Below are 46,956 nucleotides of genomic sequence, written 5' to 3' on the forward strand. Positions count from 1 at the left end.
AGACCTCTTATAAGATCTCACGAATCATAGTCAAGAGACTTTGGTTTGCAAAATCTTCACGTAAAAAATCCAGTCGTTAAGGTTCTATTTTCATAGTTAAGACTTTTCTATCTGCAAGATTACCTTTATTCCCCAATTACACAACTTTTTTTGAAATATTTTAATGATTTATGCCACAAAACATATTTTAATAGAAATTTTGGTGCGGTTGCCCTGCCTTGCAATAAGAATACTGGTAAAACACATCGAAAATAATTAATTTTGCACCCTTTTTCGGAAGAGCATTATATTTAATTATAAACAAAGACAGACGATGAAAAGATTATTTCCCACTAGCCTGTTTGTGTTGGCTGGTATGCTTTTGCAGCTGGTTGGCTGTAAAGATGATGAAGTATCCCTACCCGATGAAGGTGGTCTTGTAATTGAAGAATTGCCCGTCAGGATGACGGAAGCTGCCTATAATGAGGATAATACGTATTATTTGTTGAACGATGAAGAATCGCCGGATATTTATTTCGATTCGAGCCAGCGCAGTTTCTATGTCACTCAGCCGTTGCAGATTCAATTGGACGACGATCATAATTTCCAACTCCGCTTTTATAGCCCCAGAGCGTTGAAAAACGTAACCATCTGGGCGACTATTGATGGATATGATGAAGAGTTCATGTTTATGTCGCTCGAAAAGGTGCTGCCATTTCAGCAACTTCGGGTATGTATTCCGTTTGCCACTCAAGACTTGACGGCTTATACCCGTAGCGGAAAAAAGATCCGTATCATGGCAAACCCGTATCTGACGGGAGAAAACATTTCTTTCACGGTAGAGTCTGACGATCCTTATTGGGACAGGTTGCAATCTATTCGTTGCAAATGGCGCATAGCTTTTGGCAGATATAGTGATACTCAGGCTAGCTGGAAATATAAAATGAAGGCTTCGCATACACGTGAAGCTGTAGCTATTGCGCTGAACATGAGTTATATGTTCTCGTCGCAAAAGTTCGAGAAAGCATTGTATGAGTTTGGACCGTTGCATAGTAACAATGACAGGGTGGAGATCGACAAAAGCGCCTTGTTGACGAGAGTACTTAATCATGCTGGACTGGTTTTCGGATATACGACAGGAGTCATGGGGCTGGGGGGAGGAACTACCTCGGTATGCATGAGGTGTGTTATTTGGAACATTATGCCGACGATAAAAGTATTACGGAGACTATCTTTCACGAATTTGCACACTGTCTCGGATATGGCCATGCCGGAAATATGACATACGAACAAACCGGACCAGGCTGGCCTACTTTGTGTAATAATGTATATGTGGATTTATCGCTGGAGAAAGAACTGCCGGTTTATTCTCGCCGTTTCTTACATACCCGCCGGAGTAAAAACAGGTATTTTGACGATATCTATGTAGCTTCTAAGTATATTATTGAAGATCCGGAGCTGGATGCCCTCGATGGTGGGTTGTCACCGCTACGCGAAGAGAATATTTCTGAGGGAAACGATGGAGAACCTGTTACTTTCAAGTTGGATTATTCAGATGTGCCGGGAGCAACGGCAGCTACTTTCCGTCCGAAAGATGTGTTTGCATATGGTGATACGTTGTATGTCGTGAATGATGCCGATAATAACTATAGCCTGGAAGTATTCAGTATAGCGAACGGTGGTAAGAAGCATTTGGAAAGTATCAAGGAATGGACCTGGGAGGATGCCCAGGAAAAATTTGCAGGTCGACCGAATGGGGTTACACGTGCTAACGGAAAGATTTACGTTACTCATGAGGGTAGCCGAACGGAGATTTTTGATGCGACAGACCATCAGTTTATCACTTGTATCGGTACCGGTAGTTGGGGAACAGGGCCTTCGCAGACTGTTCATGCTTTTGATGTGCTATATTATAAGGGACTGATTATGATTCATGATAAACGTTATATCGATATTGTGGAAGAACGAATTTTGGAACCGGGGAAAAAGGCTCCGCGTATCTATATCCGTTCCGAACATTTGGGTGAAACCGCCGGTACTTATGGAATGGCAGTAGATGAACAGAGCGGACTGTTGTATTCCACTCATCCGTCCAAACGCATAGATATCTTTACTCCTGATGCTATTCGTGAAGGAGTAACATTTAAACGTGTCGATCAGCTGACGTATGCAAATATTCCTTATGCCTTGGATTTTTATGAAGGTCGGTTGTTTGTTAGTTCAAACGGCAAGGAGAAGTTTAGCGAAGTCGATCCGGTGACAGGCGAAATCTTGAAAGATTACACGGTTGTTGGAGATGTCACCTTGCAGGTCCCGGAAAAATTCTGTATTCGCCGTAATACCTTGTTTATTATAGACCGTACAAAGAGCGGAGCGTGTATCTATGCAATCCCTATGAATGAATTAAACTAAGTTGATCCCATAAAAATGAAAGTGAATATGAAAATGTATGTTTATATCTGGTTGGTATTGTTGGGTATGCTGACCATTCGGTGCAGCAGTGATGATATAGGGAACCCGGAGGAGGGTTCGCCCGAATATGATAGTTATTGGTATTATTCTTATGAGGCTGCACAGTTAGTTAATGCGGAAACTTTAGGAATGGAAGCCTTGGAAGACTTCTCTCCTTATACTGTAGCACATTTGGGAGATACTCTTTTTATTGCTAACATAGGAAAGGAAGGAAACAGTTTGTTGGTATTCAATACAAAGGAGGGGCGATTGCTAGATGTGGTGAAATCATGGCAATTCGACAATGAGGAAAAGAATTTCGGGAGTTCGATCGAAGCTATTGTTCCGGCAGGAAATCGATTATATGTTGCTGAGCGGCAGTCGCGCATTCATGTGTTCGAACTACCGGATCTGACTTATGTCACTTGCATTGGGAATGGAAAATGGAGTGGTCCGGTATTTCAGGCACAAGCGCTTGCGGTGAAAGATGGCCTTATCTTTGCACGCGACAAGAACGGAAAGGTCAGTATTTATAAAGAGTCGGATGTTACTCAAGAAAATTATCAGAAGATAAACCGTCATTGGCAAGTTTCCGGAAATAACAGTCCGGGTAACAATGGTTTTGCTCCCCACTATATGCAGTTCAATGCGGAAGGGAATATTCTGCTTACAGATTATGAGGGAAAGAAAATACGTGTGCTCGATCCGACATTGGTAAATGATGATTTGGTAAACGGAACTTCCATTGATATGGACGAACTGTCTCTTTCTCTCGATTTTAAACCTAAGACGCTTGCTTTGTGTAACGAACGTTGGTATGCAACCGGCGATAACGATGCTATCAATATATATGATAGCCAACAAGGTGAATGGGTGAAAAAAATAAAGACCATCAAAGGATACTCTTTTTTACTGCCTGTTCGTATTTATGCGCAGAACGATTCGGTGTTGTGGGTTTCGGATACACATAAATCGATGCAGACATTGGTAAAAATGATTGTGCATAAAGGAGAGATACGCGAGTAAGTATCTAAGCGTGACAAGCATGTGTTTAGTGGATATTTTCTTAAAAATATGTGCTTTCTAATTTGTTGTCTATCAGGTATGGTTGAAATATTGGTGTATTTTTTTTGCTTAAAGTATTGCAGAATTAAAAATAATATCTACCTTTGCACCGCAATCGAGAGAGATTGATTATCCAAGAAGAGGTTCGGTAGTTCAGTTGGTTAGAATACATGCCTGTCACGCATGGGGTCGCGGGTTCGAGTCCCGTCCGGACCGCCAGTAAAGTCTGTTAGTCGTTAGATTAGCAGACTTTTTTTATATATTGGTGTTTCATGTGTTATGGCTTTTTTTATTTTCCAATTACATCTTTAGAAAACAGGTTTGTTACAAATCTACACTGTTTGGCAACTTTTCATAAACCATACGGTGATATGTTATGATAATTTGTTACTTTTGCAACTCAATATAAAAAAGAAAACGGAGAAAGAAAAATGGACGTCGCCATTATTAAGTATAATGCCGGAAATATCTACTCAGTGAATTATGCACTGAAACGATTGGGCGTAAGTCCTGTGATAACAGCGGACCCGGAGCTATTAAGTAAAGCAGATAAAGTGATCTTCCCGGGTGTAGGGGAGGCACAAACGACAATGGCTCATCTGCAGGAACATAAACTGGATGCTGTTATCAGGGATCTGAAACAACCCGTATTGGGTATTTGTCTGGGTATGCAATTAATGTGTCGTCATTCTGAGGAAGGAGATGCAGAGTGCCTGGGGATTTTTGACACGGAAGTAAAGCGGTTCATTCCCCACCGTCATGAGGATAAGGTGCCCCATATGGGATGGAATACTATAACTCAGGTTAAAGACGGTTTATTTACCGCACAATTGGAGAACAAATTTGTTTACTTCGTACATAGTTATTATGTACCCGTAAATGAATATACGGCTGCTACCACTAATTATATATTACCGTTCAGTGCTTCGCTGCATAAGGATAACTTCTATGCAACGCAGTTCCATCCGGAGAAAAGTGGTTCGGTCGGTGAAGTAATTCTGAGGAACTTTCTAAAACTGTAAGAGAATATGATCGAGCTTATCCCTGCAATAGATTTGATAGATGGCAAATGTGTCCGCCTGACGCAAGGCGATTACGATACCAAGAAGGTGTACAACGAAGATCCGCTGGAAGTGGCGAAGATGTTCGAAGCGCATGGCATCCGTCGTTTGCATGTAGTGGATCTGGACGGTGCCCGTCAGGGGCGGATCATCAATTACCGTGTGCTGGAAAGACTGGCGACACGGACCGCTTTGGTGATAGACTTCGGCGGCGGACTGAAGCAGGAAGATGATCTGGAGATTGCTTTTGAAAGCGGTGCGCAGATGGTGACCGGCGGAAGTATCGCAGTGAAGAACCCGGAAGTTTTTACTTCCTGGATTACCAAGTTCGGAAGCGAAAAAATTATATTAGGCGCTGATGCGAAAGATAAAAAGATTGCTATCAGCGGGTGGGAGGAAACTACTGATAAGGAACTGATCCCTTTCATCGAGGGGTATTATGACAAAGGAATCACAAAAGTGATCTGTACGGATATCAGCCGGGATGGAATGTTGCAGGGACCGGCTGTCGGATTATATAAGGAAATACGGGAAGCATTGCCTTTTATATATATCATAGCCAGCGGCGGTGTCAGTTCGATTGAAGATATAGAAAAACTGGCTGAGGCGGGAATACCGGCGGTAATTTTCGGCAAAGCCATCTACGAAGGAAAGATCGATTTGAAAGATCTGCTTCGTTTTACGTGAAACAAAGGAGAAATCAACGTATGCTAGCCAAGAGAATAGTGCCCTGTCTGGATATCAAAGATGGAAAAACAGTAAAAGGTATTAATTTTGTAAACTTCCGCGATGCAGGGGATCCTGTGGAGCTGGGAGCACAATACAGCCGGGAGGGAGCCGACGAGCTTGTCTACCTGGATATAACCGCTTCGCATGAAGGACGCAAGACCTTTACCGAACTGGTCAAAAAAGTAGCTGCAAATATCAGCATCCCTTTTACTGTGGGCGGCGGTATTAACGAATTGAAAGACGTAGACCGTCTGTTGAGTGCCGGTGCCGATAAGGTATCCATCAACTCGGCGGCACTGCGCAACCCTTCGTTGATCGAGGAGATCGCGAAGAACTTCGGAAGCCAGGTCTGTGTCGTAGCCATCGATGCAAATTATGAGAATGGCGACTGGATCTGTTATCTGAACGGCGGACGTATCCCGACTGAGAAACATCTTTTCCAGTGGGCGGCCGAAGCCGAAAACCTGGGAGCCGGAGAGATCCTGTTTACCAGCATGACACACGATGGTGTGAAAGACGGTTATGCAAACGAGGCGTTATCGACTCTGGCGGACAACCTGCATATCCCGGTCATCGCATCGGGCGGTGCCGGAAAGATGGAACATTTCCGTGATACATTCGCGGCAGGTAAGGCCGATGCGGCATTGGCTGCCAGCGTATTTCATTTCGGTGAAATCGGCATAGCCGACCTGAAGCAGTATCTGAACAGGGAAGGAATCAATGTAAGAATATAATTACAAGAATAAGATGAAATTAGATTTTGAAAAAATGGGCGGACTTATCCCGGCAATCGTTCAGGATAACAATACCAACAAAGTATTGATGCTGGGTTTTATGAATGAAGAAGCCTATGAAGAAACAAAGGAAACCGGTAAGGTGACCTTCTTTAGCCGTACAAAGAACCGTTTATGGATGAAAGGCGAAACCAGCGGCAACACCTTGCAGGTGGTTAGCATGATGGTGGATTGCGACAATGATACGATCCTGATCAAAGCCAATCCCGCCGGTCCGGTTTGTCATACAGGTGCTGATACCTGCTTCGGCGAAAAGAATGTGGAAGATATCATGTTCCTGAAATATTTGCAGGACTTTATCGAACAGCGCCGCCAGGAAATGCCGGAAGGCTCTTATACGACCTCCCTGTTTTTGAAAGGTGTGAACCGTATGGCCCAGAAAGTGGGAGAGGAAGCGGTTGAAACTGTGATCGAAGCGACCAACGGAACGGAAGACGGCTTTATCTACGAGGCATCCGACCTGATCTATCATCTGATCGTATTACTGACCAGCAAAGGACTTCGTCTGGAAGACCTGGCACGCGAATTAAAGAAAAGACATAAAGGATAAATTACTATGGAAGATACAACACTGCTCAGACTGGATGGCGTAGAAATCTGCCGTGATGAAAATGTCATATTGCACGATGCCTCTTTTACCTTGTGTAACGGGGAGTTTGTGTACGTCATTGGAAAAGTAGGCTCCGGAAAGAGCAGTCTGTTGAAATCCTTGTATTGCGAAATCCCCATCAGCCAAGGCGATGCCTGGCTGTTGGATTACAATCTCTGTAAGATGAAACGGAAAGATATCCCGTATCTTCGCCGTAAGCTCGGGATTGTGTTTCAGGATTTTCAGCTGCTTACCGATCGTTCGGTGATCAAAAACCTGGAGTTCGTATTGCGGGCGACAGGCTGGAAGAAGAAGAGCGAGATAAAGGAGCGCATCGACGATGTGCTTCACCAGGTGGGTATGCATAACAAAGGGTACAAGATGCCGCACGAACTATCGGGCGGCGAGCAGCAACGTATCGTCATAGCAAGAGCACTCCTGAATGATCCTAAACTGATATTAGCCGATGAGCCGACCGGTAATCTGGACCCTGAAACAAGCGGCCAGATCGTACAGCTTCTGCACGACATCTGTGAGAAGGGTACGGCGGTGATAATGACTACACATAACTACACGCTGGTGCATAATTATCCGGCCCGTATAGTTAAATGTGAGAATGCACGCCTGGGTGATGTCGGTGAATAATTTTTTATGTAACTTTGCACACGCAAAAGAAGCAAGGAACAAACAATTTAATTATAGGAAAAGAAAATGAAAATTTTAAAGTTTGGCGGTACTTCTGTGGGATCTGCACAGAGAATGAAAGATGTAGCAAAATTGATTTGCTCGGGCGACCGTAACATTGTCGTATTGTCTGCCATGTCAGGTACAACCAACTCGTTGGTTGAAATATCCGACTACCTGTACAAGAAAAATCCGGATGGTGCAAATGAAATCATCAATAAGCTTGCACAGAAATATTACGGACATATCGAAGAACTGTACAGTACCGACGAATATAAGCAGAAAGCCAAAGAACTTGTAAAATCTCATTTTGATTATATCCGCACTTTTACTAAAGACCTGTTCACCCTGTTCGAAGAAAAGGTCGTGTTGGCACAAGGCGAGTTGATCTCTACCGGCATGATGAACCTGTATCTGAATGAAACAGGTGTGAAATCTGTCCTACTTCCGGCATTGGAATATATGCGGACGGACAAGAATGCAGAACCGGACCCTGTATATATCAAAGAGCGTCTGGTTAAACTGCTGAATGAACATAAGGATGCTGAGTTGTATATCACTCAGGGTTACATTTGCCGTAATGCTTACGGTGAAATTGATAACTTGCAGCGTGGCGGTAGCGACTATAGCGCTTCTTTGATCGGTGCAGCCCTCAATGCTGATGAAATTCAAATCTGGACAGATATCGACGGAATGCACAATAACGATCCGCGTATCGTAGATAAAACATCTCCTGTCCGTAACCTGCATTTTGAGGAAGCAGCTGAACTGGCTTACTTCGGTGCCAAGATCCTGCACCCGACTTGCATCTTGCCGGCCAAGTTGAACAATATACCGGTTCGCCTGCTGAACACCATGCAGCCGGATGCTCCGGGTACATTGATCTCTAACAACACAGAAAAAGGAAAGATCAAAGCCGTTGCTGCGAAAGACAATATCACTTCCATTAAGATAAAGAGTGGCCGTATGTTGCTGGCTACCGGTTTCCTGCGTAAGGTATTCGAAATCTTCGAAAACTACCAGACTCCGATCGATATGGTTACTACTTCTGAGGTAGGCGTATCGGTAACGATCGACAACCGCAAACATCTGGAAGAAATTGTAGACGATCTGAAGAAATACGGAACCGTTACCGTAGATGAAGATATGGTAATTGTTTGCGTAGTTGGTGACCTGGAATGGGATAACGTCGGTTTTGAAGCCCGCATCGTTCAGGCGATGAAAGATGTTCCGGTACGTATGATATCATATGGCGGTAGCAACTACAACGTTTCGCTTCTGGTGAAAGCCACTGATAAAGTGAAAGCGCTGCAAGCGTTAAGCGATCATTTGTTTAACAACTAAATATATGAGGGCAGCCTTTTCCGGACTGCCCTTGTTTTTAATTTATATATAATAAAGTAATATGCTCAAAGGAACATTCCCGATAGATAAATTGAAGGCACTTCCTACGCCCTTCTATTATTATGATGTAAAGTTATTACAGGATACACTGGATATGGTGAAGAACGAAGCCGGCAAATACGGCTATCATGCACATTATGCCGTAAAGGCAAATGCCAATCCGCGAATCCTTTCTATCATAGCTGAAAATGGACTGGGTGCCGATTGTGTAAGCGGCGGTGAGGTTAAAGCGGCATTGGATGCAGGTTTTCCGGCTGATAAGATCGTTTTTGCCGGTGTGGGCAAAGCCGACTGGGAGATCAATCTGGGACTGGATAACGATATTTTTTGTTTCAATGTGGAATCGGCGGTAGAGTTGGAGATAATTGACGAACTGGCTGCCGCTAAGAATAAAGTAGCCTCGGTCGCTCTCCGTATCAACCCGGAAGTGGATGCCCATACACATGCCAAGATCACGACCGGTATGAAGGAGAATAAGTTCGGTATCAACCTGAGCCAGTTAGGACAGGTGCTGGATAACCTGGCGAATCTGAAAAATGTGAAACTGATCGGTATTCATTTCCATATCGGTTCGCAGATCACGGACATGTCGGCTTTCCGTAACTTGGTGATTCGTGTAAACGAAATACAGGAAGACCTGGAAGCACGTGGTATCCGGATCGAAAATGTGAATTTCGGAGGTGGCCTCGGTATCGATTATTATCACCCGAATCATTTGCCGATCCCGGCTTTCGATAATTACTTTGCCGTATTCAACAAATTGCTGAAAATACGTCCCGGCCAGCAGGTACATTTCGAACCGGGCCGCTCGGTAGTAGCCCAGTGCGGTACGCTGATCTCAAAGGTGCTGTATGTAAAGGAAGGCGAGACAAAGAAATTCGCTATCCTGGATGCCGGTTTCACCGAACTGATCCGTCCGGCCATGTACGACGCTTATCACCGGATCGAGAATATCTCCAGTGATGAAGATGTTGAATTGTATGATGTAGTCGGCCCTATCTGCGAATCATCCGACGTGTTCGGTAAAGATGTAGAATTGAATAAAGCACATCGCGGAGACCTGATCGCCTTGCGTTCGGCCGGTGCTTACGGCGAGGTGATGGCTTCCCAGTACAACTGTCGCCAGCTTCCGAAAGCCTACTATTCCGATACAATTTAATTGTTAATTAATTATATAGAGAAAGCCGGGTTTCTTTGTTTTTGCAAAGGTTCCCGGTTTTCTTGTTTGTTGTGTTTCCTTTTTTACTACCTTTGTACGATCCCGTCATGTGGGGTGTGGTTAAACTTGAATGTTCGTAAAGATAGAATGTGATGAAAAATAAAGAGTTATATAGCATATTCATAGTTTGCTTGTTGATGATGTCCTCTTGTCTGGGGGATACGAATACACGGATCACCGTAGGGGAGCAGGAAGCTGTGTATCAGACCCGTCCGACCCAGGGCTTCTTTGTTGAGGGCGGGCGTTTCCTTTATGGTACCAATTTAGGCGTAAGCGGGAATAATGGCGATTGTTTTCTGATACAATATTCATTTGATTCTGCTGCTCCTGAGTTACAGAATTCGGATAGTTTGTCTATCGAGCTGATAGAAAATCCTATACCTGTGGATTTGTGGCCTGTGGATAAAAACTGGACGGATACAACGGTCGTATTGAAAGACGAGATGCTGACGAAGGCTATCACTGGAAGGGACTTTTATATCAGAGGCCGGTTGTTTTTATGGAGTACCCATACGGTTGTGGAGAATCAGAAGGATAGTTTCATGATAAGCTATAATCCTGAAAATCTGTATACCCAGGAAGATGGCAAACGTATTTACAATTTATATCTGAGAGCGATAGCGAGAATTGAAGTCGGGGAAGGGGAGGAGCTGCCTAAAGGCCAGCAACTGAACCTGGTGAATGCCTTTAGTGTGGAAGAGTTCTATAATATGGTGAGTGCTTTGGAGGAAGAAAAAGGCAGTAACACATTTTCTATAGCGATCAATTATGCTTCTGCTTTTAATAAGGATACGACAGCTTGTATCTGGGACAGGACGGAACCGATAGAATATAAAATTAACAGCAGGACTGAATAAGGAAAAACAGATAGTAGAGGGGATAGGGAGAATATATTCAAATAGAAAAACAGAGAGATGTACAAGGAGATAATTAAATGGGTTATAGCCATCATATCCCAACCGGGGAAGGCCTGGGATATGCTGTCGAGGAAAGAAGAGAAGGGCGACGAGTTCTTGTCGCGCTTTATATATCCGTTAATCGGGCTGGTAACTGTGGCAGCTTTTCTGGGCGTATTGTTTACACGGAAGGAATTTGATGTCGAACTGGCGTTGAAGTCGTCGATCAAGACACTGGTTGCTTCGTTCGGAGGTTTCTATCTCGGGGCGTATTTGCTGAATGAAGCCTGGCAGGGGTTGTTCAAAAGAGAGAAAGATATGAAACTTTGCCAGCGTTTTGTCGGTTATTCATCCTCCCTGATGTTTGCGTTGAACGTCGTACTGATGCTGTTGCCGGAGTTTTTCTTCCTGCGCATCTTTATACTTTATACATTTTATATTGTATGGGAAGGGGCCGGCCCTTACATGCAGGTGGAAGAGAAAGAACGCCTGAAGTTTGCCGGTATAACGACCGTTATCATTTTGCTGACGCCGGCGGTGATCGAGTTTGTTTTATTCATGCTGATGCCGGGGTTACGTTATTGACAGTTAGAAAAAGATGAAAGAAAAGATTAGTAATAATATACAGATAAAGAATAAGCGGGCAACCTTCGATTACGAATTGCTCGATACTTTTACTGCCGGGATTGTGCTGACGGGGACGGAGATTAAATCCATCCGCCTGGGAAAAGCCAGCCTGGTGGATACGTTCTGTATCATAGAGAAAGGCGAGTTGTGGGTAAAGAACATGTATATCGCCGAGTATTTCTATGGTACCTATAATAATCACGTCGCACGCCGCGACCGCAAACTACTGCTTACCAAAAAAGAACTGCGCAAGATAGACAGTGCCGCCCGCAACAGTGGTTTTACCATTATCCCGACCCGTATGTTCATTAATGAAAAAGGGCTGGCGAAAGTGGTTGTCGCCATTGCCAAAGGTAAGAAGGAATACGATAAGCGCGATTCCATCAAAGCCCGTGACGATAAGCGGGAGATGGACAGGGCATTCAAACGGTAAGAGATATTCTTGCCGTTTCTCTTTTCATAAAGAAACAACATATCTATGACTAAAGAACTATTTATACGATCTCTCCAGGAGCGTATCCTGATACTGGATGGTGGTATGGGTACCATGATCCAGGGATTCAAACTCAATGAACAGGATTATCGCGGCGACCGTTTTGCCGATTTCCCCGGACAACTGAAAGGGAACAACGACCTGTTGTGCATTACCCGTCCGGATGTGATCAAATCCATTCACCGGCAATACCTGGATGCCGGGGCCGATATTTTTGCTACCAACACATTCAATGCCAACGCGATCTCGATGGAAGATTACGCTATGCAGGAATATGTGCGCGAAATAAACCTGGCCGCCGGTAAGTTGGGACGCGAAGTGGCCGACAAGTTCATGGCGGAACATCCCGACAGGACTGTTTTTGTTGCCGGCTCGATCGGTCCGACTAACAAGACCGCCTCCATGAGCCCCGATGTAAGCAACCCTGCTTATCGTGCCGTTACCTATAAAGATGTATATAAAGCATATAAGGAACAGGTGGAGGCCTTGATTGACGGTGGTGTCGATCTTATCCTTTTCGAGACTACCTTCGATACGCTGAACGTGAAAGCCGGACTCGAGGCAGCCGAAACAGCATTGAAGGAAAAAGGCAAAAACCTGTCCATCATGTTGTCCCTGACGTTGTCGGCTCAGGGCGGACGCACGTTGTCCGGGCAGACGTTGGGTGCTTTCCTGGCATCGGTTCAGCATATCAACCTGGTCAGCATCGGCCTGAACTGCTCGTTCGGTGCGGCCGATATGAAGCCTTATCTGGCGGAACTGGCCAAGCATGCCCCTTACTTTATCAGTGCCTATCCGAATGCCGGGTTGCCTAACAGTTTCGGTACGTACGATGAGACACCCGAAAAGATGGCTGTCCATGTCAAACCGTTTATCGAAGAAGGACTGGTAAATATTATCGGTGGCTGTTGCGGTACGACTCCGGCCCATATCGCCCAGTATCCGGCATTGGTAAAAGGAGCGAAGCCGCATGTGCCGGCTCCGAAACCGGATTGCCTGTGGCTGTCGGGCCTCGAACTGCTGGAAGTAAAGAAAGAAAATAACTTTATCAATATCGGCGAACGTTGTAACGTGGCCGGCTCGCGCAAGTTCCTGCGCCTGATCAAAGAGGGAAACTATGAAGAGGCGCTGACCATTGCCCGCAAACAGGTGGAAGACGGTGCCCAGGTGATCGATATCAATATGGACGACGGAATGCTCGATGCGGTGAAGGAGATGACTACTTTCCTGAACCTGGTAGCTTCTGAACCGGACATAGCCCGTGTCCCCGTCATGATCGACTCTTCCAAATGGGAAGTGATCGAAGAGGGACTGATGTGTGTGCAGGGAAAGAGTATTGTCAACTCGATCTCGTTGAAAGAAGGGGAGGAAGTCTTCCTGGCCCATGCCGCCCGCATCAAACAGTTGGGAGCTGCCGCCGTGGTGATGGCTTTCGATGAAAAAGGGCAGGCGGATACTTTCGAACGGAAAGCCGAAGTCTGCGGACGCGCTTACCGTCTCCTCCGGGAGAAAATAGATTTCGACCCGAACGGAATTATTTTCGACCCGAATGTGCTGGCAATCGCAACCGGGATGGAAGAACATAACCGATACGGACTCGATTTTATCCGTGCCGTCGAATGGATCAAACAGAACTTGCCGGGTGCGAAGGTGAGCGGCGGTATCAGTAACCTGTCGTTCTCATTCCGTGGAAATAATTATGTACGTGAGGCGATGCACTCCGTATTCCTTTACCATGCTATCAGCAAGGGACTGGATATGGGGATTGTCAACCCGTCGTCTGCCGTACTGTATGAAGATATAGAACCGGAATTCCGCAATTTGCTGGAAGATGTGATCCTGTACCGCCGTCCCGAAGCGGCAGAGGAACTGATCACCTATGCCCAGAACCTGGTCGTTGAGAAACAGGGCGGAACGGAAGAAAAGCATGAAGCCTGGCGTGAACAACCATTGAAGGAACGTCTTGAATACGCCCTGATAAAAGGTATCGGTGACCATCTGGAAGAAGACTTGCAGGAGGCGTTGAAGGAATATCCGCGTGCCGTGGATATTATCGACGGTCCGTTGATGAGCGGGATGAATAAGGTCGGCGAATTGTTCGGGGCCGGAAAAATGTTTCTGCCGCAGGTGGTGAAGACCGCCCGTACGATGAAAAAGGCAGTGGCTATCCTGCAACCGGCCATCGAGGCGCAGAAGTCCGCTTCCGGTTCGGCAAAAGCCGGAAAGGTGGTTTTTGCTACTGTAAAAGGCGATGTGCATGATATCGGAAAGAATATCGTTTCGATCGTCTTGGCCTGCAACAACTACGAAGTGATCGACCTGGGCGTGATGGTTCCTGCCGAAGTGATCGTGCAGACTGCCATGAAGGAGCAGCCTGACCTGGTTTGCCTGTCCGGCCTGATCACCCCTTCGTTGGAAGAGATGGTGCATGTGACGGATGAAATGCAGAAAGCCGGTCTGACCATACCTATTATGGTGGGCGGTGCGACAACCTCCAAATTGCATACGGCTATCAAGATCGCTCCTCATTACGACTATCCGGTGATCCATGTGCTCGATGCATCGCAGAACCCGTTGATCGCAGCCAAGCTGCTGAATCCGGATACCCGTGATGCGTATATCGAAAACCTGAATAATGAATATGAAGCCTTGCGTGCTTCCATGGAAAAGAAAAAGGAAGTGCTGGTTTCACTGAGTGAAGCCCGTGCCAATCCTCAACAGATAGACTGGAAGGGATATATGCCGGTAGTTCCGAATCAGATGGGTATTCATGTATTGCCTTATATCCCGTTGGAGGAAATCATTCCTTATATACATTGGACATTCTTCTTTACCGCCTGGAAACTGAACGGCCGCTTTGCCGGTATCACTCAGATACATGGTTGCGACGCTTGTCGTGCTTCCTGGCTGGCCGATTTTCCGGAAGAGGACCGTGCCAAGGCTGCCGAAGCCATGCAACTGTATAAAGACGCCGTTAAACTGCTGGACCGGCTGGTAGAGATGAAGGCTGAATATTGCAAGGCCATCTATGGTCTCTTCCCGGCTAACAGCGATGGCGATACGATCCGGATAGGAGAGATCGCGATTCCGGTATTGCGTCAGCAGTCGAAAAAGGAGGAGGGCATTTATAAATCGCTGGCCGATTATATCATGCCGGTGTCGGAAGGCCGTACCGATTATGCGGGTGCGTTTGTCGTAACGGCCGGTGTCGGTGCCGAAGACTTGAAGAATAAGCTGGAAGAAGAAGGGGATACCTACAATTCCATGTTGCTTCAGACATTGACGGACCGTCTGGCGGAAGCCCTGGCGGAATATCTCCATGAAAAAGTCCGCAAGGAATACTGGGGGTATGCTCCGGACGAAGCTTTGTCGATCCCTGACCTGTACAAAGTGAAATATCAGGGTATCCGTCCGGCAATCGGTTATCCTTCATTGCCCGACCAGTTGTTGAATTATACGTTGGACAACCTGCTCGATATGTCGCAGATCCATGTGAAACTGACGGAAAACGGTGCCATGTATCCCACCGCAACAGTCAGCGGTATCTACATCGCCCACCCTGATTCGCAGTATTTCATGATCGGCTCGATCGATGAAGAACAAATGAAAGAATATGCCAGTCGCCGCAACCTGTCGGAGGCGGAGGCAAAGAAATTGTTGAATAAGAATATATCCTGAATGTGGATGTGATTAAAAATATACGTTTGCGCTGGGTTGTACTGGCGGTCTTGCTGGTGTTTATCTGGACGACTATGTCTTCTCCTGTGATGGGAGAGTGGTATGCCCGTACGGTTTATCCGGTATTTTCGGCGGTGTTATCCCGTTTTTCTTCTCTTTTCCCTTTCTCGATCGGTGATTGCTTTATTTATGGCAGTATTGCCGGGTTGATAGTCTATCTGGTTTATGCGATTGTGAAACGGCGTCCGTGGCTGAGAACCATCGGGCGGATGGCGGAATTTTTGCTTTGGGTATATGTCTGGTTCTATATGGCCTGGGGGATGAATTATTTCAGGATGAACTTCTATGCCCGGGCGGAAGTGCCTTATGCAGCCTATTCGGAGGATAACTTCCGTTCGTTTCTGGCTGATTACACGGAGGCATTGAATGCTTCCTTTGTTCCTGTCGGGAAGATCGATAAGGCGGTCGTGGCGAAGGAGGTGGAGAAAAGCTACCGGGAAATAGCGGGACGTTTCGGCCTGGTCCGGCCGGCGGCTTACTTGCATCCGAAACCGATGCTGGTCCCGGCCCTGATGAGCGGTGTCGGCGTACTGGGATATATGGGACCGTTCTTTACCGAATACAATCTGAATCCGGATCTGCTTCCGATCCAGTATCCTTTCACCTATGCTCATGAAATGGCACATGTACTGGGCATTTCCAATGAGGCGGAGGCAAATCTGTACGGTTTTCTGGCATGTTCACGTTCCGAAGTGCCGGAAATACGTTTCTCCGCTTATTTCGGTTTGTTACCTTATGTGCTGGGCAATGTGTACCAGTTGTTGCCGGAAGAGGATTTCAACCGTTGGAAAGAAACAATCTCTCCGGATGTGAAGGATGCCTACAACCGTAAAGTGGCTTACTGGCAAACGTTGTATAGCCCGACAATCGGCGATATACAGGACACGGTCTATAATTGGTTCCTGAAAGGAAACAACATTCCTTCCGGCCGTCAGAATTATTCGGAAGTGGTCGCTCTTTTAATGGCTCTGGATGCTTCCTCACAAGAAAAATGATCGCGTAACAAGCCAACAGAAGGATTTACACCGGTGAAAAGATAGAAAATAAGCCAATGTGGCAATATGCCAATTTAGAAAGATTTGAGCTATCGGTTTAGTGACTGGTTGTAACTGGCTCCCCTTTGGAGAGGGGAAGGGGGTGTGTTAAATCCAGTCTATAAAACAGGCTTTGTTACAGGTTCATTTGCCGTCTGCTTTAGCTGACGGATTAATAAATTATCTATTTCTCCGGACTTTAGTCCCATTTCTTACAGGTTTCTATCTAAGAGAAATGTGGCTGAAGCCAAAAGAGAGAAATAACTTGTAAACCGTCAGCTGAAGCAAACGGCAAATGAATCTACAATAGTTAAGTGACTCTGATTATGGAGGTTGTATAGGCTGGAATATAACACACCCCCTTCCCCTCTCCAGAGGGGAGGCAGTTACAACCGGTCGATAATTAGATAGATCATATCTGATCATGACTGAAACAAATTAATACCTAACGGTAGATATTTGCTAAATAATTCTCTACTTTTGCGTATATCAATTATGTAGCAAATATCTAAAACTAATAAGATGAAAAATCAAAGACTGGGATGTGTATTGGCTGGTATAGCTATCTTTGGATTAACGGGGTGTTCGCCGGAATCGATAACCCTTGAAGGTAAAGTTTCGAATCTTTCCGGTAATACGATCGTTTATCGGCCGACAATGGATGGTATATACAATGCAACACAAAGAGATACCTTGTTTCTGCAAGCCGACAGTACGTATCGTATAACTTTTCCGTCTAAAGGAAATGAGAAGATATCCTTTTACATTTACGGGCAAAAATATCTGGGAACGGTTTATGCTGAACCGGGAAAGAATGTACTCGATATCGACGCATCCCTCGAAAATAGCCTGAGTATTGAAAATACGTTGGCAAATGAAAATGAAATAGTAAAAGAACTTTCCCGGTTACAGGGAGAAGTCTTTAATTTGAGAGCACGAAGAGGGGATGCTTTCCAGGTGGCAAAGGATACGGTAGCCTCTTCTGTCTATCAGAAACTGACGGACTATGCGTCGGGAATAGAACAAAAAATTAATGGGGTGGATGATGTATTCAAAAAGAGGGCGGTGCAAGACGTTCGTATGCAGATGTTGCTGGCCTTTATGAACCAATATTTCGGTATTGACTATCTGGGAACGGAAGAAACCAAGAAAGAGTGGGAGGCCGTTTATCCGGAAATGCTGGCATATGCTGATATCAGCGGCCGGAGAATGTCTTTTCCGACGCATTTGCTGATGTGATATCCAATGTAGCCGGTATAGAACTTTACATGAAAACAAAACAGCAGCCCAAAGACCGGAATGAAGGCAAACAGAAACTTTTCGACTGGTATAAAAACAACCTGAAAGGGCGTGTACAGGAAGTCGCCATGGCCAACGTTATTCTTGAAGATGCTTCGAACGAGAGTTATTCGACGGGGATACCCGCTTTATATGAACAGTTTAAAGAATTGCATCCTTCAAGCCTTCTCATGCCTTCACTCAATGAAGCTACACAAAAGAATATTGCGTTTAACAATATTGAGATACCGGAAGACGTCCATCTATTGAATACGGATAGCGTGCGTACTTTTGAAGAAATTGCGAATCGGTATTTAGGGAAGGTTATTTTTATTGATATCTGGGCTACATGGTGTAGTCCGTGTCGTGAATCTTTTGCTCACGTAAAACCTTTGCAGCAATATGCAAAGGAGAATGATATCGTGTTGCTTTATATATCGGTAGACCGTCAGACGGATGCGAACTTGTGGAAGAAACTGGCTGCATTTTATGATTTGAAGGGAGAACATGTTATCATTAACGACTTCTTCAAGATGGATATCTACAATACATTCGGCAATAATGGCGCATTATATCTTCCTCATTGTGCCATCATCAATAAGAAAGGAGAATTGCAATTCAAGAAAGCAGCCAGCCCGGAAGATATGGATAAACTGGCGGAACAGTTACGGGAAGCCGGTGAATGATTCTAAATTCTAACCTTATAATTCAGTAAGCCTTTAAGAAAGCAGGTTTTTGGGGAGTAATAAGAAGATGATCGGTAAATAATCTTTTAAACTGACCCGTAACTGTTTTAAGGCTTGCTGGATGCGGTAATTTACCGTTTGGGTGGAAACCTGCAGGATTTCGGCAATCTCTTTATAACTTTTATTTTCAAAGCGATGCATTACAAATGCCTCCCGGTAACTGGGCGGTAAGGCATGTATTGCCTCGATGATATGCTTTTTCAACTCTTCCGTTTGATAGAAATCGGTATCCTGTAGCATTTCCAGCATATATTCGTAGAAACGCGTTTCTGCCCGTAATTGTGACTGCTGGCGGGTAAGTTGATTGATACATCTGTGGTAGACAGCCTTGTACAGGTATTGGCTGAAGGAGGTATTGAAGGTTTGTATTTCCCGATTTTCCCATAACCATAACATGACATCCTGCACGATCTCTTCGGCATCTTCCAGACTGACAAATCGATTTGCATATGTACATAACATTGGATAGTATCTTCTGAATAAGGTACCATAGGCCTTTTTATCCCCATGTTGCATGGCTGATAACAGAAATAAATCATCTATCACTTGTGAGGTATTTTTCATATTACTTTCTCCCTGGTTGCAAAGGTAGGTTTTTTGTCGTAGAAAAAAAATATCAAAAAAAAGTGGATTCCCGTTTAGTAATCTGTCGTAGTTCTCTTGTCTAATATATAAAAAGGAATAAAAGTGCAGATGGAAACATTTAATATAGATAAGATCGAAGAGATTCTTCCCCGGTATTGTTCCGGTGAGGCAACGATAGAAGAATGCCGGATGGTAGAGGAATGGATCGGGCAGTCGGAAGATAATTACCGGATTGTCAAACAAATGTATGCCATCGATCAGGCAATGGGCGCGGTGCGGATGGAATCGCAGGTGAATACAGAGAGGGCTTTGGCTTCCGTCAACCGTAAAATGAGTAAGGAACATTCGCTCGTAAACTGGTTTATCTGGGTACAGCGGGTGGCAGCTATTCTCTTTGTTCCCCTTCTTATTATCTGGGGCATCGAGCACTTTACTCCCCGGACTGAGATTGCCCGGATGATCGAGATAAAAACAAATCCGGGAATGACGACGACTGTCGACCTTCCTGACGGTTCCAAAGTCTATCTTAATTCGGAATCTTCTTTGACCTATCCTTCTTCTTTCAGTGGAGAAAAGAGAAATGTTCAACTAAAAGGAGAGGCCTTCTTTGAAGTACAGAAAGATCCTGAGCATCGTTTTATCGTATCCGGTCCTTGTCAAACGCAGATTGAAGTTCTGGGAACGTCTTTTAATGTGGAAGCGTTCGAGAGAGATTCGTTTATCTCCACAACGTTGGTGGAAGGGAAAGTTCGCTTTGCTTATCAGAAGAATCAGCAACTAGCTACGGTAGAGATGAAGCCCGGACAAAAACTGCTGTATGATACAACCTCTTCTCAGGTTAAGTTGCTCCGGACAAGCGGTGAAACAGAAACTGCCTGGAAAGACGGAAAGATCGTTTTCCTGGCAACTCCGTTACCGGAAGCATTGCGGATGTTGGAGAAACGTTTTAATGTAAACTTTGTGTTATCCAATGACCGTCTTCGCAGTGAAGCTTTCAACGGAACTTTCACAAACCAGCGTCTGGAACGTATATTGGAAATATTTAAAATATCATCGAATATAAAATGGCGTTATCTGGATACCCAGAATACGACAAATGAGAGAGCGAGAATAGAAATTTATTAATCTAATTGAAAAGATCATGAAAAGCAAACCACCCTAAAGAAAAACATCCGGTGAAATATTGGCGTATTTCACCGGATGGAAAGAATTAATTTAAAACGCTTGTTTGGCGACAAGCAGTAGTAAATCACTTTTATTAATTAGATCAGTACAAAGTTATGCAAAAACATTTTAATACCCAACAGTTTTGGGTAGCAGAGTTTCTGCGGTTTATCTTAAATAAAATACCGAGAGTTATGAAGTTATCAGTCTTCTTACTATTATGTTCCATCGGTTTGGCGCAAGCAACAGACAGCTATGCACAGAAGGCTACAGTGATTCTGGAGATGCGGAATCAAACGGTAAAGGAAGTGTTAGACGAGATCGAGGAACAATCAGATTTCTCATTCTTCTTCAATATCAAACATGTCGATCTGAATCGGAGGGTCTCTGTCGTAGCTAAGAAAAGCGATATATTCAAAGTGCTGGAAACTGTGTTTGCCGGTACGGATGTGCATTATTCGGTAGTAGATAAGAAAATTATCTTGTCGACAGAGAAACAGGAATCATTAATAGTACAACAAAAAGGAAAGACAATTACGGGTGTTGTTAAGGACCAGAACGGCGACCCTGTTATTGGGGCAAATGTGATAGAGAAAGGCACAACGAATGGAGTAATAACAGACATCGATGGTAAGTTCAGTTTGACAGTATCGAATAAAGCAACAATACAGGTTTCTTATATTGGGTATCTTGGGCAGGAAGTGACTGTCGGAGACCGTACGGATTTGACTATTGCATTGAAGGAAAATTCGCAAGAGTTGGATGAAGTAGTGGTTGTTGGGTATGGGGTGCAGAAGAAAGTAAATTTAACGGGAGCGGTAGCATCTGTAAGTTCAAAAGATTTGGCAGAGCGTCCACAACCGAATGTCCAAAATATGATACAGGGAAAAGTTACAGGTTTACAAATAGTAACCAATACAGGGCAGCCAGGTCGAGATTCTGGATCTATTTTGATTAGGGGAAAGGGCTCTTTTGGGGCTGATTCAGCTCCATTAATATTAGTAGATGGTGTTGTTGGAGAATTCAGTGCATTGTCACCTGATGATATTGAATCTATTAGTGTATTGAAAGATGCAGCTTCGGCATCAATATATGGAGCAAGAGCAGCAAATGGTGTGATTCTGGTTACGACAAAAAAAGGTAAAGCGGGAAAAGCACAAATCTCTTACAGCTTTAATTATGGTTGGCAGCAAGCAACTAAATTAGGAGATCAGATATGGGATTCTGCTACTTATATGGAAATGTATAATCAGATGGCGGATAGAATGGGAGGACGTACCAAATACTCTCAAGAAATGATAGATAGATATAAGGACCCTAATCGAAATAAATTATTATATCCAGATTATAATTGGATGGAAGAAACATTCAAGACTGGACATACAATGAGCCATAATGTAGGCATTAATGGAGGAACGGAGAAAGTTACTTATAATGTAAGCCTGGGTTATTTAGATCAAGAAGGATTGCTTCCTAATCATGACTATCGGCGGTTGACAGGCTTGATGAATTTGGAGGCTCAAGTGCATGACAGAATTAAGATAGGGCAACGTCTCAATTTTATAATGGAAAGGTAGGGGAACCTTATTATACGAATCACGCTTTGATATTAATGATCGCTTCATCTCGTCCAATGGCAATGCCTTATTTACCAGATGGAAGTGGAAGGTACTCTTATGAAAGTATGCCGGAAAATTTAGGAGGTGAGTGGCAGAATCGAAATCCTGTTTGGGCCATGAATGAAACTTCCCGAGATATAGAGAATTGGATAGCGAATGCACAGGCTTATGCAATGGTTGATTTCATTAAAAAGGATAATATGAAATTGACATGGAATACACGTGCCGGATTCCGTTATGCCGACCAATTTCAAAAACAACATTATCCTGCTCATCCAGAAGGTTATTATTATCTTCCAGAATCTGAATATCTCTCAGGGGGGCGTAATGAACATATCTTGGCTACAGATTTCTTCCCTGAAAAAGGAGTATATAATTATACCCACAGACAATTGTATACTATGTTTTATACGACATTGGATTACCAATGGGATATAACACCAGATCATTCTTTAAGAGCCTTGTTGGGTTTTCAAGACGAAGGGCAAAGTCTTCGAACAATGAGTGGCCGTCGTGATTTTTATCCATCAGATTCGATGACGGAGTTAGACGGAGGTTCGACAGAAGGACAAACATTATCTGGAAATATAACTGAATTTGCGTTAAGATCTTTATTTGGAAGATTAAATTATGCCTATCAAGGTAAATATCTGGCAGAAGTGAATTTTAGATATGATGGAACAAGTCGTATTTATAAAGATAACCGATGGGGTATTTTCCCTTCTTTTTCTGCAGCATGGCGCATTTCTGAGGAAAACTTCATTAAGGACAATTTATCTTGGGTGAATAATTTAAAACTGAGAGCTTCTTGGGGAAAATTAGGTAACTCAGAAATTGGTAATTATCCATATCAAGATGTATATCAAACAGCTTCTTATATATTTGATAATGAAGTTGCTCAAGGTGTTGTACAAAATGCATTGAAGAACAAAGATTTGAAATGGGAAACAACAACAGCAACGGATATAGGTTTGGAAGCTAATTTGGCCAATGGATTATTCAGTTTGACGTTTGACTGGTATAATAAGGTTACTGATGGTATATTGTCACAGGCTCCTATTCCAGCGAGTGTTGGAATGTCGGCTCCAACGGTTAATTACGGAAAATTACGAAATCGAGGTGTTGAATTCGAAGTAGGACATCAAAACAAGATTGGCGATTTTACGTATGGAGCAAGTTTCATGGCCTCTTTTAATAAGAATAAAGTACTTCAATTAATGGCTCCTTCTTATGGAAGTAATATTTATGAAGAAGGGAAACCATATGGAGAACATTATCTTTATATTTGGGATGGAATATTCCAATCAAAAGAAGATATAGCTAACTCCCCAAAACATCCTTACAATCCACAACCGGGAGATATTAAATTCAAAGATTTGAATGAAGATGGCGTGATCAATAGTGAAGACCGGACGATGGTGAAAGGTGTTTATCCTAAGATGCTGTATTCTTTTAATCTGAATTTTGGTTATAAAGATTTTGACTTGTCTTTATTTTTCCAAGGTGTGGAAGGACGGAAGATTTGGACAAACTTCTTTGGTGAAGATCCTTTCTCTCAAGGAGCACCTCCAAATAAAAAATTCTTGAATGCATGGACTCCTGAGAATACAGATACAGATGTGCCTGCTTTATATGCACCTGGATATGCTCCAATGTGGAATACACGATCTACCTATAATTTGAAAGACGCATCTTATTTACGATTGAAAAATTTGCAATTTGGGTATAATGTTCCTAAGCGTTATTTGAATAAGATAGGAATTGATTTTTTAAGGGTCTATTTCTCTGGAGAAAATTTATTTACATTAACAGAATATCCGGATTATGACCCGGAAAGAGGAGGTGATGGTTGGCACGTTCAATATCCACAAGCAAAAACATATTCTTTAGGTGTTAATTTACGGTTCTAAATGATTATTAATATGAAAATAAATAAGTTATTTAATTTAGCTCTTGTGTTATTTGGGTCTTTTTATTTGACTTCTTGCCACGAGATGGATTTATTTCCTCAGGATCAATTAGGTCCTGATAATTTCTGGAAATCAGAAAGGGATATTGAAATGGGATTAACTGGTGTGTATTCCAAAATGAGAAATGGGTATATGGACTGGAATATGTATTGGTTAGAAGGAATCACAGATAATGCCTATTGTAGGCATGGTTCTCAGATGGTTTTCTTTAATATGCAGCAGGGTTATATAGAACCGACTACTGGAGGTCCTGTGAGTGATATATATGCAGGTTCTTATGTGGGTATTTCTGCTTGTAATGTATTCTTAAAGAATTTTTATCAGGTAAAGGAGGCTATTTTTACTTCTGATTCTGATGCCAATAAATATGAAGCTGAAGTTCGTTTTCTGAGAGCTTATTGTTATTTCAATTTAGCAATGCACTATGGAGATGTCCCTTTATATAAAGAGTTATTGGATACAATAGACGATTATAAAGTAAAACAGAGTTCGGCAGAAGATGTGTATGCTTTTATAAATGAGGATCTTGATTTTGCTATTGAAAATTTGGAAGATGTAGCTTATGCAAGTGGACATGCAGTGAAGTCATCAGCTAAAGCATTGAAGGCTCGTGTTGCTTTATTTAGGGGGGATTGGAAAACTGTAGAAGATGAAACAAAAGGTATCATTAATGCAGGGAAAAATAAATTAGCAGATACGTATGAATCTATTTTTATTAAACGTGAAGGTCAAGCCAATAATCCCGAAATTATATTTTCTATTAATTATTTGAATCCTGATTATCGTCATAATGCGGAAATGGAGTTTTATTATTGGAATGCTTTGACTCCAACCAAAGATTTAATAGATATATATGATACAGAAAAAGATACACGGTTCAAGTCTTGGTATGTATATGTAGGGAAAGGAGAAAAAACGTGGACAAATCCTTTTGGAGAAGAGGTTGAAATGGAACAAACATCTTTGACGGGGTATGTCTTATTAAAGCATTTTGATAAAAATAACAAGAGTATTTATGCAAATACAGCTTATGATTTTAGGACGGATAATAATATAATCGTCTTAAGATATGCAGATGTCCTTCTGATGTATGTTGAGGCGATGCTTGAACAGAATAATGGAGTTACGACAGATCCTTTGGCTGTTCAATCCTTTAATAGTATTCGAGAACGAGCAGGTTTAGAAACACTCTCTTCTGTGACAAGAGATGGACTTCGTAATGAACGAAGAAGAGAGTTAGCATTTGAAGGGTTGAGACATTTTGATTTGGTCCGTTGGAAAATAGCTAAAGATGTAATGAACAATTTAGTTACTCCAGGAGGCCCTTGTCATTTTGAAGATCGGTATTATGTGTGGCCTTTCCCGCAAAGTGAAATAGATATTAATCCGAAGTTGGATCAAAAGTCTGGATATTAATAGTTTGTTGGATTTATGTCGGAACAAAAATATTGGTTATAGATAATTTGAATTCAAAATTTTCTATTTTATGGATATTCCTATTAATAATCATTTTTTGTTTCGACATAATTTGTTGTTAAATTTTATTTATATGATTAAGCATATGTTATGTAAAGCAATTTTAGGGTTGTTGTTTGTAATGATTCCTATTATAGGATATTCTCAAGATATTCCATTACCATCAGAAGCACAGTTACGTTGGCAAAAATATGAACAGATTATGTTTTTGTGTTTAGATCCTTGTACATGGCAAGGTCGTGAATATGATAATCATTCATATCCGATATCGAAGATTAATCCTAAACAATTGGATACAGATCAATGGTGTAAGGTAGCTAAATCTTGGGATGCTAAAATGATTTTATTTGTTGCTAAACATGCTGGTGGTTTTTGTTGGTGGCAGACGAATACAACGGAATATGGAATAAAGAATACATCGTGGCGTAATGGAAATGGTGATGTACTGAGAGATTTATCTGAATCTTGCAAAAAATATGGATTGGATTTAGGTATTTACGTTTATCCCGGTGATGAACAGTGGGGTGCAGGAATTGGTAGTGGTGGAAAAACGGAAGATCCCACAAAGCAAGAGGCTTATAATAAGATCTATCGTCAGCAGTTGACAGAAGTATTAACTAAGTATGGTCCTATAAAGGAGGTTTGGTTTGATGGGAATTGTCATGTGCCAATTAATGATATATTGGAAAAATACGCTTCTGACGCAGTCATTTTGCAGAGTAAAAAAGCAAATATTCGCTGGGTGGGAAATGAGGATGGTATTGCCCCGAATCCTAATTGGTATATGGTTAATAAAAAAGATTTAGACACAGGTATCTCAACAGCATTACATTCTGATGTGAACGGTGATTGTTACGCACCTGTAGAAGTGGATGTTCCAATGCTAAAGAATAATGCTCATAAATGGTTTTGGGCACCTAATACCGATCATTTGTTATTATCTGTAGAGCAATTGATGAATTTGTATTATAAATCGGTAGGAAGGGGAGCTGTTTTGTTGCTAAATTCAACTCCGGATACAACTGGGTTGATTCCAGTTTCTCATGTAAAGCGGTATGCGGAGTTCGGAAAGGAAATAAAGAAAAGATTTGCTCATCCGATCAAAAAGACCTCAGGGAATACCCAAGAACTAATTTTAGATTTAGGGAAGCCTACCGTTGTGAATCATTGTATTCTGCAAGAACAATTAGAAAAAGGTCAACGTGTCACTTCTTATACAATAGAAGGTTTAGATAAGGATGATAAGTGGATCTTGTTGAGTAAAGGAACATCGATTGGAAATAAAAAAATCGACTATTTCCCGAATGTGTCGGTTAGCCAAGTGCGATTGCGTATTCAATCTAGTAAGTCAATACCTCAGATTTCTAACTTTGCTGTATATCAGGTAGAAAGTGATCTGTCTGATATTTTGGCTATGAACAATTTAGAAAAACCAATAGTTATTTCTTCATGGGAAAAAGATACTTATTCCGAAGAAGAGTGGACAGATGTAGTTTTTGATTTGACTCCGTATGTCAATAGTATAGGTCATTATGATATTGTTTTTAATTTGTTGGCGGGAGATTATATTACTAGACAACCAACTGGATTGCAATTTAAGGATTGGAAATTAGAGATGTACGGAAAAGAATTTCCGGAAGGTATCACTAAATTAGAAGGGAAAAATGTATTTAGGATCACTCGTTCTCAACAGACATTAGATGAATTTCCGACCCGTTTACGAATGAAAATTAAAAGAAATCCTGCGAAATCAACAGGAGAAGTGACTATACAAAGAATCGTTTATTGAAAATAGAAATTATATGACAAATTTCAAATGGTATTACGATCTTCGTGAAAATATGATCACAAAAGACTTGGAATTTTCAGGTCGTAAACTGGACTTGGGTGGTGCAAATATTGCGGAAGTTCTGGATATGACGACAGGCAAGAGCAATGGTACGGTAACACCGGGTGGCATGGTACAGTTGAAAAGTGACAAAATCAAGTGTGTCAATGCAGACGGTTCGGGTATCGGTAAACTAACGTTGTATAATAAATCCGAATCGGGTGAGGAAATAACTGTTATAGGAGTGAGATCCGTCAAAGATCATCTTTATATTCCCGACAGATTTATTTGCTGGCGAATATCGGTTAGAGATAGAAACGTATTTCACTACCGGGACAACGCTGTTGAAAGAACCTCGTACGTTGGTGTGCCCGATCAAACTCAATGTTAGTTAATAAAGTTTAGATCAGTACAGGTTGTTTGTGAGCTTCCTTTCAAGGTACTTGTGACGATCGTCACAAACAATTTGTAGTTTGGATCTATCCTGTTTTAATTTTTCGATTTCAAAAATAAGCATAAAACTCTAAAGTAAGAATTATGAAATGGGGGTATGTCATATTATTGGGAATATTTATTTCTTTATCTCTGAAAGCACAAAATTCCAACATTCCGTTACCATCTCAAGCTCAATTAAAGTGGCAACAGTATGAACAAATTATGTTTGTACATTTAAGTCCAGCCATTTGGCAAGGTCGTGAATATGATAATCATTCCTATCCGATTTCTAGGATTAATCCCAAACAATTGAATACAGATCAATGGTGTGAAGTTGCTAAATCTTGGAATGCTAAAATGATTTTATTTGTTGCTAAACATGCTGGTGGATTTTGTTGGTGGCAGACAAATACATCGGATTATGGTATTAAGAATACACCATGGCGTAATGGTAAAGGTGATGTGTTGAAAGATTTATCAGCATCCTGTAAAAAATATGGATTGGATTTAGGTATTTACGTTTATCCCGGTGATGAACACTGGGGTGCAGGAATTGGTAGTGGTGGAAAAACGGAAGATCCTTCAAAGCAAGAGGCTTATAATAAGATCTATCGTCAACAGCTGACAGAAGTATTGACTCAGTATGGTCCGATAAAGGAAGTTTGGTTTGATGGAAATTGTCATGTTCCAGTGAATGATATATTGGAAAAATACGCTTCTGACGCAGTCATTTTGCAAAGTAAGAAAGCAAATATTCGTTGGGTAGGAAATGAAGATGGTATTGCTCCTGATCCAAACTGGTACACCGTAAATAAGAAAGATTTGGATACAGGTGTTTCAACAGCTTTACACTCTGATATAAACGGAGACTGTTATGCTCCAGTAGAAGTGGATGTACCCATGTTAAAAAATCAGGGACATAAATGGTTTTGGGCGTCCAATACAGATCATTTGTTATTATCTGTAGAGCAATTAATGAATTTGTATTATAAGTCGGTAGGAAGAGGTTCTGTGTTATTACTTAATTCTACTCCGGATACTACGGGTTTGATACCGACATCGCATGTAAAGCGGTATGCGGAATTTGGAAAAGAAATAAAGAAAAGATTTGATCATCCGATCAAAAAGACCTCGGGGAATACCCAAGAACTAATTTTAGATTTAGGGAAGTCTACCGTTGTGAATCATTGTATTCTGCAAGAACAATTAGAAAAAGGCCAACGTGTCACTTCTTACAAGATAGAAGGCTTGGATAAGAATAATAAGTGGATCTTGTTGAGTAAAGGAACATCGATTGGAAATAAAAAAATAGATTATTTCCAGAATACTTTGGTCAAAAAGGTCCGGTTACAAATATTGGCTAGTAAATCAGCACCTCAAATACGTAATTTTGCAGTATATCATGTCGAAAGTGACTTGTCGGATATTACGGCAATGAATAATATGGCAAAACCTGTGGTAATATCATCTTGGGGAAATTCAACTTACTCGGAAGAATCATGGATTGAATTGACATTAGATTTGACTCCATATGTTAACAACATAGGTCATTATGACATTTCATTTAATGTGTTGGCTTATGATTATACCAATAAGCAACCAACCGGATTACAATTTAAGGATTGGAAATTAGAGATGTATGGAAAAGAATTTCCGGAAGGTATAACTAAGTTAGATGGAAAAAGTGTTTTCCGGATCACTCGCTCTCAACAAACTTTGGATGAATATCCTACCCGTTTGCGAGTAAAAGTGAAGCGAAATCCTACGAAGTCGGCTGGAGAGGTAACGATTCAGCGGATTGTTTATTAATCTTTATTAGAAAAATTAGAAAGGATATATATCTGAAAAATAATAAGAAAATGAAAAGCAGTTTGATAACTTATTTATTGTTGGGCGTTTGTTGTTTATTACCTTCTTGTACTTTAGAAAATAAGCAAGAGTCCCGATCATTAGAATTATATTTTAATAAACCTGCAAAGGTTTGGGAAGAAGCAATTCCAATAGGAAATGGACGTTTGGGTGGAATGGTTTTTGGTGGGGTTTCAGAAGAAAGAATTCAAACCAATGACGATACGTTCTGGTCTGGAGAACCTCGTGATGTTCAGAATCCTTCGGCAGTGCAATATTTACCTCAAATAAGGCAGTTGTTGTTGGATGAGAAAAATCTGGAAGCACAGGAATTGATTGATAAACGATGTTGGGACCTTGGAATGAATGTTATATGCCATTGGCTGATATCGTATTAAAGATGGAAGAGGAAGATTATTCTGATTATAGTCGGGTTCTGGACTTAAATCGAGGAGTTGTAACCGTTCGTTATAAGCAGGGCGATGTAACTTATACGAGAGAGATATTTGCTTCTTATCCGGATCAAGCGATTGTTGTCAAATTGGCATCAGACAAAAAGGCCTCTTTGGAAATGGACTTAATGCTAGAGAGTCAAATAAAGCATCAGGTACAAGTCGTAAATGATCGTACTTTGTCTATTACAGGTACTGCTCCGAAACATGCAGAACCTCATTATCAGGGAAAGCATGATCCTGTTTACGAAGATGGACATGGTATGCGTTTTGAAGGGCGATTGGAAATTTTACAGACAGATGGGCATGTAACAACTGATACCGATAAATTGAAATTGGAAGATGCTTCTTCGGCCGTATTAGTTTATGTCGCTGCTACTAGTTACAATGGCTTTGATAAGGATCCTAATACGGAAGGTAAAGATGAGAAGAAGCTTTGTGATAAATATCTGGATCAAGCGGACAATCATGGCTATCAGCAATTATTGGAACGTCACGAAGCTGATTACAAAGAGTTGTTTGGTCGTGTAAGTCTTGATTTGGGATCTTCTTCCGCTGATTCATTATCTTTGGATGAACGTATTAAGCAATATAAGCCGAGAACGGATCCTGCTTTGACGGCTCTTTATTTCCAGTTTGGTCGTTATCTGTTAATTGCATCTTCTCGTCCAGGTTCTCAACCATCCAATTTACAAGGGATCTGGAATAAAGACATACAACCGGCTTGGAGTTCCAATTGGACCATTAATTGTAATGCTCAGATTAATTATTGGCCGGTTGAAACGGCAAACTTGTCGGAATGTCATTTGCCCTTGATGGATATGATCAAGGAAATTACTGTTGATGGTAGTAAAACAGCTCAGAATTTGTATCATTGCCGTGGTTGGATCGCTCATCATAATATTGATATTTGGCGGACAACATGGCCGGTCGGTGGATCTGGCTTGTGGGCAATTTACCAAATTGGAGGTGCTTGGTTGTGCCAGCATATTTGGGAACATTATTTGTTTACACAAGACAAAGAGTTTTTGAAGGAATATTATCCGGTTTTGGCAGGAGCTTCTTTGTTTTATTTAGATAATTTACAGATGGACAAAGAGGGATATTGGGTGACCAATCCTTCTGAATCTTTTGAAAATACGTATGTAAAGCCTAATGGTGAAGTTGGCTGGGCATGTATGGGGGCTGCTCAAGATATGCAAGTGATTCGCTCGTTATTTAAAAACACGATGGCGGCGATTGATATTTTGGGAGAAGATGCACAATTTAAATTGGAGATACAAAAGAAATATGATAAATTGGCACCAATGAAAATAAGTCCACGTACTGGTCGTTTGCAGGAATGGAATGATGATTGGAGCGCATCTAATCCAAATAGCGGACAGGTGGCTCATGGATGGGGATTTGTTGCTAGTGATTTGATAACTCTTCGTGGTACTCCGGAACTGGCGCAAGCATTCAGAAAAACATTGGAACATAGAAAACCTGGATATTCCTATAATAGTGGAAGTTGGACCGGGGCTTTTCCGGCAAATTTTTGGGCGCGTATGGCCGAGGGGGATAGTGTACAACGGGTTATTGACCGTCATTTTATGAAAGCATTGAATCCTAATTTTACATGTAACTTTACAGGATATTGGGAAATAGACGGAAATTTGGGTATGGCTGCATCTGTGGCGGAAATCTTGTTACAGAGTCATGCCGGTGAGATTGATTTGTTGCCAGCATTACCTTCTAAATATCCGACAGGAAGCGTTCGTGGTTTACGTGCTCGTGGTGGTTACGAGGTAGATATTTACTGGAAAGAGGGTAAATTGGAAAAGGCTGTTATAAAAGCGGATCGAACAAAGAAAGATGGATTTGTTTCTGTTCGATATAGAGATATGGTTAAATCTATTAAGTTTGTAAAAGGGAAAACTGTTACATTGAATAGTTTTCTCGAATAATTATTAGGTATATTGATAAGGGAACTTATTGAATAGTACTTTTTTTAACAGGACTATAGTTTTGCTTTGTTGGGCATTATATTGTAGTCCTGGACTTTCTTTGAATGTATGTGCTAAGAATCTTTTTATTTTGTAACTATAAACCAGCTGATTTTTCCGTAACTTTGTCCTTGGTACGAAAACAAAAGCAGATTATGGCAACACTTTATCCGATAGGTATACAGAACTTTGAGAAGATCCGTAAAGAGGGGTATCTTTATGTTGATAAGACCGCATTGATTTATCAATTGGTTCAGACGGGGAGTTATTATTTCCTGAGCCGCCCCCGCCGTTTCGGTAAAAGCCTGTTGATATCTACCTTGGAAGCCTATTTCCAGGGAAAGAAAGAGTTATTCAAAGGCTTGGCGATGGAGCAGTTGGAGAAGGATTGGATAGAGTATCCGATTCTGCATTTGGATTTGAATACCGGCAAGTATGACTCGGTGGAACAATTGATGTATGTCTTGGATGATACGTTACATAATTGGGAACTCCTGTATGGGCGTTCGGAAACGGAGAAGACACCTGAACTTCGTTTTAAGGGAATTGTTCGCCGTGCATATGAAAAGACGGGTCGTCGTGTGGTCATTCTGGTGGATGAATATGATAAGCCATTGTTGCAGGCGATTGGCGATGAAGTGCTCCAGGAAGAGTTCCGAAATATGCTGAAAACCTTCTATGGGGTGTTGAAGACGATGGACGGTGCGATCCGCTTTGCCTTGCTGACCGGTGTTACGAAGTTTGGCAAAGTAAGTGTGTTCAGCGATTTGAACAACTTGGACGATTTGTCCATGCGTGATCCGTATGTAACCCTTTGCGGCATATCGGAAGAAGAGTTGCATGCCTATTTTGATGACGATATCCATGCATTGGGTGTTTCGTTGAACCTCACGTTTGAAGGGACTTGTTCTTTGCTGAAGAAGCAGTATGACGGCTATCATTTCACGGCAGGCAGTCCGGGTGTTTATAATCCGTTCAGCCTTTTGAATGCCTTTAAATATAAGCAGTTGGGTAGTTATTGGTTTGAGACGGGAACCCCCACTTATTTGGTAGAATTGTTGAAGCGCACGGATTATGATTTGTATCGCATGGCGCATACGGAAACGGATGTGGACGTGTTGAACAGCATTGATGCCGTTTCATACAATCCCATACCGGTCATTTACCAAAGCGGTTATCTGACGATCAAGGATTATGATCCGGAGTTTAAGATGTACACGCTTGGTTTTCCAAACGAGGAAGTCGCAGAAGGTTTTACCCGTTATCTGTTGCCTTTTTATACATCCGTAAAAGCGGGTGACACCGCATTCCAAGTTCAACATTTTGTTAGAGATATCCGTAAGGGGGATGTGGATGCGTTCTTAGTTCGTCTTCAAAGTTTCTTTTCCGATACGCCTTACGAGTTGATCCGCAATTTGGAGGTACATTACCAGAATGTCTTGTTTATAGTTTTCAAGCTGGTCGGTTTTTATGCCCAAGTGGAGTATCGTACATCACGTGGTCGTATAGATTTGGTGTTACAGACCGACCGTTACATTTATGTCATGGAGTTCAAGTTGAATGGAACGGCAGAAGAGGCCTTGCAACAGATCGAAGACAGGCAATACGCCTTGCCGTTCGCATCCGACCCGCGGACTCTGTTTAAAATCGGTGTGAGTTTCGATAATGAAACGCGGAATATTGCGGAGTGGATCGTCCGGTCGTAAGATTCTCTTTCTCAGAAAAAAGTTTTTCGAAAATAATCCTTCATTTCTTCATCTGTAAAAACTTGTTGTTTATTATCAATGCTTTTCAGATGAAGGCAATGAATAAACCCTAGTGCTTCGATACCCATTTTTCTCCAATTTACCTTCATCGATTAGCTTTTTCAGGTCTTCTAAAGCACGATACTTGGAGCAACCCGTCAGTTCCCGGTAATCGCTGCAAGTGATATAGTGATGTTTTTCCAGATATTCCATCAGCCTGCGGACCCGTTCCCCGAAAGGGGGTAACACTCCTTTTCCTTCCGGCATGCGTTCCAGATCCATTGTTTTTAATTTACTTTTCAGGTATTTTCCGCAGCGGAAGTTGACATTCTTGAAATGAATCGATTCGCTACGGATTTCCTTCTTATCCATGACCGGGCGTGAAGAAAGCGAAACGCTGAGGAAGCCGAAATTCTCTACTTCGACATTGTAGCCTTGTTCCAATCTGTCGGCTACCACATCTGCAAGGACCCGTAAAGCCCCTTTGATGTCTGCTCCCGAAATTCCCGAACGGTTTTCGACTTCTTCGATTAAATCGTCGGTATGGAGTGTCCCGAGAGGTACTACACGCGGATGCAACGCTTGTTTTTTCTTCTCTCCAGTAGGGTTCGGATTGCGAACCATTCGATATCTTGCACACATATCAGTTATTGTTTAAGGTGTAACCAGGCATCCGGTAATGCCGGAGTGCTTTCTTTTAATTTATCAGCCAACTGTCATACGCTTGTTTGATAGCTGACAAACGCTTGTAAGACTACTGTTGAATAAGCGTTTGACAATTGACAAACAAGAAAGAATAACGCACTAAAGATATAAATAATAATCGACAGAAGCCTTGTTATCCATAGCTTTTTTTCTTATCTTTAAGCAGAAAATACACCTTGGATCACAAGCAAATGAATATAACACAGTATAAAGACGGAAGTAAGTCCGTTAAAACCTTTTCACTTAGTGAATTAGTTGATACGATGAAGGACCGTGCGTCCGGTCGTGCAGTAGAAGAATTTCGGGAAAAACTGGAGGAGTGTCCTCCGGGTCATCCTTGTCCGGCGGCAAGTAAACTGCCCCGGATTGTTTTTGGTGCCGAATATCGGAAGAAGAACGGAGATATGAAAATGGCAGCCTACAACGGTCTTGTCCTTCTCGAAGTCGGTAATCTGTCCGGGTATACGGAGGCGACGGAGGTGCGGCGGAAGGCAGCCGGTTCGCTGCAAACACTGCTTGCTTTTATCGGCTCAAGCCGTAAAAGCGTGAAGATTGTCGTACCTTTTACATTGCCGGACGGTTCTTTGCCTCGTAACAGTGAACTGGCGGGGTGGTTTCATGCACATGCTTACCAATTGGCACTCAATTATTACCGGATGCAATTGCAGCGGGATATCGCTTTCCGGCAACCGGTTATAGAGCAGTCTTGCCGTATCTCCTATGATCCCGATCTTTATTATAATCCGGCGGCTGTTCCGGCAACACTCGAACAGCCTTTGCAAATGCCTGGCGAACCGACTTTTCGCGACGTGAAGCAGCAGGAACCGTTGCCGCTTCAGCGGATGGAGGCGGGGCACGAACGTAGTAGTTCTGTTTATCTGCTCTATCAGGTGGCTCTGAAAAAGGCGATAGAGGAGGTGAAAAAGGAACTGGGGGATGCGGAAGAGGACACGTTGTTGGTCCGTTTGGCAGAGAATTGCCTGCGGGCAGGCATACCGGAGGAAGATGTGCTGAAATGGTCGTATGCGAACATGCACTTCCGGCGTAGTGAAACGGAATTGCGGGCGGCTGTGCATAATGCCTATCTGCTGGATAAATATTATGGTGTTGGTCCGGTGATGCCGGCTTGCCAGAATCTGGTGCTCCGGATGGAAGAGTTTATGAAACGACGGTATGAATTGCGACGGAATGAGTTGAAAGGGGAGGTGGAGTATCGCGAGCGGCGTTCCTATTATTATGATTTTTTCCCGGTCACAGAGGAGGTGCTCAATACGATCTCTTTGCATGCACAAGCCGAAGGACTTGATTTATGGGATCGCGATGTGAAACGCTATATCTATTCCAATAAGATACCGCTGTTCAATCCGCTGGATGATTATTTGGATCATTTGCCCGAATGGGATGGGAAAGATCATATCCGTGCATTGGCGGATACCGTGCCGACATCGTCGAAACTGTGGCGCAATCATTTTTATCGCTGGTTTTTGGGGCTGGTTGCCCAATGGAAACAGATGAGTAGCGTGTATGCCAACAGTGTCTTGCCTTTGCTGGTGGGTGAGCAGGGATGTGGAAAGTCTACCTGGTGCCGTAATCTGTTGCCGCCTGTTCTGCGCGACTTTTATACGGATAGCATTGATTTTGGGAATCGCCGTGACGCCGAACTGATGCTGCATCGATTTGCCCTGATCAATATCGATGAGTTCGATTCGGTGGGGGCTTCCCGCCAGTCTTTCCTGAAACATCTGCTTCAGAAGCCGGAGGTGAATACCCGCAAGCCTTATAAATCGAGTGTTCGGGTGTTGAAACGGTATGCCGGATTTGTCGGGACTTGTAATAATATGGACCTGTTATCCGATCCGACCGGTAGCCGTCGTTTCCTTTGTGTTGAAATTAAAGGGGAGATCGACCGCCGCTATTTGGTTGACCATGACCAGCTATATGCTCAGGCCATTTATTTGTTGCGGGCAGGCGAACGTTATTGGTTTACGCATGAAGAGGAACTGGCTGTTACTCGGCAGAATGAGGCATTTGAGCAAGTGCCGGTGGAAGAGCAGTTGTTGTTGCAGTATTTTCGTGCCGTTCCTGTTGGGGAAGATGGAGGCGATTGGTTATCAGTAGCTGAGATCATGCAACATATCCGTAAGCGTAGCCGCCTTAGTTTCAGTAACACAACGATCAATGGCTTTGGCCGTTTGCTGCGCCGAAATAACTATCCTTCTCGCCACGCTTTGCGTGGAAATTTGTATCATGTAGAGGAGATCGGATGATATTCTTCATTTTGTTCATCTGCAAGGCGTTTATTCTTAGTGTTATAGCTTTGCGGATGAATAAATGAAGGAAAAAATTGGAAAACTTTTGAGTAAGAGTTACGGCAATAGTTACTTTATTAAAGACTGCTTATGTGGATACCCGGTACAATCCGCAGAAGATTAAGGAGTATGCGGAGAAAGTTTTGTGAAACTTGTCAGAAATCCGCGTCGCCGCAATCAAACGGTTTTATCTTTTCTAATTCTTCCAACTTTGCTAATTTCATGTTCACATCATAAAGGTTGCTATTTTCTTTATATTCTCGTAAGCTTCCTTTATACGTCTTTTTTCATCGTCAGAAGCTGGTTTCACATCCTTAATGGATTGATTAAAATGCTTTGCGTCTTCTCCAAATATGATTGGAGTCTCTTTTATCGGTTTGGCCATCGTAATAATTGTTTATAGTTTATAAATCCGATACAAAGATAAATATTATTCTTGATCTTTCTCCTATTTAGTTTAGGAAAGATCAAGAATATACGAATGAATTAAGACTATGTTTTGTTAAACATACAATTTTTTGAAAGGGAGATTACTTAGCTTTGTAAAATCCAATCAGGTTCTACGAATTTCTTTATTGCCTAATTAGAATTAAATCACTAACTTTGCGGCATTTTTAGAAGAAAGATAAATATAACGCGAAATGAGTAAGAAATTTGCCGAATATTCTAAGTTTGACTTATCGAATGTCAATAAAGAGGTGCTGAAGAAGTGGCAGGATGGCGACATCTTCCACAAGAGTCTTGAAATCCGCGAAGGATACCCCTCATTTGTATTTTACGAAGGACCGCCTTCTGCAAATGGTATGCCGGGTATTCACCACGTTATTGCCCGTTCGATTAAGGACATTTTCTGCCGTTACAAGACCATGAAAGGATTCCTGGTCAACCGTAAGGCAGGATGGGATACACACGGCCTGCCGGTTGAGTTGGGCGTGGAGAAATCCATGGGTATAACCAAGGAAGATATCGGCAAGAAGATTTCTGTCGCTGACTATAATGCAGCTTGCCGCCGCGATGTGATGAAGTTTACCAAAGAATGGGAAGACCTCACTAACAAGATGGGCTATTGGGTGGATATGGAAAATCCGTATATCACCTACGATAACCGTTACATCGAAACGCTGTGGTATCTGCTGAAAGAATTATATAAAAAAGGTTTGCTGTACAAAGGATATACGATCCAACCGTATTCGCCGGCAGCCGGAACAGGTCTTAGCTCACATGAGTTGAACCAGCCGGGATGCTATAAAGATGTGAAAGATACGACTTGTACGGCACAATTCCATATCCTCGATCCGAAGCCCGAAATGGCACAGTTCGGTGATGCATTCTTCCTGGCATGGACGACTACTCCGTGGACATTGCCTTCAAATACGGCTCTTTGTATGGGACCGAACATCTCTTATGTGGCTGTTCAGACTTATAACCCGTATACCGGTATGCCGATGACGGTGGTATTGGCGAAGGATTTGATGGGTGCGCATTTCAATCCGAAAGCTGCCGACCTGGAATTATCTGATTATAAGATAGGCGATAAGCTGATACCGTTTAAGGTGGTTGGCGAATGGAAAGGTTCCGAACTGGCCGGTATGCATTACGAGCAGCTGATTCCGTGGGTAAATCCGGGCGAAGGTGCTTTCCGCGTAATCAATGGTGACTTTGTGACAACCGAAGACGGTACGGGTATCGTACATATCGCTCCGACTTTCGGTGCGGATGACGACCGTGTGGCTAAGGTGGCCGGTGTGCCGCCGTTGATGATGATCGACAAGGATGGCTACAGACGTCCGATGGTGGATATGACCGGTAAGTTCTATCTGCTGGAAGACCTGGATCCTGAATTCGTACAGACCTGTATGAATGCGGCCGACTATGATCCGTTCCAGGGTAAGTTCGTAAAAAATGCGTACGATCCGGAGAAAACCGATAAAGACGAAACATTGGATATCGAAATATGTATGATGCTGAAAGTGCAGAACCGCGTGTTCCGCATCGAAAAGCATGTACACAACTACCCGCACTGCTGGCGTACCGACAAACCGGTGTTGTATTATCCGTTGGATAGCTGGTTTATCCGCACAACAGCCTGCCGTGATCGTATGATCGAACTGAATAATACGATCAACTGGAAGCCGCAGAGCACCGGTACGGGACGTTTCGGTAAATGGTTGGAAAACCTGCAGGACTGGAACTTGAGCCGTAGCCGTTATTGGGGTACTCCGTTACCAATCTGGCGTACGGAAGACGGAACGGAAGAAAAATGTATCGGTTCGGTGGAAGAACTATACAACGAAATAGAAAAGGCTGTTAAAGCCGGATTCATGGAAAGCAATCCTTATAAGGATAAAGGATTCAATCCGGGTGAATATAATAAGGATAATTACGAAAAGATCGACTTGCACCGTCCGTATGTGGATGAGGTGATCCTGGTTTCTGAAAGCGGTAAGCCGATGAAACGTGAGACAGACCTGATCGACGTTTGGTTCGACTCAGGTGCGATGCCTTATGCACAGATCCATTATCCGTTCGAGAATAAGGAAATACTGGATAACCGTACGGTTTATCCGGCCGACTTTATCGCGGAAGGTGTCGACCAGACACGTGGTTGGTTCTTTACCCTGCATGCGCTGGCAACAATGGCATTCGATAGCGTGGCTTATAAAGCGGTTGTTTCCAACGGTCTGGTATTGGACAAGAATGGTAATAAGATGTCCAAACGTCTGGGAAATGCTGTCGATCCGTTCTCTACAATCGAACAATATGGTTCCGACCCGTTGCGTTGGTATATGATTACGAATGCATCTCCGTGGGATAACATCAAGTTCGATATCGACGGAATGGATGAAGTGCGCCGTAAGTTCTTCGGTACATTATATAATACCTATTCATTCTTCTCACTGTATGCAAATGTGGACGGCTTCGATTATTCGGAACCGGATGTTCCTCTGAACGAACGCCCGGAGATCGACCGCTGGATTCTTTCTTTGCTGAATACATTGGTGAAAGATGTGGACGGTTTCTATGATACCTACGAACCGACCCGTGCGGGACGTGCTATCTCCGAATTTGTAAACGATAACCTGAGTAACTGGTATGTACGTCTGAACCGTCGCCGTTTCTGGGGTGGTGGTATGACAACCGATAAGTTGTCGGCTTACCAGACTTTATATACTTGCCTGGAAACGATAGCCAAGTTGATGGCTCCGATTGCTCCGTTCTATGCCGATCAGTTGTTCTGCGACCTGATTGCTGTAACCGGACGTGAGACGGTTGAGTCTGTCCACTTATCCGATTTCCCGAAATATGATGAAGCATTGATCGATAAAGATCTGGAAGAACGTATGAAGATGGCGCAGGATGTTTCGTCCATGGTGCTGGCTTTGCGTCGTAAAGTGAATATCAAAGTTCGTCAGCCGCTTCAAACCATTATGGTGCCGGTTATGGATGCCCATCAGCAGGAAAGTATCGAAGCTGTGAAGAATCTGATCCTGAACGAAGTGAATGTGAAGGAACTGAAGTTTGTCGATAACGCAGCCGGAATCCTGGTAAAACGTATCAAGCCGGACTTTAAGAAGTTAGGCCCGCGTTACGGTAAGATCATGAAGAGCCTGGCTGCCGCTATCCAAAGCATGAGTCAGGAGGATATCCTTGCATTCGAAGCTGCCGGAACATTTACGTTGAAAGTGGAAGGACAGGATGCAACCGTTGAACGTACGGATGTTGAAATTATCTCGGAAGATATCCCGGGCTGGCTGGTTGCCAATGAAGGCCGTCTGACTGTAGCTCTTGATATTACAGTTACCGAAAGCCTGCGTAAGGAAGGTTTGGCACGCGAATTGGTAAACCGTATCCAGAACTTGCGTAAGAGCAACGGTTACGATATAACGGATAAAATCAATGTGACTATTCTTTCGACCGATGAAATGGATGACGCAATTAAGGAATTTAATGAGTACATTGCGAACCAAGTGCTGGCTGTATCTGTTGAAATAACGGAACATGCCATAAGCGATGCGACTGTCCTTGATTTCGAAGATTTCAATCTGTCGGTACGAATCGAAAAAGAGTGATTTTTTCTATAAAAAAGAAAGGCGTCCCTTGCCGCATATAAATATTATCGTATATTTGGACTGCGACTTGGTCGCCTGATATATATTATGAATTGTGGAACCTAAAATTAAATGAACCATGGCAGAAAAGACTAGATATTCGGATGCTGAACTCGAGGAGTTCCGCGCCATTATTTTAGAGAAGTTGGAGGTAGCCAAGAAGGATTACGAGTTGTTGAGATCGGGTGTAACCAATTCTGATGGTAACGATGTGGCTGATACATCACCAACATTTAAGGTGTTGGAAGAAGGTGCCGCAACTTTGTCGAAGGAAGAGGCCGGACGTTTGGCACAACGCCAGATGAAGTTCATACAGAACTTACAGGCTGCTTTGATCCGTATAGAAAATAAAACGTATGGCATTTGTCGTGAAACGGGTAAACTGATCCCGAAGGAAAGACTGCGTGCCGTTCCTCATGCTACTTTGAGTATCGAAGCAAAACAAGGAGGTAAGAGATAAATGAAATTTTCTAAAGGTTGGGGAGCAGTGTTGATTATAATGCTGCTCCTTATTCTTGACCAGGCTCTCAAAATTTGGATCAAGACACACATGCAGTTGCATGAGAGTATAGAGATTACCCCGTGGTTTTATCTCTATTTTACCGAGAATCCGGGAATGGCTTTCGGTATAGAAGTAATAGGTAAGTTGTTTTTGTCGATATTCCGTATTGTGGCGGTCGGCTTTATCGGTTATTACCTGTATAAGCTTGTAAAAGACAAATATAACTTCGGTTTTATTGCTTGTGTCTCGTTGATATTTGCAGGAGCAATCGGTAATATTATCGACTCTATATTTTATGGAGTGGTATTTGATCATAGTTTTGGTCAGATCGCATCTTTTATGCCTGCGGGCGGAGGATATGCGGGATGGCTGCACGGGAAAGTAGTGGATATGTTTTACTTCCCGTTGATTCAGACGGTATTGCCTGACTGGCTTCCTATCTGGGGAGGGGAGGAGTTTGTCTTTTTCCGTCCTATCTTCAACCTGGCGGATTCAGCAATCTGCGTGGGTGTTTTCTTATTATTGATATTTTACCGGCATACCTTGTCGGCCAGTCTCTCTAAAGAAAAAGAAAGTAATAAATAAATGCGGAATAAATTGCGCAGATATGGTGTCGCATTGTTAACGGCAGCTTTGTTGGTTTCCTGTAGTAAGGTGCCTGATGGTATTTTGTCGGAAAAGGAAATGAAGGCTGTCCTGATCGATATGCAACTGGCTGAAGCTATGATCAGCACGGATTATAAAAAGTATAGCGACGATGCTGAGAAAGATGCGCTTTACCAGTCTGTATTCCGCAAGCATAAAATAGAACAGGCTGTTTATGACAGTTCGCTGGTCTGGTATGGGCGTAACCTGGATGTGTACATGCAGGTTTACGATTTGGTACTGGCCGAACTGAATGAACGGCAAAAGGCGCTGGGAGATGTGCAGGCAAATGCCGCCCCTGTATCTAAACAGGATTCGGTAGATATCTGGCCGCGTCTTACTTATCTTACCTTAGAACCGAATGCCTTGTTTAACGGGATAGCGGTCGATATTAAACCGGAAACCAACTATCCGTCCGGCAGTACGTTTGTATTGGGAATGCGCGTCTGGGGATTGAACGATGCGATGAAGAATCGTCCGGAGATCCGTCTGAGCGCAAATCAGGGCGATACGATTATTACCGTAAACGACAAAATTCTTCGCGACGGTTATCATGAAACAACGTTAAGGACTTTGCCTACCAAACAGGTAAAGAGCGTGTATGGTTTTATCCGCCTGAACGGAAAAGATGATTCCACCTCTTATTTCAAAGTTTATGTGGATAGTTTGAATCTGATGCGGTATAACTACGGTCGGTTACCGGAAAACGACTCCATACAAGTAGCACGTAAGGATTCCATAAAGAATTAGATCAAAATATGCGCAGGATTGCTTCGCATTATATATACTGGCGTAAATGGTACCGTATGCATTATCTCGAATTGGATGCGGAGGGACGTTTGACCGGTGTGTATCCTTTGGAACAGGAGATTGCGAATACAGAATTTTATGACGGTACTTTATTGCCGGTACCGTCAGACATTACTTTTCCTCCGGTTGGAGTTTCTTCTTTAGCGGAATGGCTGGCTGTTACGGATTCAGTAACCGTAGACTCTCTGGTACAAGTCTGCCATTTACCCCGCATTTCCCCGACGACGCCTGAACTCGGCGCAGACTACAGCAGTGGCGATTGCTACGTTCAGCGACTCTGATGTTTCCCTGTCCTGAGGGTAATTAGGTATATACAACTTTTCATTGACAAGTGTTTCTATTTCGGGACGGATACCGTTTCCTTCATTTCCCATGATGATGATACCTGTTTCCGATAATTCTTTCGTGTACATGTTCTCTCCGTCAAGAAACGTTCCGTATAACGGGATTTGTTGTTCTGCCTGTTTTTTCAGGTAGCCATGCAAATCCGTATAATGTACTTTTACATGGACGAGAGCTCCCATAGTGGCTTGTACTGTTTTGGGACTGAATACGTCGGCGGTGTCCTGGCTACAAACAATATGTTCGATGCCGAACCAGTCTGCCAGCCGTATGATCGTACCGAGATTACCGGGATCTTGTATCCCGTCGAGGGCAAGGATTAACTGGGTTTTCGGGTCGGCATCTTCCAATGACCAGGCCGGACGTTTGAAGACGGCCAGTACGTCCTGCGGGTTTTTCAAGAAACTGGCTTTCCGTATATCATCGTCGTCAGCTTCCAATAATTCCTTAGCGGGAATGTCGCCTTGTGTTGCCATCCATGACGGTTTGGCTATCAGCAGGTCGCATTCGAATGCATGTAACATGTCTGCCACCAACTTATTTCCTTCGGCAACAAATGCATTTAACTCGTTACGAAACTTCTTTAATTCCAGTGAACGGATCTGTTTTACTTTAGACTTACTCAGCATCTTTACTCTTTTTACAAAGCAAAAGTACAGGAATTTATTTAATTTCAGTTACATTTCATTGAAAAGTGGATATAAGGTAAATACATTACAATTCTCCTTTTATGAGGATTGTACCTATTATTTTTGTGGAGTATGAAGGATCAAATTTCTCCATTATTATACCATATGTCTTGATTTGAGCGGCATTTGGAATAATCTCTTTTTATAATTTATAATTTTAAGGCGAAGTTTTCGAAAACTAGTATAGATGGATAAATCCAGTAACCCTCATGAGGGTTTTTTGCTGTATGCACAGCAAAAAATTATATATATTTTATTTACTTAATTTACATGTAACCCTAATGCTTGTGGTTTGGATATGAATGAAATGAATAGATTGATAGCGATGTGAAGAAGATAATAAACGAATAAAACAAAATAACTAAAAAACAAAAAGTATGATGAGAAAACTTATTATCATGATCTTCCTGTTTGTGATTCCATTGTCGTTTTATGCACAGGATAGATTGAGTGGTCAGAAAGGATCAGTCGTCGGCCTGAAAACGAATATCCCGTATTGGGGAGCGATGGCGACTTTCAATGCCGGAGTTGAATTTCGTCTGGCACGTCATTGGTCATTGGATATAGAGACCGGTCTGAACCCGTTCGACGGAAAGAAAGAAGATGGTAGCTATGGTAAATCTCTTAAGCATTGGCGACTTCATCCGGAGTTGCGTTATTGGTTTTGTGAAACTTCCTACAAACATTTCATTGGTCTGCATGTCCCTTACATATTATATAATGTATCGGACATCAAAATACTGGGTACCGAGAATGAGCGCCATCAAGGTTGGGGAGCAGGAGTAGGAGTTAGCTACGGTTATTCATGGTTGCTTTCCAAGCATTGGAATCTGGAAGCGACGGTCGGTGTGGGATATCTCTATCTCGAATCGGAGAAATACCCCTGTACAAACTGCGGTCGTCGTCAGGAATACGTCAAGAAACATTATTTCGGTCCAACACAAGCAGCAATTAATCTGATTTATCAATTTTAATTTTCGCCGCCTTATGAAAATGAACAAACATATACTTATAGTAACAAGTCTGCTGGCGGCAACTGCTTTGCAGGCACAGGAGATTAAAGTAAAGGATAAGATTGTAGAGAAATCGGACAGTGCGTTGATTATTGGTATGACGTTCGATTTTGGTGAAGTGAAAGTTCCTTCTGATCGTAGTCTGGTATGTACACCGGTGGTTGTTTCGGGTGATAGTATCCGCCCTTTGACACCGGTTATTCTCAATGGTCGCGATCGCCATATTTTGTACGATCGCACAGGACGTACTTATTCAACACACGGGGAATATGAACTGCGTCGTAATAATGGTGAGGAGCAATTCTTTGAATACACCACTCGCACACCAATGGCGCCTTGGATGAAGAAGTCGGAAGTGGCTCTCGTAACCGACCTCTGCGGTTGTGGTTGGGAAGCGTTGCAGAACGACCGTTCTCCACTCTTTCCGATCAATTTGTCAGATCCGGTTGTTTTGAGACCGTTGCTCGCCTATCGTACACCTGAAGCTGAGGCGGTCAAGCGCGTTCGATCGAGGGAAAAGCGTTTTTGGATTTCCCGGTTAACAAAATAACGATTTATCCCGACTACCGTAACAATCCGCGTGAGCTGGCTGCTATTCGTGCGACGATCGAGTCTGTAAAAGACGATCCGTATGCCACCATCACGGAAGTATGGATCAAAGGTTTTGCGTCTCCCGAGGCTCATACGCCAATAATACATATTTAGCGGAAAATCGTGCCAAGGCCTTGCGCGACTACGTGAAAAGCCTCTATCGTTTCGAGCATGCCACATTCAGTGTAGATTTCGAACCGGAAGACTGGGAAGGATTGGAAAAACGTCTGGAAGAAATGAATTTACCGGACAAAGCTGAGTTGCTGGCTATTATTCGTGATCCGGAACCACGCGACCTCGATAAGAAGGAGCTGAAGTTGAAAGTCTTGAACGGCGGTAACTCTTATAGAATTCTACTCAGGGATGTTTATCCGGCGTTACGCCATTCGGACTATGTGGTGAAGTATAACATCCGCAATTTCACAGCCGAAGAAGCCCGGTCGCTTATTTATACTGATCCGAAGCAGTTGAGTCTGAATGAAATGTTTATGGTGGCTCAAAGCTATGAGGCTGGAAGCGAGAAATATAACGAAGTGTTCGAAATTGCTGTCCGCATGTTTCCTGATGATCCTGTGTCGAATCTGAATGCCGCTAACACAGCTATTCAAAGAGGCCAGTTGGAACAAGCCGAACGTTACCTTCAGAAAGCAGCCGAAGGAGATGAGAAACAGTTGGCACGTGCATCTATTCTGATGCTTCGCGGTGATTTGGACGGTGCGGAAAAGATCTTGAATACGTTGCAGAATAGCCCGGTGACAGGTAAATCGGCCCAGGCAAACCTCGAACAGATCAAAGCAAAACGTGAAGAATAAAGAACTTCAAAAAATGATTGATTATGAACATAGCCTATAAATATCTTTTATACGCCTGTATGGCAACCTGTTTTATGCAGGTTGGCTGTACTGACGAAGTTCATTTGAACCGTGACGACGGAGAGGAGGATGTGGTGGTGGAAAACTACCTTCGTCTGACTATCAGCAGTCCGGAAGCCAAACTTCTTACCCGTTCAAACCCCACCGGTGGCGAGAATGGTGACGGCTATGAGCCGGGACAAGACTACGAGACGCGCATCGACGATTTGATGCTGCTCTTTTATCAAGGAACAGACGGGGTGAATTCTCCTGCATCGACCCCGATAGATAAAATTATGTATCTGGACCGTAATGCCATGGAGGGTGACAATCGCACCGAACCGGTACTAGTGGGGCTTCCGGGTGGTTGGTATGACCTGCTGGTTATAACTCAATGTCATCAATTTAAGGTTCATAGTGCTCTTTTGTAATTAGTTAGAGTATAGTTTTTACAATTGGGCCTTCCTTTCCTTGCTCGTGGAAACTTTCTTCCCGG

36 protein-coding genes, 1 tRNA gene and 4 pseudogenes are annotated in these 46,956 nt (G+C 42.8%); 37 read left to right on the forward strand and 4 right to left on the reverse strand.

The features are described from left to right. The first annotated feature begins 313 nt into the window (after positions 1 to 313). The 17 genes and pseudogenes from DXA15_RS27985 to DXA15_RS26525 all read left to right on the forward strand — a co-directional run bounded on the left by DXA15_RS27985 (position 314) and on the right by DXA15_RS26525 (position 18,727). A pseudogene (locus DXA15_RS27985) lies at positions 314 to 2,391 on the forward strand (YncE family protein). 27 nt (positions 2,392 to 2,418) lie between these two features. Beyond that, a complete protein-coding gene (locus tag DXA15_RS13085) occupies positions 2,419 to 3,456 on the forward strand; it encodes a quinoprotein amine dehydrogenase (protein WP_128134324.1) in 1,038 nt (345 codons plus the stop codon). Between the two features lie 181 nt (positions 3,457 to 3,637). Beyond that, positions 3,638 to 3,714 (forward strand) — tRNA-Asp (locus tag DXA15_RS13090). A 212-nt stretch (positions 3,715 to 3,926) separates the two neighbouring features. After that, entirely contained in the window at positions 3,927 to 4,517 is a 591-nt protein-coding gene (gene hisH, locus DXA15_RS13095; protein ID WP_128134325.1) for an imidazole glycerol phosphate synthase subunit HisH, read from the forward strand. A gap of 6 nt (positions 4,518 to 4,523) precedes the next feature. Further along, positions 4,524 to 5,243: a 1-(5-phosphoribosyl)-5-[(5-phosphoribosylamino)methylideneamino]imidazole-4-carboxamide isomerase gene (gene hisA / locus DXA15_RS13100; RefSeq protein ID WP_128134326.1), complete on the forward strand. Its 720-nt coding sequence runs from the start codon at positions 4,524 to 4,526 to the stop codon at positions 5,241 to 5,243. A 20-nt stretch (positions 5,244 to 5,263) separates the two neighbouring features. Continuing rightward, positions 5,264 to 6,019 carry an imidazole glycerol phosphate synthase subunit HisF gene (gene hisF / locus DXA15_RS13105; RefSeq protein WP_128134327.1) on the forward strand — a complete coding sequence of 252 codons (756 nt, stop codon included), beginning with the start codon at positions 5,264 to 5,266 and terminating at the stop codon, positions 6,017 to 6,019. A gap of 13 nt (positions 6,020 to 6,032) precedes the next feature. Beyond that, positions 6,033 to 6,629, forward strand: coding sequence for a bifunctional phosphoribosyl-AMP cyclohydrolase/phosphoribosyl-ATP diphosphatase HisIE (hisIE, locus tag DXA15_RS13110; protein ID WP_007657448.1), 597 nt, complete (start codon positions 6,033 to 6,035; stop codon positions 6,627 to 6,629). A gap of 6 nt (positions 6,630 to 6,635) precedes the next feature. Further along, complete coding sequence (locus DXA15_RS13115; RefSeq protein ID WP_007657449.1) at positions 6,636 to 7,313, forward strand: cell division ATP-binding protein FtsE; 678 nt, start codon at positions 6,636 to 6,638, stop codon at positions 7,311 to 7,313. 66 nt (positions 7,314 to 7,379) lie between these two features. Continuing rightward, on the forward strand, positions 7,380 to 8,696 hold the full coding sequence (locus DXA15_RS13120) for an aspartate kinase (RefSeq protein ID WP_128134328.1): 1,317 nt from the start codon (positions 7,380 to 7,382) through the stop codon (positions 8,694 to 8,696). Positions 8,697 to 8,757: 61 nt separating this feature from the next. Then, positions 8,758 to 9,915, forward strand: a complete 1,158-nt coding sequence (gene lysA / locus DXA15_RS13125) for a diaminopimelate decarboxylase (RefSeq protein ID WP_128134329.1) — start codon at positions 8,758 to 8,760, stop codon at positions 9,913 to 9,915. A gap of 152 nt (positions 9,916 to 10,067) precedes the next feature. Continuing rightward, positions 10,068 to 10,832: a hypothetical protein gene (locus DXA15_RS13130; RefSeq protein ID WP_128134330.1), complete on the forward strand. Its 765-nt coding sequence runs from the start codon at positions 10,068 to 10,070 to the stop codon at positions 10,830 to 10,832. A 57-nt stretch (positions 10,833 to 10,889) separates the two neighbouring features. Further along, on the forward strand, positions 10,890 to 11,456 hold the full coding sequence (locus DXA15_RS13135; protein ID WP_007657454.1) for a YIP1 family protein: 567 nt from the start codon (positions 10,890 to 10,892) through the stop codon (positions 11,454 to 11,456). Between the two features lie 13 nt (positions 11,457 to 11,469). Beyond that, positions 11,470 to 11,931 carry an SsrA-binding protein gene (smpB, locus tag DXA15_RS13140; protein WP_128134331.1) on the forward strand — a complete coding sequence of 154 codons (462 nt, stop codon included), beginning with the start codon at positions 11,470 to 11,472 and terminating at the stop codon, positions 11,929 to 11,931. Between the two features lie 45 nt (positions 11,932 to 11,976). Next, positions 11,977 to 15,669: a methionine synthase gene (gene metH / locus DXA15_RS13145; protein WP_128134332.1), complete on the forward strand. Its 3,693-nt coding sequence runs from the start codon at positions 11,977 to 11,979 to the stop codon at positions 15,667 to 15,669. 11 nt (positions 15,670 to 15,680) lie between these two features. Then, positions 15,681 to 16,724: a DUF3810 domain-containing protein gene (locus tag DXA15_RS13150; RefSeq protein ID WP_128134346.1), complete on the forward strand. Its 1,044-nt coding sequence runs from the start codon at positions 15,681 to 15,683 to the stop codon at positions 16,722 to 16,724. A gap of 561 nt (positions 16,725 to 17,285) precedes the next feature. Next, positions 17,286 to 18,002, forward strand: coding sequence for a hypothetical protein (locus tag DXA15_RS26520; RefSeq protein WP_233567259.1), 717 nt, complete (start codon positions 17,286 to 17,288; stop codon positions 18,000 to 18,002). Between the two features lie 29 nt (positions 18,003 to 18,031). Next, the gene (locus DXA15_RS26525; protein WP_233567260.1) at positions 18,032 to 18,727 is read left to right on the forward strand and encodes a redoxin family protein; all 696 of its coding nucleotides are present in this window, start codon (positions 18,032 to 18,034) and stop codon (positions 18,725 to 18,727) included. A gap of 33 nt (positions 18,728 to 18,760) precedes the next feature. Here the strand turns inward: DXA15_RS26525 and DXA15_RS13160 are convergent, their stop codons facing one another. Next, on the reverse strand, positions 18,761 to 19,351 hold the full coding sequence (locus DXA15_RS13160) for an RNA polymerase sigma-70 factor (RefSeq protein ID WP_128134333.1): 591 nt from the start codon (positions 19,349 to 19,351) through the stop codon (positions 18,761 to 18,763). A 129-nt stretch (positions 19,352 to 19,480) separates the two neighbouring features. On the opposite strand from DXA15_RS13160, the gene DXA15_RS13165 reads away from it, so the two are divergent. From DXA15_RS13165 to DXA15_RS13210, 11 genes and pseudogenes are all read left to right on the forward strand, one after another. After that, positions 19,481 to 20,497, forward strand: a complete 1,017-nt coding sequence (locus DXA15_RS13165) for a FecR family protein (protein ID WP_128134334.1) — start codon at positions 19,481 to 19,483, stop codon at positions 20,495 to 20,497. A gap of 155 nt (positions 20,498 to 20,652) precedes the next feature. After that, entirely contained in the window at positions 20,653 to 22,113 is a 1,461-nt protein-coding gene (locus tag DXA15_RS27635) for a SusC/RagA family TonB-linked outer membrane protein (RefSeq protein ID WP_255419964.1), read from the forward strand. A 35-nt stretch (positions 22,114 to 22,148) separates the two neighbouring features. Next, on the forward strand, positions 22,149 to 24,065 hold the full coding sequence (locus tag DXA15_RS27640) for a SusC/RagA family TonB-linked outer membrane protein (RefSeq protein ID WP_255419965.1): 1,917 nt from the start codon (positions 22,149 to 22,151) through the stop codon (positions 24,063 to 24,065). 12 nt (positions 24,066 to 24,077) lie between these two features. After that, the gene (locus DXA15_RS13180) at positions 24,078 to 25,541 is read left to right on the forward strand and encodes a RagB/SusD family nutrient uptake outer membrane protein (protein WP_158579660.1); all 1,464 of its coding nucleotides are present in this window, start codon (positions 24,078 to 24,080) and stop codon (positions 25,539 to 25,541) included. A gap of 70 nt (positions 25,542 to 25,611) precedes the next feature. Further along, positions 25,612 to 27,390: an alpha-L-fucosidase gene (locus DXA15_RS13185; protein ID WP_128134337.1), complete on the forward strand. Its 1,779-nt coding sequence runs from the start codon at positions 25,612 to 25,614 to the stop codon at positions 27,388 to 27,390. A 52-nt stretch (positions 27,391 to 27,442) separates the two neighbouring features. Next, a pseudogene (locus DXA15_RS27990) lies at positions 27,443 to 27,637 on the forward strand (DUF4469 domain-containing protein); the annotation flags it as partial. Positions 27,638 to 27,698: 61 nt separating this feature from the next. Then, entirely contained in the window at positions 27,699 to 27,824 is a 126-nt protein-coding gene (locus DXA15_RS27995) for a DUF4469 domain-containing protein (protein ID WP_368077567.1), read from the forward strand. A gap of 142 nt (positions 27,825 to 27,966) precedes the next feature. Beyond that, complete coding sequence (locus DXA15_RS13195) at positions 27,967 to 29,673, forward strand: alpha-L-fucosidase (protein ID WP_128134339.1); 1,707 nt, start codon at positions 27,967 to 27,969, stop codon at positions 29,671 to 29,673. A 50-nt stretch (positions 29,674 to 29,723) separates the two neighbouring features. Next, positions 29,724 to 30,496: pseudogene (locus DXA15_RS28000) on the forward strand (glycoside hydrolase N-terminal domain-containing protein); the annotation flags it as partial. A gap of 1,329 nt (positions 30,497 to 31,825) precedes the next feature. Then, positions 31,826 to 32,110 carry a glycoside hydrolase family 95-like protein gene (locus tag DXA15_RS28005; protein WP_369683067.1) on the forward strand — a complete coding sequence of 95 codons (285 nt, stop codon included), beginning with the start codon at positions 31,826 to 31,828 and terminating at the stop codon, positions 32,108 to 32,110. Between the two features lie 191 nt (positions 32,111 to 32,301). Then, positions 32,302 to 33,855, forward strand: a complete 1,554-nt coding sequence (locus DXA15_RS13210) for an ATP-binding protein (protein WP_128134348.1) — start codon at positions 32,302 to 32,304, stop codon at positions 33,853 to 33,855. 75 nt (positions 33,856 to 33,930) lie between these two features. Here the strand turns inward: DXA15_RS13210 and DXA15_RS13215 are convergent, their stop codons facing one another. Beyond that, positions 33,931 to 34,536, reverse strand: a complete 606-nt coding sequence (locus tag DXA15_RS13215; protein WP_128134342.1) for a DNA-binding domain-containing protein — start codon at positions 34,534 to 34,536, stop codon at positions 33,931 to 33,933. Between the two features lie 254 nt (positions 34,537 to 34,790). Between DXA15_RS13215 and DXA15_RS13220 the strand changes: the two genes are divergently transcribed. Continuing rightward, positions 34,791 to 36,866: a VapE domain-containing protein gene (locus tag DXA15_RS13220; RefSeq protein ID WP_128134343.1), complete on the forward strand. Its 2,076-nt coding sequence runs from the start codon at positions 34,791 to 34,793 to the stop codon at positions 36,864 to 36,866. Positions 36,867 to 37,134: 268 nt separating this feature from the next. Here DXA15_RS13220 and DXA15_RS25525 read toward each other — a convergent pair whose 3' ends face one another. Next, positions 37,135 to 37,293, reverse strand: coding sequence for a hypothetical protein (locus DXA15_RS25525; RefSeq protein WP_199676316.1), 159 nt, complete (start codon positions 37,291 to 37,293; stop codon positions 37,135 to 37,137). Between the two features lie 256 nt (positions 37,294 to 37,549). Here DXA15_RS25525 and ileS point away from each other — a divergent pair, with 256 nt between their 5' ends. The 5 genes from ileS to DXA15_RS13245 all read left to right on the forward strand — a co-directional run bounded on the left by ileS (position 37,550) and on the right by DXA15_RS13245 (position 43,255). Next, positions 37,550 to 40,978 carry an isoleucine--tRNA ligase gene (gene ileS / locus DXA15_RS13225; protein WP_128134344.1) on the forward strand — a complete coding sequence of 1,143 codons (3,429 nt, stop codon included), beginning with the start codon at positions 37,550 to 37,552 and terminating at the stop codon, positions 40,976 to 40,978. 118 nt (positions 40,979 to 41,096) lie between these two features. Further along, positions 41,097 to 41,477 (forward strand): TraR/DksA C4-type zinc finger protein, encoded by a 381-nt coding sequence (locus DXA15_RS13230; protein ID WP_007657507.1) that lies wholly within the window; start codon positions 41,097 to 41,099, stop codon positions 41,475 to 41,477. After that, entirely contained in the window at positions 41,478 to 42,104 is a 627-nt protein-coding gene (locus DXA15_RS13235) for a lipoprotein signal peptidase (RefSeq protein ID WP_122327205.1), read from the forward strand. Further along, positions 42,105 to 42,914, forward strand: a complete 810-nt coding sequence (locus tag DXA15_RS13240) for a DUF4296 domain-containing protein (protein ID WP_122327206.1) — start codon at positions 42,105 to 42,107, stop codon at positions 42,912 to 42,914. An 8-nt stretch (positions 42,915 to 42,922) separates the two neighbouring features. Continuing rightward, a complete protein-coding gene (locus DXA15_RS13245) occupies positions 42,923 to 43,255 on the forward strand; it encodes a hypothetical protein (protein WP_128134345.1) in 333 nt (110 codons plus the stop codon). On the opposite strand, the gene DXA15_RS13250 is transcribed toward DXA15_RS13245, so the two are convergent. Continuing rightward, positions 43,178 to 43,945: an RNA methyltransferase gene (locus tag DXA15_RS13250; RefSeq protein WP_122327208.1), complete on the reverse strand. Its 768-nt coding sequence runs from the start codon at positions 43,943 to 43,945 to the stop codon at positions 43,178 to 43,180. The two genes, DXA15_RS13245 and DXA15_RS13250, sit on opposite strands and share 78 nt — an antisense overlap. Before the next feature lie 440 nt (positions 43,946 to 44,385). Here DXA15_RS13250 and DXA15_RS13255 point away from each other — a divergent pair, with 440 nt between their 5' ends. From DXA15_RS13255 to DXA15_RS13265, 3 genes and pseudogenes are all read left to right on the forward strand, one after another. Further along, positions 44,386 to 44,979, forward strand: a complete 594-nt coding sequence (locus DXA15_RS13255) for a DUF3575 domain-containing protein (RefSeq protein ID WP_044214758.1) — start codon at positions 44,386 to 44,388, stop codon at positions 44,977 to 44,979. Positions 44,980 to 44,992: 13 nt separating this feature from the next. Next, positions 44,993 to 46,421 (forward strand): annotated as a pseudogene (locus DXA15_RS13260) (DUF3868 domain-containing protein). 23 nt (positions 46,422 to 46,444) lie between these two features. After that, positions 46,445 to 46,891, forward strand: coding sequence for a hypothetical protein (locus tag DXA15_RS13265; RefSeq protein ID WP_233567261.1), 447 nt, complete (start codon positions 46,445 to 46,447; stop codon positions 46,889 to 46,891). The last annotated feature ends 65 nt before the right edge of the window (positions 46,892 to 46,956 follow it).

Source organism: Parabacteroides sp. AM58-2XD (assembly GCF_003463685.1).
Taxonomy (GTDB): Bacteria; Bacteroidota; Bacteroidia; order Bacteroidales; family Tannerellaceae; genus Parabacteroides; species Parabacteroides segnis.

What these genes read in the sequence shown, in the direction of transcription:
- DXA15_RS13085 (WP_128134324.1), top strand. Translation starts at nt 2,419, where the DNA reads ATGAAAATGTATGTTTATATCTGGTTGGTATTGTTGGGTATGCTGACC.
- hisH (WP_128134325.1), top strand. Translation starts at nt 3,927, where the DNA reads ATGGACGTCGCCATTATTAAGTATAATGCCGGAAATATCTACTCAGTG.
- hisA (WP_128134326.1), top strand. Translation starts at nt 4,524, where the DNA reads ATGATCGAGCTTATCCCTGCAATAGATTTGATAGATGGCAAATGTGTC.
- hisF (WP_128134327.1), top strand. Translation starts at nt 5,264, where the DNA reads ATGCTAGCCAAGAGAATAGTGCCCTGTCTGGATATCAAAGATGGAAAA.
- hisIE (WP_007657448.1), top strand. Translation starts at nt 6,033, where the DNA reads ATGAAATTAGATTTTGAAAAAATGGGCGGACTTATCCCGGCAATCGTT.
- DXA15_RS13115 (WP_007657449.1), top strand. Translation starts at nt 6,636, where the DNA reads ATGGAAGATACAACACTGCTCAGACTGGATGGCGTAGAAATCTGCCGT.
- DXA15_RS13120 (WP_128134328.1), top strand. Translation starts at nt 7,380, where the DNA reads ATGAAAATTTTAAAGTTTGGCGGTACTTCTGTGGGATCTGCACAGAGA.
- lysA (WP_128134329.1), top strand. Translation starts at nt 8,758, where the DNA reads ATGCTCAAAGGAACATTCCCGATAGATAAATTGAAGGCACTTCCTACG.
- DXA15_RS13130 (WP_128134330.1), top strand. Translation starts at nt 10,068, where the DNA reads ATGAAAAATAAAGAGTTATATAGCATATTCATAGTTTGCTTGTTGATG.
- DXA15_RS13135 (WP_007657454.1), top strand. Translation starts at nt 10,890, where the DNA reads ATGTACAAGGAGATAATTAAATGGGTTATAGCCATCATATCCCAACCG.
- smpB (WP_128134331.1), top strand. Translation starts at nt 11,470, where the DNA reads ATGAAAGAAAAGATTAGTAATAATATACAGATAAAGAATAAGCGGGCA.
- metH (WP_128134332.1), top strand. Translation starts at nt 11,977, where the DNA reads ATGACTAAAGAACTATTTATACGATCTCTCCAGGAGCGTATCCTGATA.
- DXA15_RS26520 (WP_233567259.1), top strand. Translation starts at nt 17,286, where the DNA reads ATGAAAAATCAAAGACTGGGATGTGTATTGGCTGGTATAGCTATCTTT.
- DXA15_RS26525 (WP_233567260.1), top strand. Translation starts at nt 18,032, where the DNA reads ATGAAAACAAAACAGCAGCCCAAAGACCGGAATGAAGGCAAACAGAAA.
- DXA15_RS13160 (WP_128134333.1), bottom strand. Translation starts at nt 19,351, where the DNA reads ATGAAAAATACCTCACAAGTGATAGATGATTTATTTCTGTTATCAGCC.
- DXA15_RS13165 (WP_128134334.1), top strand. Translation starts at nt 19,481, where the DNA reads ATGGAAACATTTAATATAGATAAGATCGAAGAGATTCTTCCCCGGTAT.
- DXA15_RS27635 (WP_255419964.1), top strand. Translation starts at nt 20,653, where the DNA reads ATGCAAAAACATTTTAATACCCAACAGTTTTGGGTAGCAGAGTTTCTG.
- DXA15_RS27640 (WP_255419965.1), top strand. Translation starts at nt 22,149, where the DNA reads ATGATCGCTTCATCTCGTCCAATGGCAATGCCTTATTTACCAGATGGA.
- DXA15_RS13180 (WP_158579660.1), top strand. Translation starts at nt 24,078, where the DNA reads ATGAAAATAAATAAGTTATTTAATTTAGCTCTTGTGTTATTTGGGTCT.
- DXA15_RS13185 (WP_128134337.1), top strand. Translation starts at nt 25,612, where the DNA reads ATGGATATTCCTATTAATAATCATTTTTTGTTTCGACATAATTTGTTG.
- DXA15_RS13195 (WP_128134339.1), top strand. Translation starts at nt 27,967, where the DNA reads ATGAAATGGGGGTATGTCATATTATTGGGAATATTTATTTCTTTATCT.
- DXA15_RS28005 (WP_369683067.1), top strand. Translation starts at nt 31,826, where the DNA reads ATGGCTGCATCTGTGGCGGAAATCTTGTTACAGAGTCATGCCGGTGAG.
- DXA15_RS13215 (WP_128134342.1), bottom strand. Translation starts at nt 34,536, where the DNA reads ATGTGTGCAAGATATCGAATGGTTCGCAATCCGAACCCTACTGGAGAG.
- DXA15_RS13220 (WP_128134343.1), top strand. Translation starts at nt 34,791, where the DNA reads ATGAATATAACACAGTATAAAGACGGAAGTAAGTCCGTTAAAACCTTT.
- DXA15_RS25525 (WP_199676316.1), bottom strand. Translation starts at nt 37,293, where the DNA reads ATGGCCAAACCGATAAAAGAGACTCCAATCATATTTGGAGAAGACGCA.
- ileS (WP_128134344.1), top strand. Translation starts at nt 37,550, where the DNA reads ATGAGTAAGAAATTTGCCGAATATTCTAAGTTTGACTTATCGAATGTC.
- DXA15_RS13230 (WP_007657507.1), top strand. Translation starts at nt 41,097, where the DNA reads ATGGCAGAAAAGACTAGATATTCGGATGCTGAACTCGAGGAGTTCCGC.
- DXA15_RS13235 (WP_122327205.1), top strand. Translation starts at nt 41,478, where the DNA reads ATGAAATTTTCTAAAGGTTGGGGAGCAGTGTTGATTATAATGCTGCTC.
- DXA15_RS13240 (WP_122327206.1), top strand. Translation starts at nt 42,105, where the DNA reads ATGCGGAATAAATTGCGCAGATATGGTGTCGCATTGTTAACGGCAGCT.
- DXA15_RS13245 (WP_128134345.1), top strand. Translation starts at nt 42,923, where the DNA reads ATGCGCAGGATTGCTTCGCATTATATATACTGGCGTAAATGGTACCGT.
- DXA15_RS13250 (WP_122327208.1), bottom strand. Translation starts at nt 43,945, where the DNA reads ATGCTGAGTAAGTCTAAAGTAAAACAGATCCGTTCACTGGAATTAAAG.
- DXA15_RS13255 (WP_044214758.1), top strand. Translation starts at nt 44,386, where the DNA reads ATGAGAAAACTTATTATCATGATCTTCCTGTTTGTGATTCCATTGTCG.
- DXA15_RS13265 (WP_233567261.1), top strand. Translation starts at nt 46,445, where the DNA reads ATGAACATAGCCTATAAATATCTTTTATACGCCTGTATGGCAACCTGT.